Source organism: Sporosarcina aquimarina, from assembly GCF_023715615.1.
In the GTDB taxonomy this organism is placed as follows: domain Bacteria; phylum Bacillota; class Bacilli; order Bacillales_A; family Planococcaceae; genus Sporosarcina; species Sporosarcina aquimarina_A.
This window is the reverse complement of sequence record NZ_JAMBOM010000002.1, coordinates 173,015-230,685: the sequence shown is the minus strand read 5'-3', so window position 1 is coordinate 230,685 and position 57,671 is coordinate 173,015. Positions and strand designations below refer to the sequence as shown.

Below are 57,671 nucleotides of genomic sequence, written 5' to 3'. Positions count from 1 at the left end.
TATAATTATTTGTTAGTTGTGGATACTTGGTATTTGCAAATTCGTTGATAGGAGTGGAAGGCGGCGACTCCTGCGGAATAAGCGAAGACCGATGCCCCCGCAGAAAAAGCTGTAACGAAGAACAGCTTCTGCGAGTAAAAGCGAAGCGTTAGGAGCACCGTTTAGGCTGCCTTAATTTCTGTAAAGTGCACAGAAATACGGAAAATCGAACTCTTCGTGGTTCGATTGGCTGAGGTCGAGCCCGTGGAAAGCGTCCGCCTGCAAAGGAAATCAACACTGTTTATTTACATTAATCCAATTCTGAAAGGGAGTTTTAGTATGTCTATGTTTCGTAAAAAGGTTTCTGTTATTGGTTCTGGTTTTACGGGGGCTACGACTGCGTTTTTGCTTGCTCAGAAAGAATTATGTGACGTGGTGTTGGTGGACGTCCCGAATATGGAGAATTCGACAAAGGGGAAGGCGCTGGATATGTTGGAAGCGAGTCCGGTGCAAGGGTTTGATGCGTCGATCATAGGGACAGCTGATTATGCAGACACGAAGGATTCGGACATTGTCATCATTACAGCGGGGATTGCCCGAAAACCTGGTATGAGCCGGGATGACCTTGTTCAAACGAATCAGAAGGTCATGAAGTCTGTGACAGCTGAAATCATAAAGCATTCACCTAACACGACGATTCTTGTCTTAACGAACCCCGTCGATGCAATGACGTATACGGTCTACAAAGAATCAGGGTTACCGAAAGAGCGTGTTATCGGACAATCAGGAGTCCTGGATACAGCACGCTTCCGAACGTTCGTTGCACAAGAACTAAACGTTTCAGTGAAGGATGTATCTGGATTTGTATTAGGTGGTCACGGTGATGATATGGTACCACTCGTCCGTTATTCATCTGCTGGTGGTGTTCCTATCGCTTCATTGCTTTCAGAAGAACGAATAGAAGAAATCGTAAAACGGACACGTAAAGGTGGGGCAGAGATTGTTAACTTGCTAGGCAATGGCTCCGCTTATTATGCTCCAGCTGCATCACTTGTTGAAATGGCAGAAGCCATTCTTAAAGATCAGAAACGCATTCTTCCTGCGATTGCTTATCTGGAAGGAGAATTTGGAATGGAAGGGATTTACCTAGGGGTTCCAACGGTTCTCGGGAAAGAGGGCATCGAAAAGATTATTGAGCTTGAGCTAACAGGTGAAGAGAAACAGGCATTGAGTCAATCCGCAGACTCTGTGAAATCGGTCATGCAAGTGCTCGCCTGATCGTCTAATAAATCGAGTAGTGTAAGAAGGCGCTACTCGATTTATTTTTGTTTTATGATAGACTTTAAAGAAGAAGGATAGTACCTAATAAGGGGGACTTTTTTTGATACTTGGTAAAAAGAGAAGAGTCGGAAGAGGGATTAACGATATTAAGGTTGGAGAGAAACTTAAATTGACTGAAAAGATCGAAGATAGAGATCTCCTGCTTTATCTCGGGTTGACGAACGATCCGAATCCCATCTATATTCAACATGATTTTGCTTCACAGACTGACGTCAAAAAACCGATTGTACCGACACTTATGCTGACTGGTATTATCACTTCAGCGGTTTCTAAATACTTACCAGGACCAGGCTCTTATATGCTAGCTCAACATTTGGAGTTTCCCGTCCCCGTGTATCATTATGAAACTGTAGCAATTACACTGGAAGTTCAAGAAGTTCATCTTGTTGAGAATCGAATTGACATTCTTGTCAGTGCCTTTAATGAATCTGGCGAACAGATAATTACCGGCTCAGTTAGCGTTGCAGCACCTGAGCTGAAAGAAAAACAATTAACTTCACAATCACTGGATAATTTTTAATATGGAGACAAATATGGAAACTATAGAAGCGATTTCAACGAAAACGATATTAATCGTAGAAGATGACCCATCGATTTGTACACTTCTTGACTACAATCTTAAACAGAACGGTTATCGTACACTAGTAGCTACAAATGGTGTAGAAGCTTTGGAAACAGCTACAAAGAGCAAACCTGACTTGATTGTGCTGGATATCATGCTTCCAGGGATGGATGGGATCGATGTCTGTCGGAACTTACGACAACGTAATGTGGAAACTCCGATTATCATGTTGACAGCACGAGGCGATGAGACCGACAAAGTATTAGGATTGGAGATCGGTGCGGACGATTACATGACCAAGCCTTTTAGTCCCCGTGAGCTGACTGCGCGTGTAAAAGCGGTTTTGCGTCGCGCGAACGGTCCGAAGCAGCCGAGTGATAGTATTAGTATCAATGGATTGACGGTTTATCTCGAGCGTTATCAAACTGAACTGAATGGAGAACTACTAGAATTCACACCAAAGGAATTTGAACTACTTGTGCATCTTATGAAACACAAAAATCGTGTTTTATCAAGAGATCAGCTGTTATCCGCTGTATGGAACTATGATTTTAGTGGAGATACTCGCATTGTCGATGTTCATATTAGTCATCTTCGCGATAAAATTGAAGAAGATACGAAAAAACCGCGTTCGATTAAAACTGTGCGTGGGATTGGATATAAATTCGAGGAATATTCATGAAAAAAGAAGGTCATTCCTCAAGAATTTTACTAACAACTAGTATTATACTAGTTGTCTTTTCTATTATTTTGTGGATTGTTATTAGTCAATTTTTCAATGTAGTGGACGCTAACGTAGAGTCTTCGTTGGAGAATAAATTTTCACTCTACTTATCTGCGATGATTGGTTTGTTTTTAATCTTAAGTTTGTTTACTGTATCTAGAGTAATCTATCATTTTACAAAACCAGTTGACGAACTAACACTTGTGGCAAGGAAACTCGCAAGTGGTGATTATAAAGCCCGTGCGAGCGTGAGTGAGTTCAAGGATCTTGGGAGTTTAGCTGTATCCATTAACCAGATTGCACGGAATGGTCAAGAGACACAAATTGTCAGATCGATGGAAAAAGAGCGGCTTAAAACTCTAATTGAAAGTATCGGTAGCAGTTTACTGATGCTCGGCAGAGGAGGAACCGTTAATCTGATGAACGGGGTTTTTGCGCAAACATTTCACACATCCTCTTCTGATGCAATCGGCAAATCTTATAAAGAGATTGGTCTGCCATTAGCCGCTGAGCAACTAATCGAGCAAGTTTTTCTGTCGGAACAAGTCCATGAGCAACAAATCCGCATGCAACAAGAATATGGTCCTCTCGACTTGACGGTTTATGGTGCTCCCGTTATAGGTCGACACGGGAATTGGTTGGGAATCATTGTGGTATTCCACGATATTTCAAAAATCATTAAACTAGAAGAAGTCCGAAAAGATTTCGTCGCGAACGTTTCCCATGAATTACGAACACCGGTTACCTCTATAAAAGGATTTGCTGAGACGTTGTTGGATGGAGCGCTTTCGGATCCTGATATTTCACGAGACTTCATCACCATTATCGAAAAAGAGAGCGGCCGTCTGCATTCTCTTGTGACTGATCTATTGGAATTGTCAGGTATTGAGCAGCATGGGTTCACTCTTAACATATCGGAAGTTAATGCTGCAACTACAATTCAGGAAGCGACTCAGCTAGTCTCTGGCAAGCTCGCAGAAAAACAAATGACCATTGAGATTGAAGAGATGAGTGACTTAGTAATGGAGGCGGATAGCGGACGTCTTATGCAAGTGCTTGTTAACTTGCTTATTAATGCAATCACGTATTCAAAGCAAGGGACAACGATCCGTATATCGGGAAGGAAAGATGATCATTCTGTTTTGATTTCAATTGCTGACGAAGGCATTGGCATTGAAAAGGAAAAGTTACAAAGAGTGTTTGAACGTTTTTATCGTGCTGATTTAGCAAGAAGTCGAGATTCAGGCGGTACCGGACTTGGACTCGCAATCGTGAAACACTTACTTGAAGCGCATCATGGGAGTATTTGGGTGGAAAGTGAGCTTGGGGAAGGATCTGTGTTTTTCATAAAATTACCCATCCATCAACCCTCGCATTCAATTGAATAGAGAAGGACCTAGTCGTTTTCATTTCATCCTACCCTCGTGGTAAGATGATGGAAGACGACGTTTTTTTATGAAGGAGTGGACGAGCTACGTGACGACTAAAAAAATTGTATTACTTGACGGGAACAGCTTGGCATACCGAGCATTTTTTGCTTTGCCATTATTAACAAATGACAGCGGTATCCATACAAATGCAGTTTATGGATTCACGATGATGTTGCAAAATATTTTAAAAGAAGAGCAGCCGACCCATTTGCTCGTTGCGTGGGATGCAGGGAAGACTACATTCCGGCATAGTACGTTCAGTGAATACAAGGGAGGACGACAAAAAACTCCACCTGAGCTCTCTGAACAATTTCCTTATTTACGCAAACTATTACAGGCATTCAATATTCCTCAATATGAATTAGAGAACTTTGAAGCTGATGATATTATTGGAACATTGAGTCGTACTGCGAGTGAAGAAGGGGCAATGACCGTTGTCATTTCAGGAGACAAGGACTTAACACAACTTGCAACGGCTTCAACGACTGTATGTATTACAAGAAAAGGGATCACAGATATGGAACTCTATACGCCTGAACATATTGAAGAAAAGTACGGGATAGAACCCCTTCAAATCATCGATATGAAAGGCTTGATGGGAGATGCATCTGATAACATCCCAGGTGTACCAGGTGTTGGTGAAAAGACTGCGTTGAAACTGTTGAAGGAATATGGATCAGTGGAACACGTATATGAGTCTCTTGACGAAATAAGTGGTAAAAAGTTAAAAGAGAACTTGACGAATAACGAAGAACTGGCTTATATGAGTAAGCAGCTGGCAACGATTGAAGTGAATGCACCGATTACGATTGGCCTTCAGGATTTATCCTATAGTGGTCCTGACGAAGAGCAACTCACATCCTTATATAAAGAACTTAAATTCACAACACTCCTTGAAAAAATGGGTGTAGAAGGCTCTGAAACTGAGGCTGTTGAAGTTATTGAAGTGGAAACAAAGCATGAGTTGAGTGAAGCTGATCTTTCTGCTCAGATGGCAGTACACTTGGAAATGATGGACGATAACTATTTAACCTCGGAACTATTTGGACTTTCAATGACAAATGGTGAAAACGTTTTTTATGTGCCGATGGCTGATGTGAAAAAGGATGTAGTATTGAAAAAGTGGCTAGCTGATTCTGAATCGAAGAAATTCACGACAGATGCGAAAGCCCTTTTTGCAGCTTTGGCGGCAATTGACATCCCTGTATCAGGAATCGATTTCGACTTAACACTAGCTGCATATATTGTGAATCCATCTTTGTCTTTTGACGATGTATCAGAAGCGGCTGCATCAGTCGGTTGGAATGGAATTCAGAAAGACGAAAAGGTATATGGGAAAGGTGCTAAAAAAGCAGTTCCAGCAACTGAAGAAATCGCACAGCATGCGGCTACCAAAGCCGTTGCCGTTTGGAAATTGTTTGAGCCTGTTACTGAAAAACTTCGCCAGAACGAGCAATATGAGTTGTATCATAATCTGGAATTACCGCTAGCAAAAATTTTAGGGAAAATGGAATCCACAGGAGTAAAAACGGATTGGGACACACTCCAAACAATCGGCACAGAATTGACAAGTCGACTTGGACATCTGGAAACTACAATTTACGAGTTGGCGGGACAGCCGTTTAATATTAATTCTCCAAAACAGCTTGGGGTCATTCTTTTTGAAAAGATTGGCCTAACGCCAATTAAGAAAACGAAAACAGGCTATTCCACGGCTGCAGATGTGCTGGAAAAGTTAGCGCCTGAGCATGAAATTATTGAACATATTCTTATGTATCGTCAGCTTGGAAAGTTGAAGTCGACGTATATCGATGGATTGTCTAAAGAAATCCATGAAGATGGTAAAATTCATACTCGTTTCCAGCAAGCGTTGACACAAACGGGCAGGTTGAGCTCGATTAATCCGAACTTACAAAACATTCCTATCCGATTGGAAGAAGGACGTAAGATTCGTGCGGCATTTGTCCCGTCAGAACCGAATTGGATTATGTTTGCGGCGGATTATTCGCAGATCGAGCTACGGGTGCTTGCGCACATTTCGCAGGATGAAAAACTGATTGAAGCATTCCGTGCAGGGGAAGACATCCATACGAAAACTGCGATGGACGTGTTTGGAGTATCTAAAGAAGAAGTGACATCGAACATGCGACGGGCGGCTAAGGCTGTTAACTTTGGGATTGTATACGGAATTAGTGATTATGGGTTATCACAAAGTTTGGATATTCCTCGCAAGGAAGCTGCTGAATTTATCGATACGTATTTAGCCAGCTTCCCAGGAGTGAAGCGGTATATGGATGATATTATCATCGATGCGAAAAAACGTGGATTTGTTTCAACGATGTTGAATCGTCGCCGTTATCTACCGGATATTACAAGTTCGAACTTTAACTTGCGCGGTTTTGCTGAGCGTACTGCGATGAATACACCGATTCAAGGGACTGCAGCGGATATTATTAAAAAAGCCATGATCGATATGGAAAAACGTCTTGAGACAGAAGGATTACAAGCGCGTATGCTTCTGCAAGTGCATGATGAACTTATATTTGAAGCGCCAGAAGAAGAACTGGAACAGTTGAAGAAAATCGTACCTGAAGTGATGGAGTCTGCATTGGAACTGGATGTTCCCTTAAAAGTGGATTCTGCGTATGGTGCAAGTTGGTACGACACGAAGTGAGGAGAGCCCGATGCCGGAATTACCTGAAGTAGAAGGAGTTGTACGCTCGTTAGCACCTGTTGCTAGTGGGCGTACAATATATGATGTGAAAGTTTCTGAAACGGTATCTGCTTCGAAAGCTGCAGGGAAGGAAGCCATTGTGAAAGGTCATTCAGTCGAGCGATTTTCTGAGGAACTTGCTGGATTCACAATCGAAGCGGTTACGAGACGTAGTAAATATATTTATTTCCATCTCATTAAAGACAATACATGCCGCCTCCTTGTTAGTCATTTAGGAATGACAGGAGCATGGTTCGTTGTGAATGCAATCACTGAAATCCGTGAGCAAAAATTTCGAAATCATATACACGCGATCTTTCAGCTTGAAGATGGCGGTCTTCTCGTCTATTCGGATATTCGCCGTTTTGGAGAGCTTCGATTACTGACATGTGAACAAGATCATCTTCCGCTTACATTGATGGCTCCTGAACCATTTGATGTCAATGCAGAAGAGTTTTTCATCACAAAAACGAAACAAGATAAATATGCAAAAAAGCCTATTAAAGAGGTCATCATGGATGGTCAAATCATATCAGGTTGCGGTAATATTTACGCAACAGAAGCTCTGTTCAGGATGGGGATTCATCCAAATCGGTCAGCTGGCAGGATTAGTCTCCACAGAAAACAACAGTTATTCCGCGAAATTGTCACTGTATTGGATGAAAGTATCCAAGCGGGAGGGAGTTCGATCTCCGACTATCGGAATAGTAACGGTGAAGCGGGTTCCATGCAAAATCGTCTACAGATGTATGGACGTAAAGTATGTCCTAAATGCGGTGCCAAGACCGCTTCCATACAAATCGCAAATCGGACATCAACCTACTGTAAAAAATGTCAGCATTAAAAAGGAGCACACGAATGATTATTGGTCTAACAGGAAGTATTGCGAGCGGTAAAAGCACAGTTGCTAACCTTTTGAAAGATCGAGGTTACCCTGTAGTCGATGCGGATGAGATTGCGCGGTTAGTTGTGGAGCCTGGCAGTTCTGTACTAAAGGAAATTGAAACAGTATTTGGACGTGAAGTCATACGAGAAGATGGTTCAATGGATCGTGCGGTTATGGGGCAGCTGATTTTTGGCGATGACAAGAAGCGTGAACAATTGAACAATATTATTCATCCAGCGATACGAAAAGAGCTGATTGCGCAAAAAGAAGCGCATCTGGCAGCGGGAGCGGAAACCGTCTTTTTGGATATTCCGTTACTGTTTGAAAACAAGCTACATGATTATGTAGAAAAAATCCTCGTAGTCTCAGTCACCCCTGATGTTCAAAAAGAACGTCTGATGAGTCGAAATCAGTTATCAGAACAAGAGGCAAATTCAAGAATTGCCTCGCAACTACCCATTGAGATTAAAGAACAGGGCGCTGATGCTGTGATTGATAATAATGGAAAATTAGTTGAAACCGAAAGACAAGTAGAGGACGTCTTACTGAACTGGCAAGTCTGAAGAAGTTCTGAAAAATCAAACATTGTTCAATGTTGCACAAACTCTTTCCACGTGGTAAAAATGTGTTATACTAATTACGATATTTCTTTAAACAGTATAACATCATACATATTGGGAGGACTTTTCATGACAACATCAGTAGCGATTAATGGTTTTGGTCGAATCGGCCGCATGGTATTCCGGCAGTTGATAGTAGAGAATGAGGTTACTGCTATTGCAATTAACGCCCTTTACCCACCAGAAACATTAGCACACTTGATAAAGTATGACACAACCCACGGAACGTTCGATGGCGATGTAGTAGTTGAAGAGAATGCATTACTTGTCAATGGCAAGCGTGTAGAACTTGTCGCGGAACGAGACCCATCCAAACTCCCTTGGAAACAGCTTGGCGTAGATATCGTCATTGAAGCAACGGGTGTGTTCAATGCACGTGACAAAGCTGCCCTGCACCTTGAAGCAGGTGCCAAGAAAGTAATCTTGTCAGCGCCAGGAAAAAATGAGGACATTACGATTGTCATGGGCGTTAACGATGAAAAATTAGACATTGAAAAGCACGACGTGATTTCGAATGCAAGTTGTACAACAAACTGTCTCGCGCCAGTCGCTAAAATCCTTAATGACGAATTTGGCATTGAAAATGGGTTAATGACGACTGTACATGCGTATACAAATGATCAGAAGAACTTGGACAATCCACACAAAGACCTTCGTCGCGCACGTTCATGTGGTCAGTCCATCATCCCAACTTCAACTGGAGCAGCAAAAGCACTATCGCTTGTGCTTCCTGAACTAGAAGGCAAAATTCACGGAATGGCGCTTCGTGTACCAACACCGAACGTTTCGTTAGTGGATCTCGTGGTAGACGTGAAGAAAGATGTTACAGCAGAGCAAGTGAACGAAGTGTTCAAGAAAGCGATGGAAGGTTCGATGAAAGGCGTTCTGAGCTTAACAATGGAACCACTCGTTTCGATCGATTTCAACAACACATCCGATTCAGCAATCATTGACGGTTTGTCGACAATGGTCATCGGAGATCGTAAAGTGAAAGTTTTAGCTTGGTATGACAACGAATGGGGCTATTCAGCACGCGTGGTTGACTTAACTAAAAAAGTTGCGAAAGAACTCCGCGCTAGCGTAAAAGCGTAATTTTCAACTGAAAGACTGTCCTTCTTACTGCTTGAAAGAGCAAAGAATCGACAGTCTTTTTTGTGGTAATAAACACCCTTAAACTCTACTCGAGTAATCACGGGTGTTGCGAAAACACACTCTCTGTTATACTAGATGAACTACAGAAAACCGGAGGAACGAATTATGAAATGTCCAGCTTGCCGATATAACGGAACACGTGTTGTCGACTCAAGACCAGCTGAAGAAAACAGCTCTATCCGCAGACGCAGAGAATGTGAGCAATGCAACTACCGGTTTACAACTTTTGAAAAAGTAGAAGAAGCACCACTCATTGTCGTGAAAAAAGAAGGAACCCGTGAAGAGTTCATGGGTGAAAAATTGTTAAGGGGCTTAGTCCGGGCGTGCGAGAAACGACCTGTTCCTTTGGAAGAGCTACAAAATATCGTGGGATCCATTGAAAAAGAACTAAAAAGCAGTGGGGTTTCTGAAATTGCTTCTCACGATGTCGGAGAGATGGTCATGGAACGTCTTGCAGATGTCGATGAAGTGGCTTACGTGCGCTTTTCATCCGTCTATCGTGACTACCAGAACATTACGATGTTTATTGAAGAACTAAAGAATTTACAAAAAGGTCCCCTTCGTGAAAAGAACGGTTCAGAGGGACCTTCCGAAGTGTAAGGAGGGGAATTGAGTATGCTTTACCAAGAACTGCAACCTGTAGATACGTATATGTTAAAGTTTTCTACTCCATTTTCCGACTATGATAGACAACTTCTCTCCCTCTTTTATCAACCATTAATAGGTTCTGAGCCAATCAGCTTGTTTTTAACGATGTGGGCAGATGGTGAGACAAATGATAAACGTCAGTTCAGCCATTACCATCTCATGAATAACTTAAGCATGCCGCTAAAAGCGGTCTTTCAAGCTAGAATATCATTGGAAGCTATTGGCTTACTGCGTTCTTACATGAACACAGATGAGGAAAATCGGACATTTGTCTATGAGTTGCTTCCACCGTTAGATGCGGAAAGCTTCTTTCACGATCCATTACTTGCGACATTCTTATTCAGCAAAATTGGAGAACAAGCTTATAGAGAATTACGTTCTCGATTCGTTACAGAACAATTGGATATGGAAAACTACAAAGAAGTTTCAAGAAATTTTTTAGATGTCTATACACCTGTTAATGGAAATGCCCATGAGCTACTGAACGAACAACAGCTGAGTGATCGTAAAGAATCAAACGGTATCCCGTTCGACCATAGTTTTTTCGACTTTGACTTAATGTTGAGCGGTCTTTCAGAACAGATGGTACCGAGACGTGCAATTGCTGGTGTTTCAAGAGAGCTAGTTGGGAAATTAGCATTTTTGTATTCACTTTCACCAATAGATATGCAAAAAGTGATTATGATGGCACTGGATGAGAATCTTGAAGTACCCGAAGAACGACTCCGTCGAGCTGCCACTGACTTTTATAAAATGAACATCTCAAAAGCTGCACCGAAGTTAAACAAGTTTTATGTGCCTGATACGGCACAAAGTAATTCTGAATCACAAAAGCCGTTATCCAAGCAACAAGAGCTCATCGCATACTTTGAAAGCACTTCACCTAAAGAATTTTTGTTTGATTTGATAGGCGCTGAGCCTTTTTCTGTAGATGTGAAAATAGCAGAACGACTTATGAATGTTCACAAATTATCATTTGGCGTTATCAATGTTCTTTTGCATTATATTGTGCTGCATAATGACGGGAAAATTACAAATGGGTTTGCAGAACGAATTGCTTCACGATGGGCGATGAACAAAGTAGATACTGTCGAAAAGGCAATCGACTATTCGCGTAAAGAGCATGACGAGTATACACAATGGATGAAAGAAGGCGGCAAGACGAATAACCAACGTAAAAAGCCGACACGGGAAGAAAAATTGCCAGAATGGTTCCTTAAAAAAGACGAGGAGCCTGATCTCCAAAAGGAAGTCAATCCTGAGGTAGAACTGGAGAACGACAGAAAACGAAAAGAATTACTTGCTAAATTAGAGTCAATGCGAAAAGGGGTGAATTAAATGGAGCGTGTAGGAGAGGCTATGAAAAGAGTGATTAACGCACCAACACTAGCTGCACGGTATGACGAGTTAAGAAATGAAGTCCTTGCAAATGAGAAAGTTCAACAATTTATAGAAGAGCATGAAAATGAGATTGATAAACAAGTTGTGGAGAAGAGTTTAAATAAGCTTTATGAATTCATAACTGCATCTCATCAATGTGACAAGTGTCCAAACCTAGAAGGATGTATGAATGTCATGAAGGGATTCGAACCCAAGCTAACCTTAAATCAGGGGCTAATCGATGTGACCTATATCCGTTGTCCGCAGAAAATACGTGATGATGAGAAACGGGCTGTTAATAAGATGTTGAATAGCCTGTACATGCCTAAAGATGTCATGAAAGCACAACTTATTGATGTTGACACCTATTACGATTCCAGCCGTCTAGATATCGTAGATAAGGCAAGTGAATTCATTACACAATACGTAGAAACTGGAGTTTTACCAGAAAAAGGGCTATATATCCACGGCAAGTTTGGTACTGGAAAATCATTTATTTTAGGTGCTCTTGCCAACGAACTGGCTAATCGGCAAATACGTACTGTAGTGGTTTATTTACCAGAATTTTTACGTGAAATCAAACAGGCAATCCAGGATAATTCACTGAACGAAAAAATTGAGTTTGTTAAAAAGGCAACAGTTCTCATGATTGACGACATTGGTGCAGAATCGATGACAGCATGGGCTCGCGATGAAGTGTTAGGAACCATACTCCAGTATCGCATGGCAGATCAGCTTCCTACATTTTTCACATCAAACTTTACATTGTCTGAACTAGAACATCATCTCACCTTTTCGCAGCGAGGCGAAAAAGAACCAATCAAAGCTGCGCGAATTATGGAACGGATTAAAATATTGAGTGATCCCATGTTATTATCAGGGAAAAATCGTAGGAATCCTGGAAAAGACTGATTGTTTTCGGTAATCCTCTTGCAATTCCTAATAACATTTACTATACTAATCACAACACAATGATAAAATGCTTTGACAAGGACAACGATTGTTGGAACGGCCTACAGAGAGCAAGGATTTTGCTGAGAACCTTGCAGGACACGACACCAATCTACCGCCTTTGAGCAGCAACAGGGAACCATTTAGAACGTTCTTGAGTACCTGTTGACGGCCCCGGCCCGTTAGCCGCTTTAAGCTTCATCTTTCCGGTTTGTTCCGGATTGGAGGAAGAAGGGTGGAACCGCGAGTACAAGCCTCGTCCCTTTATGGGATGAGGCTTTTTTGTGTTCAATATTAGATAAAAGGAGTGCATTGATGTGTCAAATTCAATTCATTTAAAATTTCCGGATGGCGCGGTTAAGGAGTTTCCTGCTGGCACAACAACTGAAGATGTAGCAGCATCGATCAGCCCAGGACTGCGTAAAAGTGCACTTGCAGGTAAGCTTGGGGAACAGCTCATCGACTTGAAAACACCAATCCAACAAGATGGAGATATTGCAATCGTTACTCAACAATCTCCGGAAGCACTTGAAATCTTGCGTCACAGTACAGCGCACTTACTCGCTCAAGCAGTAAAACGTAAATTCCCAGATGCAAAACTTGGAATAGGTCCAGCAATCGATAATGGTTTCTACTATGATATCGATTCTCCAACTCCAATTACTGCAGATGACCTACCAGAACTTGAAAAAGAAATGAAACGAATCATCGGAGAGAACTTGGAAGTGGTTCGTCACGACGTGTCCCGTGCAGATGCGGAGCGTCGCTTTAAAGAAATCGATGACGAATACAAATTGGAATTGCTACAAGCGATTCCTGAAGATGAGCAGGTTTCCATCTATGAACAAGGTGAGTTTTTCGACTTGTGTCGTGGCGTCCACGTGCCTTATACAGGTAAGCTCAAAGAATTCAAATTGTTAAGTATCGCTGGTGCTTACTGGCGCGGTAATTCTGATAACAAAATGCTACAGCGTATTTACGGAACAGCTTTCTTCAAAAAAGAAGAACTTCAAGCGCACCTGAAAATGCTAGAAGAAGCAAAAGAACGGGATCACCGTAAAATTGGTAAAGAATTAGATTTGTTCATGAACTCTCAAAAAGTCGGCCAAGGACTTCCACTTTGGCTTCCAAAAGGTGCAACAATCCGTCGAGTGATCGAGCGCTACATCGTAGACAAAGAAGAGCGTCTTGGCTACGACCACGTGTATACACCAGTTCTAGGTAGCGTCGAGTTGTACAAAACATCAGGTCACTGGGATCACTACCAAGACGGCATGTTCCCTGTAATGAGTATGGACAACGAGGACTTAGTACTTCGCCCGATGAATTGCCCGCATCACATGATGATTTACAAAAATGGCATTCACTCATACCGGAACCTCCCAATTCGCATCGCTGAACTTGGCACAATGCACCGCTACGAAATGTCGGGAGCACTTTCAGGTCTTCAACGGGTTCGTGGGATGACTTTGAACGATGCACATATCTTCGTTCGTCCAGACCAAATTAAAGACGAGTTCCAGCGTACAGTTCAACTTATCATTGATGTCTATAAAGACTTTAACATTACAGACTACTCGTTCCGTCTTTCATACCGAGACCCTGCAGACACTGAGAAGTATTTCGATGACGACGCAATGTGGGAACGCGCACAACACATGTTGAAAGATGCGATGGACGACATGGGACTTGAATACACTGAAGCAGATGGCGAAGCGGCATTCTATGGTCCGAAACTTGACGTCCAAGTGAAAACGGCAATCGGAATGGAAGAAACACTCTCTACAGTTCAATTGGACTTCTTACTACCAGAACGCTTTGACCTTACTTACGTAGGAGAAGACGGAAAACAACACCGACCAGTAGTCATCCACCGAGGTGTCGTATCCACGATGGAACGTTTCGTAGCCTTCTTGATCGAAGAATACAAGGGTGCATTCCCAACATGGCTCGCACCAATCCAAGTCGAAGTCATTCCGGTATCACCTGAAGCACACTTCAACTATGCAGACAAAGTCCGCGAACAACTCGTCGCTGCTGGATACCGGGTAGACCTCGACAGCCGCGAAGAAAAAATTGGCTACAAAATCCGTGAAGCACAAGTTCAAAAAGTACCATACATGCTTGTACTAGGAGACAAAGAAATCGAAACAGGCAACGTCAACGTCCGTAAATACGGAGAACAAAACTCCGAATCCATGAGCTTCGAAGCATTCCTAGAACTCTTGAAAAGTGACGTAGCTCATTAAGCTAATTTTGTTTTCAATAGGTTTTAAGGAACTGCTAATGCTTAAACGACACCATTGATTATAGCGGAAGATGGCGACTCCGGAGGGATTAGGGTCATGGAAACAACCTAAGTTCGCGGCGTCCTGCCGCAACGGTTGCATGACCTACATCCTGTAGGCCCGCGTCCATCTGAAACGTAAATCAACACAGTGCTATTTATTTCGAATGAAAAACCCTTGACACTTTCTCTAAAGGATGATAAAGTAGATAAGGTTAAAGAATACAGTTTGTGATACAAGAAGGAGCTGCCCGCTTCTCACCTGATCGACGCCAAATTGGTAGTTGTTGAGGTTAGCACAGTAGTGAAACCACGTATGTAAATACGTGTGTGATTGCGGGTAGACAAATTATCCATTTGTCTGCTTTTTTTATTGCCTCATTACCTGAAGGCTCAAATTGCTGAACGGTTTTGCAAGCTGTGCCAGAACGGTGCAGACTGCTCAAACAGTGTATTCGCGAGATATTATTCGGAGGTGGATTACGATTAGCAAAGATATGTATGTGAACGAAGGAATTCGTGCCCGTGAACTACGACTTATCGACCACAATGGTGATCAGCTCGGCATTAAGTCCCGCAACGAAGCACTTGACATTGCTGCACGTGCCAACTTGGACCTTGTCCTTGTAGCGCCAACAGCTAAACCGCCTGTAGCCCGCGTTATGGACTATGGAAAGTTTAAGTTCGAGCAGCAGAAAAAAGAGCGGGAAGTCCGAAAGAATCAAAAGATTATCCAAGTCAAAGAAGTTCGGCTTAGCCCGACAATCGATGAGCACGATTTTCAAACAAAGCTTCGTAACGGAATTAAATTCCTTGAAGCTGGCGACAAAGTAAAAGCATCCATCCGTTTCCGCGGACGTGCGATTACACACAAAGAAATTGGTCAGCGCGTTCTTGACAAGTTTGCAGAAGCTTGTAAAGAAGTCGGAACAGTTGAGGTTCGTCCTAAGATGGATGGACGCAGTATGTTCTTGATGCTTGCACCAATTGCTGAGAAAAAGTAATACGAACAAACGATTTAGGAGGAACAGATCATGCCAAAAATGAAAACTCACCGCGGATCCGCGAAACGTTTCAAAAAAACAGGAAGCGGTAAAGTAAAGCGCGGACGCGCTAAAACTAGCCACCTTTTCGCTAACAAGTCGACAAAAGCAAAGCGTCACTTGCGTAAAGGATCACTCATTTCTTCAGGCGATTACAAGCGTATTCGTGAAATGATTACGTACATGAAGTAATAGCTTCACCCTGGTAAGCTGATCCAACCGGATAGTGAACCACCCGAAATCAAATCTAATATATTCTTACAGGAATAGCAGGAGGTAATGAACTATGCCACGCGTAAAAGGTGGAACAGTGACGCGCAAGCGTCGTAATCGAGTATTGAAATTAGCAAAAGGGTATTTTGGTTCTAAACACCGTCTCTACCGAGTAGCAAACCAACAAGTCATGAAATCATTGAACTATGCTTACCGTGACCGTCGCCAGAAGAAACGGGACTTCCGTAGACTTTGGATCACACGTATCAACGCGGCAGCTCGTGTAAATGGTATGTCTTACAGCACACTTATGCACGGTCTTAAAGTTGCTGGAATTGACGTTAACCGTAAAATGCTTGCTGATCTTGCAGTAACAGATGCAGCTGCATTTGCTAAATTTGCTGAGACAGCTAAGAAATCACTTTCTAAATAATTGATTTCCTGAACGTCACGGTCCCTATTCGAAAGGGATTGTGACGTTTTTTTGTTAGAAATCTTTCGCGGATTGGTGTAAAGGTTTTAGGAAAATAACCGACAAGTAAGAGTGAGGAGAGTTTTTTGATGGAGACACTAGGAATTGAGTGGATCGTATTTTTGTCCATTTGGGCTTTTATTACGATGGGTTATGACAAACGACAAGCCAAGCGCAAAAAAAGTCGTGTATCTGAAAAGAATCTGTGGCTACTTGCGATATTCGGTGGCGGAATAGGCGCTTATTTTGGGATGCAAGTATTTCGTCATAAAACGCTTCATACTACTTTCCGCGTAGGATTTCTAATGCTGGCCTTGATGGATGTTGTTATCATCCTCTATCTTGCAGGACTTCGAATGCCGGTTGTAACTCAACTCTTTTAACAAAGGTCAAAACAATACGATAGGGGGCAATCTCATTGGATATGAACAAATTATTTCACATGCAACAAGAGCTCGATTCATACATACAGGCCCAACACGATCTTACAGGTAGAAATCTTTTTGAAGACAAAGTCCTCGCATTGCTTGTCGAACTGTCTGAGTTGGCAAATGAAACGAGATGTTTTAAGTTTTGGAGCGTAAAGGGTTCTTCTGCTCGTTCAGTTGTGCTAGAAGAATATGTAGATTCTATTCATTTTCTCTTGTCGCTAGGAATTGTCAAGGACTTAACAAATTTCAAGGAGTGGCGCTTTGACTCTTCATCGGATTCTCTAACAGCAACATTCCTTAAAACCAATCAAGCAGTACTTGAATTCGGTCAATACCCAGATATGACTACATATACGGGTCTTTGGAATCAGTATGGAACGCTTGCTGAAAAGCTTGGTTTTTCATTGCAAGAAATCTATAATGCGTACATTGAAAAGAATGAGAAAAATTATGAGAGACAAAAAACAGGCTATTGAAATAGATGTTTCCCTAGGGAAAGCCATATTGGAGACTGCCTTTTAATTAATAAATAAAAGATTGACAAATACCTAGAAATGAAAAATAATAGTAATACTAGATATTAGAGGAGGATTTTTTGTGAACGACTGGAGTAAAGAAGGATTCGGCATTAGGTTAAAGGAACTAAGAGAACAAAGAGGTTTATCCATGATGGCTTTCGGTGCTGCTATCGGGACATCGGCAAGTCGTATTAAAGATTGGGAAAAAGGCAAAAATGCACCATCAGCAGCGTGGGTTGCAAAAATCTCTGAGCGATTTAATATATCAACAGACGAGCTTATTCTTGGTGACTCAAAAAAGACTTCTGCTTTTAAACAAGCAAATACTACAAGTGCAGAGTCATTATATGAAAGGCTGCGCGAAACAATTACGGTTGATGGGTTTGAAGATGAGCAGGACGAAGAAGCAGACATCCTTTATACACAATTAGACGCAAGTAACAAAAATCGATACCGTAGCGGCAAAGGACGTCGTCTTGCCGAACGTGAATTACTGAATTTACTCACTGATCTACCTAAAAAAGACGTACTTGAATTGCTTGAACTTGCAAAGTTGAAGTGCCGTCTTCAAAAAACACCTGAAGCAAAATAAGAGAACTAAACACAATGGACCTTCATGGCTATTGTGTTTTTTATTTTTGCTTTTCTCTGAAATGCGTTATGATGGGGTGGTAACCGGAAGATTCTAACAATTATATAGTAGAGAGGAAGTTGACAGTGAAAGCGATTATTCATGGAGACAACGGACTTAGACTAGGAGAAATGCCCACACCTATTGCAAAAAGAGGAGAAGTCGTAGTGGCTATCAAGACTGCTGGACTTAATAGAAGAGACTTATACATACCAGCTAGAAGGGAAAACAAAGGACACGATATAATACTAGGGTCTGATGGAGCGGGAGTGGTCGAATCAGTTGGAGAGGGGGTTACAAAATGGTCAGTTGGTGATGAAGTTTTGGTCAATCCTTCTCTTAACTGGTTTGAAAAAAGTGATGGTTCTCCTGAAGGTTTTGGTCCACTCGGAATGCCAGATGATGGAACCTTCTCAGAAAAAATTGTTCTATCACAGGAACAACTAGAACCACGCCCAACCTATTTATCATGGGAAGAGTCAGCAAGTATGGCATTAGCAGGTCTGACAGGTTTTCGTGCGCTTGTGACACGTGGTGGAGTAAAAAAAGGTGACACTGTATTCGTCCCAGGCGCGGGTAGTGGTGTTGTCACATTCATTATCCAATTTGCTAAAGCAATTGGTGCTCGCGTTATTGTCACTTCGAGAAGTAATGAAAAGAGAGAGCAAGCTTTGAAACTTGGGGCTGATATAGCAATCGATACACATGCAGATTGGAACGAAGCGTTGAAGGATGAAACAATAGACCTTGTGATTGAGAGCGTAGGAAAAGCCACATTTAATCGTTCTCTTGAATGTTTGAAAAAAGGTGGACGATTAGTCGTGTTCGGTGCTACCACTGATGATGTAATCGACTTGGATCTACGAGAACTTTTCAATAAGCAACAAGAAATTGTCGGTTCGATGATGGGAAGTCGTGATGAGTTGAGAGAGATGCTAGATTTTTCAAGAGAGCATAACATTCGTCCTGTGATTGATCGCACTATGCCACTAGAAGATGCACTTGAAGGATTCAGAATGCTGGAAGACAGTACACAGTTCGGTAAAATCGTATTCACAGTATAATTTAAAACAGCTCGTTATCATCCGTAAGGAGATAACGAGCTGTTTTGTAAGTGAGCAAAACACTTCGGTTACAGGCTACTCTTATAGAGCTTTATCATCCACAGAGTCCAACCACTCTTCGATAGTACCAACCACCGATTGAACGCAACCATCTTCAAACGGAGAGATCAAGTTCGCTTCTTTGACCAATTCCGTAAATGACTTAGAACCACCGAGTTTACATAAATGGACGTAATCATTCCATGCAGATTCATGATCTTCACGGTCCTTTTTCCAAAATTGGAATGCGCATATTTGTGCTAATGTATAATCAATGTAATAAAAAGGAATTTCGTAAATGTGAGCTTGGCGCTGCCAAATACCACCGCTTTCTAAATACTCGTTGCCATCATAATCACGTTTTGGTAAGTAAATCCCCTCTATCCGCTTCCAAGCCGCTTTTCGCTCAGCCGGAGTCATCTGAGGATTGTTATACACCTCATGTTGAAATTCATCTACAGCTACCCCATAAGGTAAGAAAAGGAGTCCACTGCTTAAATGTGAGAACTTATATTTATCAGTTTGCTCATTGAAGAACAGCTCCATCCATGGCCATGTGAAGAATTCCATACTCATCGAGTGAACTTCCGCTCCTTCGCTCGTTGGCCACACATATTCTGGAATGCCGATGTTACGACTTGAATAGACCTGGAATGCATGTCCTGCTTCGTGAGTGAGTACATCGATGTCGCCAGACGTTCCATTAAAGTTTGAGAAAATGAATGGAGAATCATAATTATCAATGAACGTACAATAGCCTCCAGCTTCTTTACCTTTCTTCGCAACTAGATCCAGCAACTTCTTTTCAGTCATATACGTAAAGAATTCATCTGTTTCATGGGACAGTTCCTTATACATTTCTTTACCTTGTTCAATAATCCAATCTGGAGACCCTTGTGGAACTGCATTGCCCGTTAGGAAATCGAGTGACTGATCGTAGAACTTGAGACGATCCACACCAATTCGTGCTGCTTGGCGATCATATAACTTGTTGGCAACCGGAACGATGTAGTCACGAACTTGGTCGCGGAAATTCTTTACCATCTCAGCATCATATCCAACACGGGACATCCGTACATATCCTAGTTCAGTAAAAGTATTAAATCCTAATTTCTTGGCAATTTCATCACGTAGTTTAACGAGACGATCATAAATGTCATCAAACTTCTCAGCGTTTTTCTCATAGAATGAATACTGAACGTTCATTGCGTTTTTACGAACAGAGCGGTCAGTAGACTCCATGTAAGGCCCTAGTTGAGCAAGAGTCAACTCTTTCCCGTCGAATTCGATTTGCGCAGAAGCGACAAGTTTTGCATACTCTGAAGTCAGCTTATTTTCTTGCTGAAGCAGTGGCATCACTTCAGGTGAAAATTCCCTTATGGAATTCTCTGCTAAAGCGAATAGCTGAGAGCCCCATTTCTCTTCTAGCTCCTCCCGAAACTTGGAAGTAATCAGTGCTTTGTAAAATTCCGTAGAGAGCCCTTGAAATTCTGGGCTGATTTCATCGAAATAATCGCGCTCCTGTTGATAGTATTGATCATTTGTGTCGATGGAAGAGCGGATGTAAGCTAAATTCGATTGAGTTGAATAGTCATTTCCAATTGCATTGATTTTCTCAATCACTGCATTTTGAGTTTCGTAAGAATCCGATTTGTGAAACTCGTTTAAAAGTTCAGTGAATTCCTTTTTGATGTCTTCCATTTCAGGACGAGCGTACTGGTATTCGTCAAACGTAATCATAATTTTCCCCCACTCTATAATAATGTACCTTCTACTCTATTGTTCCTGAAAATCTTGGAAAATGCAAAAAGGAACTTGTCCAATTAGCAATTTTATTGGATGAAGTGTAAATGTATCCTGGACAGAGTTCTCGTGGTATGATGAAAGCACGTCCTCATGAACGAATCTAAAATTGCTTGAAGAAGGGAATACAAAATACTTATGAATATTACTCAGTTTACAGTTTCAGAATTGAAAGACCCAACAGGAATCCTCACGGGAAATCGGTATGAATTTCATCTCTTTTTAGAGTTCGATGAAGAAGACGAATTATTAGAAGAAGACGCTGCAGGAATCCGAACAATCTATGTTGTGGATGGTGAAGAGGACAAGATTACAGGAACTTACTTCTTTAAAAAAGGAACAGAACAAGCATTGGATTTTGAGTTGGAAGATGAAGAAATTCAAGAAGTCCTTGCGTTTTGCAGAGAGAATGCAGAAAAAGTAGAAGAAACGACAAATAATCAGTAAAAAAGTATTGAATTCGTTCAAAAAACGTGAAATTCTATTTGAAATAGAGGATAATAAACGTAGAACCGAATGGTGGGACGTCTTCTTAACAAAAACGTCCGGAGTTTCTACAAAATTTTCAGTAATGGAGTGTTTACTATGGAACGAGAAATCGTCGATATTACAATCATTGGCGGAGGGCCAACAGGTCTTTTTGCTTCTTTCTATGCAGGTATGCGGGAAATGTCAGTTAAAATCATCGATAGCTTACCTCAATTGGGAGGACAACTAATTGAGCTATATCCTGATAAATACATTTATGATGTCGGAGGATTCCCGAAAATTCTTGCGAAAGACCTTGTTGCTAACTTGGTCACACAGGCACATCATTCAAAACCGGAAATTCTTCTAGGTGAAGCTGCACTGTCAGCGACACGCGATGGTGATCACTTTGTTTTGAAGACAGACAAAGGGGAGCACTTAACAAGAACTATTTTGTTGACTGCTGGAATCGGCGCATTCCAACCACGCAAAATCGGAATCGAAGAAGAAGTCCATTTTGAAAATACAAGCCTGCACTATGGCATCAAAGACTTATCGATGTTCAAAGACCATAATGTCCTTGTATGTGGTGGCGGTGACTCAGCGGTTGACTGGGCACTCATGCTTGAAGACATTGCTGAAAATGTTACACTCGTCCATCGTCGTGAACGATTCACAGCCCATGAAACAAGTGTTAACCAATTAATGGAGTCAAAGGTGAATGTCCTGACGTCCCGCTCTGTTAAATCGTTGCGTGGGGAAGATGGTAAGGTGAAGGAAGTACAAATCGTTCACAAAGATGGTACTGAAGAAATCTTGCCGATGGATCATGTCATCGTCAACTACGGAAATATCTCATCTCTTGGACCTATTAAAGAGTGGGGTCTTGAGATGGATAAGAATTCTATCGTTGTAAATACACGGATGGAAACGAATATAGAAGGTATTTACGCAGCAGGCGATGTGACTAATTACGATGGAAAAGTGAAACTAATTGCTGTTGGACTTGGTGAAGCACCAATCGCTGTGAATAATGCGAAAGCCTACCTTGATCCAAAAGCTCGAGTTCAACCTTTGCATAGTACAAGCGTATTTTCATAATTGAACAAACAAAAGCCCAGAAGACCTGATCTTCTGGGCTTTTGTTTACTTCGTTTTAGAATCTGTCTCAGGTGGGCTGAACAAATTCGAGACAAGTAGTCCCATAATTAGTGCAACCGCGCTCATAACAAACGGAGTACCACTTTCAGGAACACCCGGGTAAATGACGAAAATAGAACCGACGATGAGACCGATAATAATCGCAAAGGTTAATGTTGCGTGTTGGTTGAGAAGGTAATGGATAATTTTGCTGCTAATGATAAAACCTAAAACAACACCTAATCCAATTACAATGATAATCGGGATATTGAAGTCAGATAGTGCTCCAATGGCTGTTGAATACATACCAAGCAAAAGAAGTACAAAGGAACCGCTAATCCCTGGCAATAGCATGGCTGTACTCGCAGCCCAGCCGGATAGAAACAATACAACTGTATTAGTCGGCGTCAATGTTGTGATGATTGAGGTATCAGCCGGTGTTATGAATGCTGTCATCGCTAACAACACACCAACAATCAGTAAAACAATAAAATGCCATACTTTAAACGTTGATTTTATTTTTGCTTGTTTAGCCATGAACGGGAGAATTCCGATTATTAACCCCATGAAAAAGAACTGTGTGGGAGCATTGTAATTTTCTAATAAAAATTCGATTACTCGGCTAAACAGTAATAGTGTTATACCGATTCCTATGCCAAGAGGCAAGAGAAAGCCGATGTGTTTCCGCCAATTTTTGCTGAAAATGCCACTGATTGAAATGAGTAAACGGTCATAAATACCTAACATAAAAGCAATAGTACCTCCGCTTACCCCGGGTATTAAATCACTTATACCCATTAAGAACCCTCTGTAAATATTTCTCCATTCCATTTGTACATCCTCCAATTTCGTGCTTGAATCTATGACGTCACTTAGAAAGGAAATGTTCCTAATCTAACTACAAGTAAGGGGAGATTCAGGCATAGAAAAACGCATAGTCGGATGGTGCCGTCTATGCGCCATTTTCATTCATTATGAAACGTGTGTTTCTGCACGATTAGCTTCAATCTTTGCTAGGCGATCGTTGAACTCTTCTTTAGTGAGGTCGTGTTCAACAAAATACCGGTTACGTGGATGTGTGCGACATTCGTCGGAACAACTACGCATATACATATGTTCGTTTTCTTCGGAGCAAAGGATTTTGGCGTTACATTCAGGATTTGCACAGTTTACATAGCGTTCACATGGTGTACCATCAAAGTGATCACGGCCAACAATCACGTGCTCAACTTGGTTTACAGGGACTGCAATTCGCTCGTCAAATACATAACACTGTCCATCCCATAATTGGCCTTTCGCAACTGGATCTTTACCGTACGTGACGATTCCGCCATGTAACTGTCCTACATCTTCAAATCCTTCGCGCTTCAACCAACCTGTGAATTTTTCACAGCGTATTCCACCTGTGCAATAGGCAAGAACTTTCTTACCTTCAAACTGCTCCTTGTTTTCCCGAACCCAATCAGGTAAATCGCGGAAGTTTTCGATGTCTGGTCGGATGGCACCACGGAAATGACCTAGATCATATTCATAGTCATTCCGCGCGTCAATGACGACTGTGTTTTCTTCTTGCATCTGTTCTAGAAATTCTTCGGGATCAAGATAAGTACCTGTAGTTTCTAAAGGATTCACATCATCTTCCAAGCTTAAATTGACGATTTCTTTACGTGGACGCACGTGCATTTTTTTGAATGCGTGTCCTTCTGAATCATCTATTTTAAACCAAAGGTCTTCAAATCGTGGGTCACTCTTCATATGTTCCATATACGCATCAGTTTGCGCGATGGTACCCGAGCATGTTCCATTAATGCCTTCTTCGCCTACTAAAATTCTGCCTTTTAAGCCGGTTTCTTTACAAAATTGGAGATGCTCCGCGGCAAATGCTTCGGGATCTTCAATTTGAACGTACTTGTAGAACAACAACACTCGATAATTTTCTTTTTCCATGGTCCTAACCACCTTCTGTTTTTTCACTTTGCAATAGGGTAAAACAGTCGGCCCGGTGCAATTACAGTTTTTTACACATAAAAGCAACCCGCATTTGCAAGATCCGGGACAATGACAGTATATCACAAAAATCGAATCTGAAAAAGTGAACAAAATTCGACTAGAAACAATTGTAATCTATCAACTTTTGTACTAATATTTAGTATAGATATAGAAACTAGATTTTTCCATGGAAATGAAATTCTTCTGAATTTGATGTCGTGAATTACTTGGAAGTATGCGTATGAAGGGGTTTTACAGATATGAAAAAAATGTTCGGGAACGGAAGATTTAAATTAATCGACGTGTTGTTGACAACAATTATAGTATTTTTAGCAATGACAGCCATTCTACTAGTTTTTTCAAAAGGAAGTTCTGACAATCAATTAAAGTCTGCCCAAAGTCCAAAATCTGACAAAGATAAAGTGCTTGTGGACAAGTCAGACTCCAAATATGATGGTATTAAAATCGTTACTGAAACCTCAAATGACCCATTAGGAAAATATGCTGTTCAATATCCACAAAGTAAAGATGAAGACTTTAATGAGAATGTGGTCACGTATATTAAACAAGCAAAGAAAAACTATTTAGCAGAAATTCGCAATGTGAAAATAGAAGATAACAAAAGAAAAAGTGAATTGAACATTTCTTATGAAACACATGTAGATAAGAAAGGTAACTATTCTTTTGTCTTGATGAACAACCAGTCTCTTCAGGGAAGTAAACGTCTTTCAGAAATTGAATCATTCCATTTGAATTCAAAAACTGGCGAGCAGCTTGGTATACAAACTGTTTTCAAAGAAGACCCAAGTACTTTGCAAAAAATGACGGAGCGAGTCAGAAAAACTATCCAACAAACAGACAAACTAAACGAGGGTTTGATCAGTGACAAAATGCAGATCCGTACGGAACCTGACTGGAGAAACTATGAAAATTATGCGATTACTGAGGAGTCCATGGTATTTTACTTCGAAAGGGGCTCATTGAAAAATGGGAAAGCCGGACCGCAGATTGTAACAATTCCCATCGAAGAAATGAATGACCTGCTAAAACCAGAATTTCAAGTAGCTACTGCATCTCAAGCTGGTGACGATAAAGTCAACAAACCTAGTACTCCTAAGAAAGAGAATACTCCGGATGGAAAAGATAAGGAAACTAGTTCTAAAAATGAAGGAGCTAAGGATGATCAGCAAGCAGGTGGAGAGGATGCATCACCTCAAGCAGAAAAACCACATGAGAAGAGAATTGCACTTACATTCGATGATGGTCCAGATCCTAAAACTACTCTTCAAATACTAGATACGTTAAAAAAGTATGATGCGAAAGCAACGTTTTTCATGCTGGGCAGTCGAGTGGAATATTATCCTGAGGCGGCTAAAGCTGTGAAATCAGCAGGTCATGAAGTCGGGAATCATTCTTGGAATCACCCCGATTTAAGTAAAATGCCTTTAGCAAAGGCTTTAGAGGAGATCAATCGTACCACAGCCATCATCCAAAAAGTGACTGGGGAAAAGCCGACTGTTTTCCGACCTCCTTATGGTGCTTATACGCAACAGTTGAGCAAACAAACTATTCCTCCGATTACATTATGGAATGTGGACACGTTAGATTGGAAGTATCGGGATGCTAATAAGTTATTAGAAGAAGTGAAAAAGGCGACTAATGATGGTAGCACCGTTTTAATGCACGATATCCATCCGTCAACAGCAGAAGGATTAGATAGTGTAATGGCATATTTACAAAGCCAGGGATACAAATTTGTTACTGTTTCTGAATTACACAAATGAAAAAAAGAACGTACAGAGGATTTTCTAAATCCCTGTACGTTCTTTTTTTATATGATGAACTAACTCGAACGTTTAGTTGACGAGTACATCATCCATAGAAATCTCGAGTGCTTTCGCAACGCCTTCACCATAAGCTGAATCCGCATAGTGACAATGTTTGATGTGTCTGATTTTAATTTCTTTCGGTGCATCGCCCATATTATCCGCTGTGTTTCTGAATAACAGTTGTTTTTGTTCATCATTCATAAGATTGAAGAGTTTTCCTGGTTGTGTGAAGTAATCATCATCATCTTCACGGAAATTCCAGTGATCTGCAGCACCATGCAACTTCAATGGCGGTTCTCTGAAATCAGGTTGTTCTTGCCACTCACCTACACTGTTTGGCTCGTATGAAGTTCTGCTTCCATGGTTGCCGTCTACACGCATTTGACCATCGCGATGGAAACTGTGGAACGGACATTTTGGTGCATTTACTGGAATCTGGTGATGGTTGACACCTAGACGGTATCGTTGCGCATCTCCATAAGAGAAAAGCCGAGCTTGCAACATCTTGTCAGGTGAAAAACTGATTCCTGGAACGACTGCTGCAGGAGTGAAGGCTGCTTGTTCTACTTCTGCAAAGTAGTTTTCTGGATTTCTGTTCAATTCAAACTCACCGACTTCAATAAGAGGGAAGTCGCCTTTATACCAAACCTTTGTTAAGTCAAACGGATTGTAAGGCATATTTGCTGCTTCCTCTTCTGTCATCACTTGAACATACATTTTCCATTTCGGGAAATCGCCATTGTCGATGCTGAGGAGTAAATCGCGCTGATGGCTTTCACGATCTGTTGCGATTGTTTTACTTGCTTCTTCATCTGTCAGATTTTCAATTCCTTGTTGTGAGCGGAAATGGAATTTTACATAGTACCGCTCATTATCTGGGCTGATGAAGCTATAGGTATGACTACCAAAGCCGTGCATATGACGATAGGTACGTGGGATTCCACGTTCACTCATCAAAATCGTAATTTGATGAAGTGCTTCCGGTAGTGATGTCCAGAAATCCCAATTGTTTGTCGCGCTTCTTAAGTTAGTGCGTGGATCACGCTTAACCGCGTGATTCAAATCCGGAAATTGGAGTGGATCTCTAAAGAAGAAGACTGGTGTATTATTTCCAACCATATCCCAGTTTCCTTCTTCTGTATAGAACTTCAATGAAAATCCGCGGATATCACGTTCTGCGTCAGCTGCGCCTCGTTCACCTGCAACCGTTGAAAATCGGGCGAACATCTCAGTTTTCTTCCCGACTTCGGAGAAGATTTTTGCTTTTGTGTACTTTGTAATGTCATTCGTCACAGTAAAGGTACCGTATGCACCTGATCCTTTTGCGTGCATGCGGCGCTCAGGAATGACTTCTCGATCGAAATGAGCAAGCTTTTCAATAAGCCATACATCTTGAAGAAGAAGTGGACCTCTTGGACCTGCGGAGATTGAGTTTTGATTATCAACTACGGGAGCACCTGCAGCTGTTGTTAATTTGTTGCGAGATTCATTCTCATTGTTGTTCATGTGTATTCCTCCTATGTAAAGGTATGTGAAACAGTAAGTTAACTATAGCAGAGGGATTCTTAGATAGCTAGCATTTTGTTTATAATAATTATCGTTAAGGAAATGTTATTGTTAACAGATAGTTAGATTGATCAGAATTCTTTTTTGTAGGAAGGAGATTGTAGGAAAATCGTACCTTGTGACAACATTTCAACATTAACCCCTGAAACCAGCCTGAAGTTTTGAGGTTTGTAACAGATCGTCCGCTAATTGCTCACAAAGTATTTTAGCGTTTAATTTATAATGGAGACAGATTGAGATTGAGGGGAGAGGTAGAGATGGAAGAGGTTTTACTTTCACGAATCCAGTTCGCATCGACAACATTGTTTCACTTTATTTTTGTCCCGTTGTCTATCGGATTGGCGCTGATCATAGCGATTATGCAAACGCTCTACGTAGTTAAAAAGCAAGAGATTTATATGAAAATGACAAAGTTTTGGAGTGTGTTTTTCCTCATAAACTTTGCAATTGGAGTCGTAACAGGAATTTTCCAGGAATTCCAATTTGGAATGAACTGGTCGACATATTCCAGATTCGTTGGAGACATTTTTGGTGCTCCGCTAGCAGTAGAAGCATTGCTCGCGTTTTTCCTTGAATCTACATTTATCGGAATCTGGATTTTTGGCGCACAAAAATTATCTAAGAAACTTCACTTAGCTTCTATATGGCTCGTTTCAATCGGAACGATCCTATCAGCATTTTGGATTTTAGCAGCGAATTCGTTCATGCAAAATCCAGTTGGTTATGTAATCCAAAATGGGCGTGCAGAAATGAACGACATAATAGCACTTCTCACTAACGAAAAGTTATGGGTTGCATTCCCGCATACCATTTTCGGTAGTATTGCTACAGGAGCGTTCTTCGTAGTCGGAGTTAGCGCGTTCTATCTTATTAAGAAGCGTCAAGTTGATTTCTTTAAAAAATCTATCGGAATCGGTTTGCTCGTTGGGCTTGTAGGGGGACTAGGTCTTGCGTTCACTGGTCATGCCCAAGCACAGTATTTGATGCATGCACAGCCAATGAAAATGGCGGCAGCAGAGGGGCTTTGGGAAGATAGTGGAGATCCTGCAGCTTGGACAGTAATTGCTAATATCAATACAGAAAATCGAGTAACAACAGGTCGTATTGAAATCCCATACTTGCTGAGCTACCTATCTTATAATGAGTTTTCAGGTAAAGTATTGGGAATGGAAAGTCTAGAAAAGCAAATGATTGAGAAGTATGGTGAGGGAGATTACATTCCTCCAGTGAAAACAACATTCTGGAGTTTCCGAATCATGGCGGGAACAGGTGGAGCATTAGTTGCTGCAAGTTTACTTGGTTTGTTCTTGCTGTTCCGCAAAAAGATTGCTGCTACTACTTGGTATTTGAAAGTGATGATTCCAGTCATTTTCCTACCGTTCATCGGGAATTCGTTCGGTTGGATCATGTCAGAAATCGGCCGCCAACCATGGGTTGTCAATGGCCTCATGAAGACTGCTGATGGAGTGTCACCTAACGTTTCGGCGGGACAGATTTTGTTCTCACTAATTTCGTTCTCGACAATCTATGCGATCCTCGGGATCATTATGGTTATACTATTTGTGAAGGTCATTCAACGCGGACCTGAAGAGCGTAAGCAAAAAGACGTATCCGTTACAGATCCGTTTAATGTAGGAGGCGTGTCTAATGGCTCTAAGTGAGTTATGGTTTGTGCTGATCGCTGTATTGTTCATTGGGTTTATATTTCTAGAAGGTTTTGACTTTGGTGTAGGTATGAGTTTGAAATTCCTTGCTAAAAATGAAACAGATAAAAAAATGTTAATTCATACGATTGGGCCTGTCTGGGATGCGAACGAAGTTTGGCTGATCACAGCAGGTGGAGCGATGTTTGCAGCGTTTCCACATTGGTATGCAACAGTTTTCAGCGGATATTACTTACCGTTTGTCGTGTTGCTGATGGCGCTAATCGCTCGTGGTGTTGCGTTTGAATTCAGAGAGAAAATCGAATCAGACAAATGGGTGAAAACATGGGATTGGGCAATCTTTGCAGGTAGTATACTACCGCCTTTCCTATTAGGTGTCTTATTCTCAAGTATACTGAAAGGTATGCCGGTAGATGCAGATATGAATATCTACGCAGGATTCACGGATTTCGTCAACGTCTACACAGTGGTAGGTGGAGTGGCATTTGTACTCCTCTCTTATTTACATGGATTGCTATTCGTGACATTGAAAACTGAAGGATCCCTTCGTGAACGCGCCAAAGAGGCTGCACTTACGATCTATTGGGCAACTGGCTTCGTAATGATTGCGTTTGTAGCGTTAACAGCTGTATATACGGAAGCATTCGCGGACAGAGGACCAATCCTGATTCCACTGTTTGCAGTAGTCTTTGTATTATATGCGTTCCTTCATCGTTTAATTGCTAAAGGTCGTGAAGCATTCAGCTTCACAATTACAGGGATTACGCTCATTGCCGTGATGGCTTCGTTCTTCATCGGACTGTTCCCGAACGTAATGATTAGTTCACTAGATTCTGCATACAACATGACTATCCGGGCAGCAGCATCTGGTGATTATTCTTTGAAATTAATGACGTTCGTTGCACTTACTATGGTGCCGATTGTTATTGCCTACACAATTTGGAGTTACTATGTATTTCGTAAACGGATTACGGAAGATGTGGAGCATCTAGAACATTGATGGACCGACATCTTCTTCGGTATAACGGCAGCAAGAAAACCTTTGCGCTTGTCGGGATTTTGACAGTCGTTCAAGCGGCTTTCATCATCCTGCAAGCCCTCTCCTTGTCTTCAGCCATTACCCGGATGTTTCATGGGCTAGAATGGAAGGGAACCGTTATATCGCTTGCCGTGTTTTTGGTTGCTCATGCGATTCGTCATTCCCTCCAATGGGGGAAAGAACGAGTTGCGCTTAAGTTTGCGGATGATATTGCTCGCTCTTACCAAGACCAGCTCGCTGAAGCGCTCCTACGGGATGGGACAGGGATGGTAGCAAGACAAGGTTCAGGCTCTTTGTTGACCCTTACCTTAGAAGGTGTCCCGAAATTCCGTAAATACGTGGAACTGTTTATACCGAGATCGTTATCTATGGGAATCATCCCAGTGGTCATTTTGCTCTATATTGTCACGTCCGATTTAATGTCTGGCGTGACTCTTTTCCTTGTGATGCCGATTTTGATAGTCTTTCTAATTTTAATCGGAATTGTATCGAAGAAAAAGATAGACGACCAAATGGGGACGTACCGTCAACTCTCGAGGCACTTTGCAGACTCCATTCAAGGAATTGAAACGCTGAAGTTTTTAGGGCGCAGTAAATCTCACGAGAAAGCAATTGAAGAAGTGAGTGACAAATATCGAGTTGCAACGAATCGCTCGTTAAGCTATGCATTTTTGTCTTCGTTCTCCCTGGATTTCTTCTCAAGTCTTTCTGTTGCGTTAGTTGCAGTTGAACTTGGATTGCGACTTATCAATGGGGGTATTGGACTTGAAGCAGCACTTGTAATTTTAATCTTAGCACCTGAATACTTTTTACCGGTCCGTGATTTGGGCGCTGATTTCCATGCGACCATGGATGGTAAAGATGCAGCGGATGAAATCCGTGCATTACTTGCTGAATCGAAAGAAAACATTCAACAAGATGCTATCATCGTTCCTACTGTTACAAAAACAATCAACTTTTCTGCTATCTCGATTGGAAAACTAGGAGATCATGACATAGAAATTACAAAAGACGTACAGTTTTCTGTGACGGGGGCACAAAAAATCGGGATTATTGGTGCATCAGGTGCAGGTAAGTCAACATTGATAGACTTGTTGGCTGGCTTCACCTCTCCAACTAGTGGTGAATTCAAAATCGAAGACCGGTCTGTGAATTCGCTTGCTTCAGATTCTTGGCGAAAACAAGTGACGTATATTCCACAGCATCCTACGATTTTCTCTGACACACTTGCAAATAACATTCGGTTTTATCATCCAGAAGCAAGTGACGACAAGGTTATTAAAGCCGCACAAGCAGCGGGACTTGAACAACTCGTCGGTGAACTGTCGAATGGTTATGATGAAATGATTGGTCAAGGTGGACGGTCACTTTCCGGAGGGGAAGAGCAACGTGTTGCGATTGCCCGTGCATTGTTAGAGGATACCCCAGTCTTGTTGTTGGATGAACCGACAGCACATTTAGATATCGAAACAGAACATGAGATCAAACAATTGCTACTCCCGATGCTTGAAGACCGTCTTGTGTTCTTTGCGACACATCGGTTGCATTGGATGAAAGAGATGGACTGGATTCTGGTCATGGAAGATGGGCGGATTGCTGAACAAGGAACTCACGAAGAACTGTCTGCTCAAGACGGTGTCTACAGCAAATTAGCACGTGCACAGAGGGAAGGGATGGTGCAATGAACTACTTCAAAAGCTTCGTTACACCATACATGAGTAAGTATTGGAAGTTAATGTCGGTTACTGTTCTATTAGGCATTTGCGCTTCCTTGTCTGCTGCACTTCTGATTTTTGCATCGGGGTACCTGATCTCCGCGGCTTCTGAACGTCCAGAAACCATTTTGCTCGTGTACGTTCCAATTGTATTGGTCCGTGCGTTTGGGTTATCTCGTGCAGCATTCAGTTATGCGGAACGGATGACAGGGCATAACGCCGTCTTGAAAGTGTTGTCTGAAATGCGCGTGCGCCTATACCGTGCATTAGAACCCCAAGCGTTGTTCATCCGCTCACGTTTTAAGCGGGGCGACTTGCTAGGAACATTGGCAGATGATATCGAGCATTTACAAGACGTTTACATCCGTACCCTATTCCCGACGATAAGTGGATTGTTCATATTTGTATTTGCAACCGTATCCGTGTCTGTTTTTGATTGGAAGTTTGGCTTGTTCATCGGACTCTGTTTAAGTGTGATTGCGTTTGTCTATCCGATGTTGTCATTAGTGTTGATGAAAAAACACCAACAGAAATCGAAACAACAACATACGAAGTTGTATCATACACTTGGTGATGCCGTTTACGGAATTCGCGATTGGCTCATCAGTAGCAGAACCTCGGATTTCCTAAGGAAATTCAAGGCAGAGCGCAATGATAGTTATGAAACAGACAAGGAACTTGCAAAACGGAACCAAAATAGAACGTTCCAACTTCATCTGATTTCTGGTGCCATTACAGTGATTGTAGGAGTTTGGGCAGGAATGCAAGCAATAGATGGTACAATATTGCCAACCTATATTGCAGCTTTTACGCTCGTTACACTTCCAATCATCGAATCGTTAATTCCGATTTCACATGCTGTGGAACGAATTCCTGCTTACACCGAATCATTTGCGCGTATTCAACATACGGAAGATACAGCCCAGTCGGTATTCAAGTCATCTGAAACAGTGGATGAAGTTCCGTCAACTGTAGATATCCAAGTAGAAGGCGTTTCCTATGCATATGAGTCGGATAAAAGACTAGCTTTAAATCAAGCAACTCTTGAGATTAGACAAGGGGAAAAAGTGGCGATCCTTGGTAAAAGTGGTGCAGGTAAATCGACGTTTGTTCAGATTTTATTAGGCGCATTGAAGCCGGACGAAGGAATGGTTCGAATCGCCGGTTATTCACCAGAAAAATATGGGGAAAATATTCATCACGTCGTAAGTGTGTTAAACCAAAAACCCTACTTGTTTGGCACGACAATAGAAAATAATATTCGTCTTGGAAATCCATCTGCTACAACGGAGGAAGTTGAACGGGTAATCCGTCAGGTCGGTTTAGAAGACTATCTCAGTAAACTACCTGATGGACTTCAAACGCAAACGGAAGAAGCTGGCCGCCGATTTTCAGGTGGTGAGCGACAGCGTATTGCACTCGCTCGGATTTTGTTAAATCACACTCCTGTGGTTATCGTCGATGAGCCTGCTGTAGGACTTGACCCTGAAACAGAACGCGACCTCATTCAGACGATGATAGAAAGTCTGAAAGGGAAAACCGTCATCTGGATTACCCATCATCTAATGGGGATGGAACTGATGGACAACATTGTGTTTTTGGAAGCGGGAGAGATCTCGGATGAAGGAACACACGAAAAATTACTAGAAAGTTCAACTCGCTATCGTCGTCTTGTTGAACTGGATCGTGGAATTTAAATTCGATTAGTCATAAACGGATATTAATAAAATATGAAGTGAACAGAAAAGACTATGACAAATGTGGTTTGATAACTACATTTGTCATAGTTTTTTTCTTGTTTCTTGAAAATTACTTAGTATTGCGTGGGAGATGACGATATAAAAGGTGAGTATATAAAACGGTCCATAATAGATCGGTGTGAATTCTAATGTGGAATTAAGGAGATCATCATGGCGACAACCAAAAAGCCGTTAGCATTGATCATTTTATCACTCATATTCATCGTGACTGTACTCTTTCTAGTAAATGAATATAAGAGTGAGAGGAGTGAAACTGCTGAAGCGATTTACAAAGAGTCAGGAGAATTGTTGGACGATGTTGCTAACGAAGCGAATCGTTTTGGTAACGAACGAGTTGGGGAACTGGAGCTCATTGCAAAGTACATAGCGATCATTGCAGATGATAAAGAGGAATTGCAATTATTTTTAAAGAAACAAAATAGTAAAATGCCATTTTTAGCAGGGTTAGGGTTCATCTCCCCGGATGGGGAAATTATGGCGGCGGATGGTTCGAGATTCTCTGTGAAAGAGCATGAAGCATTTGAACGCGCGATGTCAGGACATATAACTACAAGTGAGCCATTTACGTTTGAACAAAATCCTGATCTCCAGGTAACTGCAATTTCAGTACCTGTAAACAAAGACGGCCAAGTTATCGGTGTGCTTTCAGGTGTAATCAGCATGTCGGACATTATCCATCGTCTCGTAAGCGATACGTCATTACTAGGAACGGTCTATTTACTAAAAGACGAGCAAGTCGTCTATACATCTGGTGATGATATTTCAGAAGGTGACTCCATTCACAAGAGTCAACGAATTTTGAAAGAACTTTCAAATGTACCGTCTGGAGTAGTATTAGAAGATGAGAAGTCGGCACATTATATTTTTTACAAGACGGCTTGGAATGATTGGGTAACCGCTGTCGATTCTTCCTGACATCCTGATATGGAAAAGATGTCAGCAAAGCGATGGCATTATACAATCATTGCATCTATGGTTTTGCTCACGTCGATTGGAAGTTATCTCTATATTTTAAAGTTGGAAAAAAGACAACAACGTGCGGCCCGTCAAGATGCTCTCACACAACTAGGTAACCTAGTGCGACTGGAAGAAGACGTCAATTACTTGCAACTGGTAAAACGGAAACCATACACAATCATACTTTTAAACCTACTTGAATTCAAGAATATTAACAATTGGGCAGGATATGAGAGCGGTAACCAGATCTTAATGGAAGTAGGGAAGAGGCTTTCTGTTGGGATAGTTGAAAAGCATACGACCTATCGAATCGGAGGTGGCGAGTTTGCGGTGTTGTTCCCAGGGACTAGGACTAGGGAGCAGGCGGAAGAAATAACGGCTAATTTGTGTGGTCTTATCCAAAGACCATTTGAAAGTGAGTACCATGAAACTGTACGGTTGAAGGTGTATGCTGGTATTCGAAACGCAGTTGTCAACTCAAAAGATAAAGCTGCTCAAATCATTCACGATGTGGTTTTTGCTTGCCAAGAAGCACGCCATCTAACAACCGCACCGTACGCGTATTTTACTGACGAACTGGGACAACTCGATAGTGAGCGGAAACTATTCGTTAAGGAACTCTCAGAAGCATTAAATCGAGGAGAATTTAAACTTGTCTATCAGCCGATTTTTAGTTTCCAAGAAGATAGATTCGTTAGTTTTGAGTCGTTACTTCGCTGGGATTCAGGTGAATTTGGTCTGGTGAGCCCAATTGAATTCATTCCACTACTGGAAGAGTCGGGCATGATCTTAGAGGTTGGGGATTGGATTATTCAAGAGGCGGCATTACAAGTTAGTAAGTGGAGGAGTGAAGGATTTCCTGAACTTTATGTCACCGTAAATGTATCTGTAAAGCAACTTCTGGATGAATCCTTCCTCTCTCGAGTACAGGATATTTTACTAGAAACAAAAGCATCCCCGGATAGTCTGGTATTCGAAATAACCGAATCGGTTGTTGTAGAAGATAGTGAAAAAGCGCTAGCAACTGTTACGAAGTTGAACGACCTTGGAATTAGCACAGCGTTAGATGATTTTGGTACGGGGTATTCTTCTTTGGCAATTCTTAGCCTGCTTCCGTTTCAATATTTGAAAGTGGATCGTACATTTTTGGATGACTTGGACAGTGCCGATTCACAAGCTGCATCCGTCTTAAGAGGAATTGTTTCGATTGCTTCGGGGTTGAGTCAGTTGACAATCATGGAAGGTGTGGAAACAAAAGAACAGTTGGACCTGTTAAAAGAAATTGGTGCAGATCGTATTCAAGGTTACTATTTCAGTAAACCAGTTCCACCGAACCAAGCATTCGAACTTCTTTGAACAACATAAAAACACTCCGTGCTTAGCGGGGAGTTTAGACTGTAGACAAAAGGGATGGGAATTGATTTAATTTCCATACCTTTTGTCTTTTTCATCTTTGATTCTGAAGATGAAGGATAACACGCCGTTGATCTCCGTTCCGGACGGGCGCTTTCCGGGGGCTTGCCCTCAGCCTCCTCATAGCTTCGCTACTGCGGGGTCTTCACGCTGCGCTGATCCCCAGGAGTCGCCGTCCTGCACTTCAATCAACTGAATTACCTATGACACATTCACATCATTCAAACAAACAATGCAATTGTGGGGCTTCATTTTCAGTTGGTAAGACTAACTAGAGTAACAGAAGACTTGAGACACCAATATGAAATCAAAGAAGTCTATCAGAATGCAAAGAAACAGTTGAACGCGACTTTGTCGATGCTCAGGAGAAGCGTGATATGCGATGGACAACCATAAGATGGCTTAGCATATTGAATGATTGACATTTTAATGAGAACAACAGGTTCTATACTGGGTCTCCTGAATAGGGAATATTAATCTGAAACCAATGGATAAGGGAAGGGGAAATCAGTTGATGCCTCTAATTTACAGAACAGATATGGTCTTGCGAAACTAACTGTTAGATTGTAAGCATATCCACCTGCTCCAGTTCTTTGATTTGATTCTTCATTATCATTACCATTACCTCATTTGATAGTTGGGAGATACTGTTGATTGTAGCGGAGAGCGGCTCCGGAGGGATCAGCGAAAGCTGTGACGAAGAACAGCTTTTGCGAGTAAAAGCGAAGCGTTAGGAGCACGTGTTTTCGAAGAACCTGAGCAGAGCGAGGGAGATGAGTGCTGCCATATTTTCAGCCATGTTCGCTAAAATACGGCAAATCAAACTCTTCGTCGTTCGATTGGCTGAGAGCAAGCTCCTCGGAGAGCGTCCGCTCGCAGTGGAAATCAACTTTTCCTAGTTAATTCTATTGTAAAAGAAAAAGACTGTAGGCAGACCCCGTGATTACTGGAGTTTGTCTACAGTCTGACACTCCGCACTTAACGGAGTGTTTAAAATGGCCAGCCGAACAAATAGCCAAGCGTGATGCATATAATACCTGAAGCGGTTGTGCCGAGTGAGGAGAACAGCATATATCGTTTTACAGCCATGCCGCTCATACCTGAAAAGCAACAAACAAAATGACGCATTCCTGGAACGAAAAATCCTAACGTTACGGTCCAGGAACCATAGCGGACAAACCAGCGTTCCACTCGCAATACCCGCTTTTCGGAGAGACCGACCCATTTACCAAATCGCTCAACGATAGGGCGTCCGACTTTTTTTCCAATGGTATATGTTAAAAGTGTCCCGATGAATACACCTAAAATAGCAATAGTCATGGCTCCTATAAAATTGAGGAGCCCTGCAGATGACAAGTACCCAGTAAAGACAATTACGAATTCATCCGGCATCGGTAAACCAAATATTCCAAGCGCTAGAAATAGAAAAACAGCAAAATACCCGTAATGGGTAACGAAATCTTGAAAAACACTCACTTACATCCCTCATTTGTCACTTCTTTGATGATCACGTTCATTGTTGCCATTGACCAATCGGGTCACCCACATGAATCGAACCTTTTTCTTGAATTGTAGCAGAGAAATGAGAACCGCCTGCAACAAACAACAGAATTGTTGAGCCGAACGAGAAATACCCGAAATCCTCTCCTTTTTTAGCGTCCTTCGAAGAAGAGTAGAGCTGTACGGAGTTTACATTGAGTGCGCCTACTTTAACAAGGGCTAATTTGTCATAATTGGTGGCAAGCTCTGTTATCAACCTATAGTTCGTTTCAAACGGTTTGTCTCCATAAGTCAGCCCCAATGTATTAACAGGATATGATTTAGTTCCAAGAGCGTAGCGGTTAATGACAGTACCATCTGCAGGGTAATGAAAATGATGATAATCTGCCGGGGACAAATAGAATACAAAGTACCAACCGTTTTTATAAGTAGATGCCCTCTTCTCATCCATGAATATTTCATTTATACTGTATGTATGACCTTTAATTGTAAATTGGTGTCCGTCTTCCACACGTCCATACGAACTTAGCTGTCCGTCGGAAGGAGAAATGAGAATTTCAGGTGACGTGTTGAAAGGCCGTGCTTCGGATTTTAAGTTTCGAGTGAAAAATGCTTGTAGGCTGTCATAGTGTTCCCTCGGATATTCCATAATGGACTCATCAATTTTATAGGCTTTTGAGTAGGTCTTAATAAGAGGTTTACTTAGACGTGAGGCTGACAAATGACGAAGGATTCCAGAAGAAATCGGGTTTCCAGTCAATTCCACTAAAGACTTCAAAAGTTTCTTTTTCATTAGAATCACCATCTTTATCTAGTATATATTATTGGGAGGTTTGTTATGTTTTCATTCAGATACATTGATTATACTAAAGTGAAGGCCCAACTGGCGAATGCAATTACTTTGGTCAATTTAAGTTTCGGAGCTATTGCTATTATACTAATTTCTAGAGACTTGTCACACATGAGTTTGGTTTTTATTTTTTTGGCAGCTTTATTCGATCGTTTTGACGGAATGACTGCTCGTCACTTCCATACAGAGTCTGCTTTTGGGAAAGAATTAGATTCCTTAAGTGATATTATATCGTTTGGCATCGCACCAGCGGTTCTTATCTACCATACAGCTTTATCTGGAACGCTTTGGGTTGGGCTCGCAGCGACGATTATCTATATTGCTTGTGGGGCGATTCGTTTGGCCCGTTACAATGTTGAAGAGTTCGACGGAGTATTTCGTGGTGTTCCAATTACTGCAGCAGGTGTCATTTTAACTGCATTATATTTCGCAGTTCCCTATGTGTCAGCACCATATCTCGTCATTGCAATGCTCATTTTATCTTGGGCAATGGTCAGCAACTTTAAAATTTCTAAAGTATAATTGCCGACTTCTTCGCTTCACATAGTGGGGTGGAGAGGTTATTAAATTGAAGAATAATTCGGTCCATGATATAATTTAGTTCGTTAAAAATGGAGGCGTACCCAAGAGGCTGAAGGGGGCTGACTCGAAATCAGCTAGGGCGTGCAAGCGCCGCGGGAGTTCAAATCTTCTCGCCTCCGCCATACATACATTGAACCGTCTTTGCGACTATGCGAGACGGTTTTATTGTGTCCTAGAGTTCACTTTTAGAAGCGTCCCCCTGTTCGTTTCAATCTCCTTACAAATCTGCTATTCTTAAAGTAGATAAATCAACGGAAAGGGATGATTGAAATGGCGGGACCTGCATTAAAGCAACTACACTCTCACCGAGCGATTCACGAAGGCGGACTATCTGGTGCAATCGGAAAAACGGAGATGTTGATTGACTTCCTTCAAGAAGGAGATCAGAAAAATGCGGAACGAGCAGCCAATGACTTAGTGGATTACTGGAAGACTCGCGTAATCAGTCATGCCGATGCAGAAGAAGACGGGTTTTATCAAGAAATCGTTACCGAAAATCCTACGATGGAAAAATCAGTTACCCAGCTAACGCGTGATCATGATTTGATCAGAATCATTGTTGCAGACATAGAAGTGCTTAGAGAGAAGGAAGGGATTAGTCCGAGCGTCCTTCAAAAGTTTTATGCGCTATTGGTTGTGAACGAAATTCATAGTCGTGAGGAAGAACGTCTGTTATTTACAGAGTCACCTTCACAAGACGCTTGAACTATATAGAGTTTTCTTGAACATCATTATTTACGCGAAGAGATGAATTTCCAATGAAAGGAGGACACTACATGATGCAACAAGCACTTGCCGTACTTGCTGAAAAATTCGGGTATACATCATTCCGCACAGGACAAGAGCAAGTCATCCAGCATGTTATGGGGGGACAGGACGCTTTGTGTGTCATGCCAACTGGCGGCGGTAAATCGTTGTGTTACCAAGTTCCGGCAATGTTAGTCGAAGGAACAGTCCTCGTCATATCCCCACTCATTTCCCTTATGAAAGACCAGGTAGATGCACTGTGGCAGCTTGGGATTCCTGCTGCTTACATAAACAGTACGTTATCATCAGAAGAATATTTTGGTATTCTTGAAAATGCAATTGAAGGACAGTATCGCCTCCTCTATATTGCCCCTGAGCGATTAGAGTCCGAATCATTTCTGAGAGAACTAAGTCGGATGAGTGTGCCGATGATTGCAATCGATGAAGCGCACTGTATTTCGCAATGGGGTCATGATTTCAGACCGAGCTATAGGAATATTACTCGCGTATTGAATTGTTTCGATGAAAAACCAGTATTGCTCGCGTTAACCGCGACAGCAACACCAAATGTTCGGGAAGACATCCGTGTGCAACTTGGAATACCGAAAGAACAGACGGTGATGACAGGTTTTGAGAGATCAAATCTAGTGTTTACGGTTGTAAAAGGGCAAAATCGGGAGAAGTTCATCAAAGAGTTTGCGAGTAAAAATAAAGAGGAAGCTGGAATTGTATACGCAGCAACCCGAAAAGCAGTCGAGAGTATTTATGAACTGCTGAACCGTGCTGGTTTTGAAGTAGCCAAGTATCATGGCGGAATGTCAGATACCGAACGTCATTTCGAGCAAGAACGTTTTTTGAATGATGAAGCGACAGTGATGGTCGCAACAAATGCGTTTGGAATGGGAATCGATAAGTCAAATATCCGGTACGTCATTCATTATCAAATGCCGAAGAATATGGAAAGCTATTATCAAGAAGCAGGGCGTGCGGGGCGTGACGGACTCGATAGTGAATGTGTGCTGCTTTTCGCATCGCAAGATATTCAAACGCAACGTTTTCTAATTGACCAATCTCCTGATCCTTCTCGAATTCCAGCAGAACTCGAAAAGCTTCAAGGAATGATTGATTATTGTCATACAGAAAATTGTTTGCAGCAATACATCGTGACCTACTTCGGTGAGCAGGATGCTCCGAAATGTGGGAGATGTGCGAATTGTACAGATACGCGTGAGCAGATGGACGTTACGCTCGAAGCTCAAAAAGTCCTTTCATGCGTCATTCGAATGGGACAACGTTTTGGCAAAACGATGATTGCCCAGGTGCTAACCGGTTCGCGGAATAAAAAATTGCTAGATTTTAAGTTTCATGAACTGACCACATACGGCTTGTTGAAAGAAAAGAACGCGAAGGAAGTTTCCGATTTTATCGAGTTTCTGATTTCGGAAAACTGCTTACAAGTCGAAAACGGACAATTTCCAACGATTCGGGTGGCAGAGCGTGGAAAAGAAGTCTTGCTTGGCAATGATAAGATTATGCGAAAAGGTTCATTTGTCTCAAAAGTACTTACAGAAAACGATCCATTGTTTGAACAACTTCGACAACTGAGACGTCAGCTCGCTCAAGAAGCGGGAGTTCCACCATTCGTCGTATTCTCGGACAAGACCTTGAAGGATATGGCGATGAAGAAACCGGCAACGGCTGCTGAATTTTTAGATGTTGTGGGTGTTGGACAAACGAAGCTTGAGATTTATGGAGAGGCGTTCATCGAGGAGATTCAGTCTTTTCAACTCCAGGAGATTTGACGAATTACTCATATAAAATATTGAACAAAACAAAAAACATACTACACCGGTATGTTTCAGACTGGAGACAAAAGGGTTTGGAAATCGAAATGATTTCCAACCCTTTTTATTTTTTGAGCGTATAAATCTGCAACTGGTCAAGAGCCGTTGATCTCCGTTATTCTTCGTGACTAATTTGCCATTCGATACCAAATTGATCCTTTACTTTACCGTAGCATTTACTGAAAAAAGTTTCCTGTAACTCCATGGACACGTCACCTTTTTGTTTGAGCTTTTCAAACGAGGAGGTGAGTTCATCTGTATCATCACTTACGAAAGCTAAGCTGATGTTATTACCAACTGAAACTGGCGATCCGGGAAATGTGTCTGAGAACATGATCACGTCATTTTTTATTGTAAGACGTGTATGCATAATGAGATCTTTCGCTTCTTCAGGTAAAGGGTATTCAGGATTTTGCGGCGAGTTCCCAAATGTCATAAACTCAGGTTTTTCCGTATTGAAAACGTCTGCATAGAATTCGACCGCTTGGCGGCAATTTCCGTTAAATGTTACATATACATTAATTCCGATAGGAACCACTCCATTCTAATTGTTATCAGACAAGTCTGTCTGGTTATCATATCATGTCTGCAGTTTGAATGACATTAGATATGACAAGGAACTCCATAGATCGAGGACAAGATAAATGGAGCCCTAAGAACCTTTGAGAAACAATCCTAGAAACGCATGCTATTTTAATTCACATCCACTTTTGGATGAACAATTTTTAGCGAATCGTTTCGGTACTTTGTTTGAACAAGCCATAAATGGTATAAGCGGCAACGATAAGTAAGACCACACCTGTAAAAGTGAATGCACCTCTGAAATTTAAATTCAGCGCACCAATCGTATACGAGCCTGCGACAACGCCCATTGAGAAGAATGCATAGAAATAACCGTAAGCTTTTCCGCGGTAGGTGGCCTCAGAGGAATCGATGAGCAATGAGTTGATGGACGGAAATAGAAATGCAAATCCGATTCCATATAATGCCATAGTTCCATATAGATTAATAAGTTCGTCTGCCTGGCTTAGAAGCAACATACTTACGCCCATTAAGGAAATTCCGAATGCAAGTGTAATCATTGGCCTCACCTGGTCGAAAATCCGGTTGATCGGTAGTAAAAACACTAGAATTGCTACAATACCGAACGTGCTAAGAAGTGTGCCTGTGGTTTTTGTATCAAAACCAAGTGCTTCGACCTTTAACGGAAGAATAAGCGCTAGGACACCCTGTGAGAACATTAGGAAGAAGGCGCCTGCGAAGGCACGCTGAATGCCTGGGTGGCGGAACATAGACCCAACCTGTTTCTCTCTTGATTGTTCTTCTGATTTTTTGACTCTTTTTACTGAACGCAATAGCAGAAATGCCAAAATTGCTAGAATTGCCATGACGGCCCCGTTCACGAGCATGATAACAGGAGTTCCTTTTGATGGGTTCCCGATGATTGAAGCGACAATTCCACTATAAGCAGGACCTGCAATCGCAGCCATTCCGACAAACGCACCGGAAATCGCGACACTTTTTCCACGTTTTTCAGGTTGAGCGCGGTTGGCTAGAAAAGTAAATGCAGCAGGGATGATCAACCCATTCGTAAAACCGTGAATGAAACGGACACCAACAAGCAACCAAGCAATATGAACTGTGGAGTATAGTGTCAATGCTAATGCATTTGTTAAAAGTCCGATTAGCAAAATGATGAACGGACCTCTCTTATCAGTAACAAAGCCTGAAATGACGTTCCCGAAAACGTTCGCAAGTGAATAGGTACCGACAACAAGACCTGCTACGAATGTGGAAGCGCCTAGAGAAAGAGCAAATGGACTCATGATTGGTAGCTGGGAGAATAAGTCAAAAAATGAAAAGAAAACGATTAAATAAACAAAAAATCGCATACATACGCCTCGTTTCGAGATTTCATAAACCATGCTTATTTTATCATGTTAAGGGTTTAAATCAATGAACAAGGATAGGGAGTCAGGAACAAACGGTATGATGTGTGACAAAATTGTAGAAAATCATTCTAGTTAAGAAAAAATAGCAATCTGACGAAAAAAACTGTAAAATAACGAATAGTCAAACGAAATGGGGGAATAAGACATGGAATCGAAGATAAGAATTGGAATCGCAGGTTATGGAAACCTAGGTAGAGGGGTGGAGTTTGCGATTTCCCAACAACCCGATATGGAGTTGGTTGGTATTTTCACAAGAAGAGATCCAAGTAGTGTTCAACCAGTCGGTGACAGCGTATCTGTATACCAGTTGGCAGATGTTGAAAAGCACGTTGATGAGGTGGACGTCATGATTCTTTGCGGAGGGTCCCGCGCAGACTTACCTGAACAAGGTCCTGCACTTGCGAAGTTATTTACAACCATTGATAGCTTTGACACACATGCTAAAATTCCTGAATACTTCGATGCTATCGACGCAGCAGCGAAACCATCGGGCACAACAGCAATATTGTCTGTGGGATGGGATCCTGGCCTGTTTTCGTTAAATCGTTTATACGGGGAAACCGTCCTTGCTGATGGTGCCACGTATACATTTTGGGGGAAAGGCCTTAGCCAAGGTCATTCCGATGCGGTTCGTCGCATTAATGGCGTCAAAAATGCCGTTCAATATACAATCCCCTCTGAAGAAGCAATTTCAAAAGTTAGAGCTGGGGAACAACCACAATTGTCAACGAGAGAAAAGCATGTCCGGGAATGCTACGTGGTACTAGAAGATGGTGCAGATGCAGCGACTGTGAAAGATACAATAGTTACTATGCCAGATTATTTCGCAGACTATGACACAACAGTTTCCTTCATCTCTGAAGAAGAAATGCAACAAAATCATAGTACGATGCCACATGGAGGATTTGTCATCAGAAGTGGTAAAACCGGAAAAGGCACCAACCAAGTGATGGAATATTCGTTGACATTGGATAGTAATCCTGAATTTACTTCAAGTGTTCTTACAGCATATGCACGAGCTGCATACAGATTAAATCAACTGGGACAACATGGTGCGAAAACAGTGTTTGACATTCCACCGGGCCTATTATCGCCAAAAGATCCCGCTCAACTTCGAAAAGAATTGTTATAAGAATGTCCTGTATACTTTGAAAACAAGATAATTTGTACTATACTAGGAACGTAATTACTTAGGGGGGCGAAGGATTTGGCTAAAATGGATGAAACGCTACACATGCTCAAAGAATTAACCGATGCAAAAGGAACGGGTGGGAACGAACGTGAACCACGTGACGTGATGAAACGCTATATTGAACCATTTGCAGATGAGATTGACCAGGATGGACTTGGTTCATTAATTGCTAAACATACTGGCGATGCAGATGGTCCAAAGATCATGGTCGCAGGTCACCTCGATGAAGTTGGATTCATGATTTCAAGAATTGACGAAAAAGGGTTCTTGAGCTTCCAAACAATCGGTGGCTGGTGGTCACAAGTCATGCTCGCTCAACGCGTGACAATTGTAACGCGCAAAGGAGATTCCATTACAGGAATCATCGGTTCGAAACCGCCACATATTTTACCTGCGGAAGTACGCAAAAAACCAGTAGACATTAAAGATATGTTTATCGATATCGGTGCTTCTTCCCGTGAAGAAGCAATGGAGTGGGGCGTTTTACCTGGAGATATGGTCGTTCCTTACTTTGAATTCACAGTCATGAACAATGAAAAATATTTACTAGCTAAAGCATGGGATAACCGCATTGGTTGTGCAATTGCAATCGACGTTATGAAAGAACTACACAAACAAGGACATCCTAATACACTGTATAGCGTCGGAGCTGTTCAAGAAGAAGTCGGTCTCCGAGGTGCTCGAACTGCAGCGAATAAAATCAATCCGGATATCGGCATCGCAGTTGACGTCGGTATCGCTGGGGATACTCCAGGAGTTACTGCGAAAGAAGCGGCAGCAAAAATGGGAGATGGTCCACAAATCATCCTCTATGATGCATCTATGATCGCTCATAAAAGCTTACGTGACTTTATCGTTGACACAGCTGAAGAAAACGGCATTCCATATCAATTTGACTCCATGTCAGGTGGCGGAACTGATGCAGGATCAATCCACTTGAGCGGTAACGGCGTTCCTTCCATTGCAATCACTGTAGCGACTCGTTACATCCACAGTCACGCAGCAATGCTTCACCGCGACGACTACGAAAACGCTGTGAAACTAATCGTGGAAGTCATTAAAAAGCTTGATCGTGAAACAGTTGATAAGATTATTTCTGAATAAAAAGGGAAGAGGTAGACCAACACTGGTCTGCCTCTTTTAATTTTCAATAAAGTATAAAAATACATTTGACTTTATAATTATTCATAATTATACTGAGAGTAACCAATTTTATTCACGGAGGATGATTACATGACAAGCGCATTCGAACTGAAATACATGGAGAAGCAATTGAAGGGAAAAGACTTTTTAGCCATAGAGGATTTTTCATCAGACGAGATTAACTATTTGTTAGATCAAGCAACAAAAATGAAGAAAGGCTTTTTAGCGGGAGGCGCAACTAAACCTCTTGAAGGGAAAACTCTCGGAATGGTGTTTGAAAAGAATTCAACGCGAACTCGTATTTCGTTCGATGTGGGCATGTTCCAGCTAGGTGGGCATGCATTGATGATGAATCCGACTGAACTACAAATTGGCCGTGGAGAGTCAATTGCAGATACAGCAAAAGTATTCTCTGAATATCTAGACGGAGTAATGATCCGCGCAAACTCACATGAAATGGTGAAAGAATTCGCAGACAATGCCACAATCCCTGTCATTAATGGCCTTACGGATAAATTGCACCCGTGCCAAGCACTTGCGGATTTACTTACCATTCAAGAAGTGAAAGGTAAGTTTGCGGGATTAAAACTTGTCTACATTGGAGACGGCAATAATGTCGCACATTCGCTACTCATGGCAGCTGCTAAAATGGGAATTCACACAGCAATCGCTACACCTGTCGGATATGAAATGGATGCTGTTATTACAAAGTCTATCGAAAAAGCAGCCAAACAATCCGGCGTGACGATGACACAGTTGACTGATCCTGTTGAAGCCGCAAAAAACGCAGATATTTTGTATACAGACGTGTGGGTGAGTATGGGAGACGATGAACAATCAGATCAGCGACTTGCAGATTTCGAAGGATTTGAAATCAACGACGAACTCGCTTCCCACGCAAAATCGGATTACACATTCATGCATTGTTTACCCGCGCATCGTGGTCAAGAAGTTTCCGCATCTGTCATCGACGGAACACATTCGGTTGTTTTTCAACAAGCAGGAAACCGCATGCATGCGCAGAAATCTTTGCTTGCTGCGTTGCTGTAATAAGAACTAAAAAGGGATCGCTTTTCACCTTGTAGGTGGCTAGCGGTCCCCTTTTTTTTGGAGTCACTGTGCAGCAAATGCGTGCTCGAGTTCTCCTGTGATCTTCAATTTCTCCTGATCATCTGCGCGTTGCCACAATTTCTCAAAGAACACGCCTAAGCCAGGAAGCAGATGTTCTTCACCACGTGCAATCGCGTCATCGACAACCCCGCGAATGTCTTGTGCTTTGTTATCTGTCATATTAGCTGTAATAGCATCCCTGATTTGAAAATTCATTCATCTGACCTCCTTTCCGCGTACTTGAGTTTAGTATCGCCAAGTGGGCTTGTCTTTGATACACTGAAAAGAAAAAAGGAAGTTATCCCACACTATGAAACGTATTGAATCCACACAAAATGCACTTGTGAAACATTGGAAAAAACTTGTTACGACAAAGAAAGAACGCGAACGGTCAGAAGAATTTATCATCGAAGGTCATCATCTAGTTGAGGAAGCATTAAAGACTGAAGGCACCGTACTCCATATCATGTTCCGAGAAGATGTTGAAATTCCATTTGAGTTGGAAGAGTCTTCGATTCAAATCATTGAAATGACGAAAGCAGTAGCCGCTGAAATCTCAGAAACCGAGCATCCACAAGGAATTTTCGCACACTGCAAACAGCCGATTCCTTCAGAAGACCTGTATTTAGAATGGAAACGGCTTCTATATATTGATGCAGTCCAAGATCCAGGCAATATAGGGACCATGATCCGTACAGCAGATGCTGCTGGAATGGACGCTGTGATTCTTGGTAAGGGGTGTGCCGATCCTTTTAACCCGAAAACAGTTCGTTCTGGGCAAGGTTCCCATTTCCATATTCCAATCGTAAAAGGGGATTTGAGTGAATGGATCGAACGTGCAAAACTAGGCGGTCTGCAAGTGATCGGAACAGGTCTGTCACAAGCGAAAGATCATTTTACAGTGGACGCAATGCCTGCGTTTGCACTTCTAATGGGGAACGAAGGCGCTGGAGTTTCGGATGAATACCTGGAACAAGCGGATACGATCGTCAAGATTCCATTGTATGGTGAAGCAGAATCGTTGAACGTTGCAGTCGCAGCGGGCATCTTACTCTACACATACGGACGTCGTTAAGCCGTTCAAGTATTGAAGTGTGAAGCAGATTCAGCTATACTGATGTAGTATACAAGAGCAACAGACAACAAAAGTGTTGACCGGGAAGAGGAAACAGATGATTTGACGCTAGGGAGTCCATACCTTGACTGAAAGTATGGATGGTCGAAACTGTTACCGTTCACCCCGCGAACTGCCATCAGGACCAGCATACGCTGTAAAGATGAGCCGGCTACGGACCGTTATTCCGAAGTTGAGTGATCATGTGCACGAACGGCATGATAATCAGGGTGGTACCGCGAATTCGTCCTCGTCCCTTTTTTAGGGGACGAGTTTTTATTTTGTTAAGCTTTTTATTGAACTAAGCTATTTTGAAAGGAGAATGACAATGGAGCAGCAGCTGGAACAGTTAAAACAAGAAGCACTGCAGAAAATTGAAGACGCGCCGTCAGTAAAAGAGCTAAACGACGTGCGTGTAGCTTATCTAGGGAAAAAGGGGCCGATTACCGACCTCCTAAAAGGAATGGGGAAACTTCCTGCAGAGGAACGTCCTAAAATGGGAGCACTCGTTAATGTCGTTCGTGAAACCGTTACAACTTCTCTAGAAGAAAAAATGGAACTGCTAGAACAGCAAGCCGTTAATGAAAAACTTGAAAAAGAAACAATCGATATTACACTTCCAGGTAGACCCGTTAAACTCGGCAATCACCACCCACTGACACGTGTCGTTGAAGATATTGAGGACTTCTTCATCAGTATGGGATATGAAGTGGCGGAAGGTCCCGAAGTGGAACAAGACTACTACAACTTTGAAGCGTTGAACCTACCAAAAGGTCATCCAGCACGCGATATGCAGGATTCATTTTACATCACGGAAGATGTTTTGCTCCGTACCCATACGTCCCCTGTGCAAGCGCGGACAATGGCCGCTAAAAAAGGAGAGCCAATCAAAATTATTTGCCCAGGTAAAGTGTACCGCCGTGATAGCGATGACGCGACACACTCTCACCAATTCACACAAATTGAAGGTCTTGTCGTAGGCGAAGACATTCGTATGAGCGACTTGAAAGGGACACTCGCGTTATTTGCGAAAAAGATGTTCGGTGAAGAACGGGAAATCCGTCTTCGTCCAAGCTTCTTCCCATTCACAGAGCCTTCTGTTGAAATGGACATCTCGTGCTTCAAATGTGGTGGATCAGGCTGTAACGTCTGTAAGAAAACTGGCTGGATTGAAATTCTTGGTTCTGGTATGGTGCATCCGAATGTACTTGAAATGGCTGGATATGACCCTACAGTATTCACTGGATTTGCGTTCGGCATGGGACCAGAACGAATTGCTATGCTGAAGTATGGCGTTGAAGACATTCGTCATTTCTTTACAAACGATATGAGATTTATATCACAATTTAACCGCACAGAAGTGTAAGGAGGAGACCCCATGTACGTATCAACGAAATGGCTAGAAAACTATGTAGATACAAAAGGCATCGCACCTGCGGATCTTGCTGAAAAGATTACACGTGCGGGCATTGAAGTCGATACGATTATCGACCGTTCTGAAGGGTTGACCAACATTGTCGTCGGACACGTTGAATCATGTGAAAAGCATCCGGAAGCAGACAAATTAAATATTTGCCAAGTGAACGTCGGTGAAGAAACGGTTCAAATTATTTGTGGTGCACCGAACGTAGCCGCAGGACAAAACATTATTGCCGCACTTCCTGGCGCTAAATTGCCAGGTGGCATGAAGATTAAAAAAGCAAAACTGCGCGGAGAAGTATCAAACGGCATGATCTGTTCTCTTCAAGAGCTTGGTGTTGAAGGGAAGACGGTCGCAAAAGCTTATGCAGAAGGTATTTATGTACTACCAGCTGATGCTAAACCAGGAACAGATGCGCTTTCATTACTCGGATTAGATGATGTCATCTTGGAATTCGATTTAACACCGAATCGCGCGGACGCACTTAGTATGCTAGGTGTTGCGTATGAAGTCGGTGCAATTTTATCACAAGATGTCAAGCTTCCGAAGATTGAGTACACAGCTTCAAACGAAAAAGCAGAAGACTTCTTAAAGCTGAAAGTAGAAGCGAAAGAAGACAACCCGATGTACATTGCAAAAGTCGTAAAAAATGTCAAAGTAGCAGAATCGCCACTATGGCTTCAAAACTACTTAATGGCTGCAGGGGTCCGTCCTCATAACAACGTTGTCGACATTACAAACTTTGTTTTGCTTGAGTACGGTCAGCCTTTGCACGCGTTTGACTACGATCGTCTTGCAACGAAAGAAATTGTCGTTCGTCACGCTGTTGAAGGTGAAAAGATTACGACACTAGATGACGTCGAGCGTACGTTGCGTGCAGGTCAACTCGTTATTACAAATGGCAAAGAGCCAGTTGCACTTGCAGGAGTTATGGGAGGTGCGAATTCAGAAGTTTATGATGGCACGACAACAGTTGTCATTGAATCAGCTTATTTTGCGCCTGCATCAGTTCGTAAAACTTCGAAAGACGTCGGCTTACGCAGTGATGCAAGTACTCGTTTAGAAAAAGGAGTAGACCCGAACCGCGTTGCAGAAGCAGCAGAACGTGCGGCTCAATTACTGTCAGAGTTGGCTGGAGGAGAGGTGTTAGCGGGATCGGTTCAATTCGATGAGTTGAATAAAGAATCCGTGCGCATCATATTATCACCAGATTATGTAAATCGTCGTTTGGGAATGAAGATTCCAATGGACGAAATGGTTTCAATTCTAGAACGTCTACAAATCCCTGTAGAAGCAGCCAATGGACAATTAATCGTGGATGCTCCTACACGTAGACAAGATTTGCGCATTAAAGAGGATTTGATCGAAGAAATTGCACGTCTTTATGGGTACGATGAAATTCCGATGACACTGCCGATTGGTGAGAGTGTTCCAGGAGGATTGAGCAGTTTCCAGGAAAAACGACGTCTCGTTCGTCGCTATTTGGAGAGTGCGGGTCTTTATCAGGCAATCACGTATTCACTAACTTCGAGGGCGGAATCCCAAAGCTTTGCACTGGAGACAGCTCCGGTAACAGAGCTTCTAATGCCGATGAGTGAAGATCGAAGCGTATTGCGCCAAAGCTTGCTTCCACATCTGCTGGAGGCAACGACTTACAACGTAGCGCGTCGCATTGACACGGTTTCACTATATGAGACGGGTTCGGTGTTCCTAGGAACGCAAGAGGACGGACTCCCTAAAGAAGTAGGTCATGTCGCTGCGGTGATAACTGGAAAATGGGTGAATCACGCATGGCAACAAGAAAATAAGAAAGTCGATTTCTTCGTGATGAAGGGGATCATCGAAGGGCTAATGGATACACTCGGTCTTACTGAGAAAGTAACGTATACGAAAGCAACTCATGACGGCTTGCATCCAGGTAGAACAGCGGACATCTTGTTGAATGGTGAGGTAGTTGGTGTACTCGGTCAATTGCACCCATCTGAACAGAAAAAACGCGATTTGAAAGAAACATATGTGACTGAGATAAACTTAGCGTTGCTGCTTGCTGAATCAGCTGAAGCACTCGTATATGAGCAAGTTCCACGCTATCCTTCGATGTCACGTGATATCGCCCTAGTTGTTTCAAAAGACGAGGCTGCTGGTAGCTTGATGGAAATCATCCAAGAAGCGGGTGGCAAGTTGTTGAAAGATGTAACTGTGTTCGACTTGTACGAAGGCGACAAAGTGGATGAAGGCATGAAGTCACTCGCATTTTCGTTGACGTATTTCGATGCAGATCGCACGCTGACTGACGAGGAAGTGGTCACGCGTCACGACAAAGTACTCGCTGCACTGAAAGAAAAATCAGGCGCAGTGCTACGAGGATAAATCTAGATGAAAAGAGAGGGAGAACCGGCGGATTGCTGGTTCTCCCTCTCTTTTTTGTGTATACGAACTTTCACGATGAACCCGCCCGTTTTGAGCCGGAACCCGCTCGTTTCGGAAGTCGACCCGCCCGTTTTGAGTCGGAACCCGCTCGTTATGGAAGTCGACCCGCCCGTTTTGAGCCGGAACCCGCTCGTTAAGGAAATCAACCCGCCCGTTTTGAGCCGGAACCCGCTCGTTTCGGAAGTCGACCCGCCCGTTTTGAGTCGGAACCCGCTCGTTAAGGAAGTCAACCCGCCCGTTTTGAGTTGGAACCCGCTCGTTACGGAAGTCAACCCGCCCGTTTTGAGTCGGAACCCGCTCGTTTCGGAAGTCGACCCGCCCGTTTTGAGTCGGAACCCGCTAGTTAAGGAAGTCAACCGGCCGTTTTGAGTCGGAACCCGCTCGTTATGGAAGTCGACCCGCTCGTTTTGAGCCGGAACCCGCTCGTTACGGAAGTCAACCCGCCCGTTACGGAAGTCGATCCGCCCGTTCCAATAGCTCCATTGTCGCGGGACTACATTAAGGTTTAACCTTCATTGAACTCGCGACCAATTAATCCCTGACTATCTCTAAAACTATAAGCGGAAAGTGAATTGTGTCAAAAACGTGATAATGCTATTTTCGAACAAAGCCTTCCTCTCCTCTGGAAGATCCGCTACACTAAAGAAAAAAGGGGTGACGCTATTGATCTATAAACATCGAACCAAGCCACGACTATTAAGTGGGCTACAAGCTTTAGAGAAACGTCTTTCACCAACACATGAGAAATACGAATACATCCAGAATGAGCTGTATAAAATCCGTGCCGGATACGGAGGCGAGCAAGAATACGATCGCTACATGAAAGAAGTCCGGACTGACTATCCACACGCCATACTCCACGATCTTTTCCTACAACACGAAGGTGTCCATTTTCAAATCGACTCACTTTTCATCACACCAGACTCCATCATCATTTCGGAAATAAAAAACATTGCCGATAAAATTTTCATTAAAGCCAAGCCGACACAATTTATGAAGCAGCTGCCCGACGAAACACGGTTGCTATTCCGAAGCCCAATTGCAGAAGTGGAACGTAAAATTCAGTTTCTCGAAAAGTGGTTAGCTAGCAGGAATGTGCATATAAAGGTGAAGGGGCTCATTGTGTTTGCCTATAACAATGAAATGTTTATTGAAGAAAAAACATCTATGGAAGTAATTACTGCCTATGAGGCACCTACTTATTTCCGTTCATTGACCCCACAGCAACAGATTTTTGAGGAACGGGATATTGCAAGAATTGCAAAAGCGCTAGCGCGCGGACATAAGGAATACAATCCTTATCCAATAACTTTACGATATAACATAGCTGAGCATGATATTAGGGGAGGGGTATTTTGTTCAAAATGTGAAATTCCAGCAATTATGAGATGGTGCGACTTGCGATGGGATTGCCAAGTCTGCGGTGTACGTGAAATTGGGAGTCACCAAAATGCGGTAATCGATTGGTTTATGCTAATGTCCGGACCTCTGACCAATCGAAAGTTTTGTGAGTTCACAGGAATCACTAATCGCCACACTGCAAAAAGAATGCTTGCTCGCTCAAAGGTTAAAAAGCAGGGGGAGGGACGAGGCAGTCGTTACACAACGTTAATATAGCTTGCAATGTAGGTTGAAATACAGGTGATGATTGGTGCGCTTCGCATTGCGAAGCGTTTTCATCTGTCTACCGCACCCACTAGCTTCGTTAAATGGTCCCTGAGGTTCCTGCACCTTGTCAGCGACAGGCTTCTATCTTCAATTCTGATCCACGTCGAGACCAATCAATTCCCCCAATTCAAAACCAAGATGAATTGGTGTGCTTCGCTCCGCTACGCATTTAGTAATAGATAGTGGGGAAAGGAGGTCACGGGGAAATATCTATTACTAGTCTGAACCCGCTCGTTCTCCGGATCCACCCGCCCGTACCGGCAGAGAAACCGCTCGTTCTCCAGATCCACCCGCCCGTTCAGGAAGAGAAACCGCTCGTTCTCCGGATTCACCCACCCATTCAGGAAGAGAAACCGCTCGTTCTCCGGATTCACCCACCCATTCAGGAAGAGAACCCGCTCGTTCTCCAGAATCACCCGCCCGTTCAGGAAGAGAACCCGCTCGTTCTCCGGATTACCCGCCCGTTCCGGCAGAGAACCCGCTCGTTCTCCAGATCCACCCGCCCGTTCCGGCAGAGAACCCGCTCGTTCTCCAGATCCACCCGCCCGTTCCGGCAGAGAACCCGCTCGTTCTCCGAATCCACCCGCCCGTACCGGCGGATAACCCGCTCGTTCTCCGAATCCACCCGCCCGTACCGGCAGAGAACCCGCTCGTTCTCCAGATCCACCCGCCCGTACCGGCAGAGAACCCGCTCGTTCTCCAGATCCACCCGCCCGTACCGGCAGAGAACCCGCTCGTTCTCCGGATCCACCCGCCCGTTCAGGCAGAGAACCCGCCCGTTCCGGCGGATAACCCGCTCGTTCTCTGAATCCACCCGCCCGTTTCCCTACTTAACACGCTCGTTCCGAGTCAGAACCCGATCATTTCTCACGCAACCCGTGCCATCCCCAAAACCCAAAATCACCCACGCTTCTTAGCAGCCAATACCGCGGCTTTTTTCGCATTAGCAAAGTGCCATTTCGTCATCGAACGCAAAAACGGTTCTCCTTTTGCGAGTAAAATCGAAGCAGCGGTTTCATCCACCTTTTTACCAGCACCTTTGGGAAGTGTTCGTCCTGCCAATCCACTCAACCGATCCATTTCATCTAAAAACGCCACCCGAGCGATGATTGACGCCGCAGCAACGGCAACATGTAATCCTTCCGCCTTCGTTGCAAACAACACATTCTCCCGCACAATCTCGCGTTCATTCTTCAAGTGGTTGTAATACACACCGCGCTCCGCGAACTGATCTATCAAAATATAATCCGGATGCTCATCTTCCATTTTACGCAACACATGGCGGATCGCCTGATTGTGTAGCAATGCTTTGATTTTCCCTTGGGACCAACCTTTTGCTTGCACAGTATTGTATTTTTCGTTTTGTAAGGTGAGCACACTGTATGTCAATGCTGATTTCAAATCCGGAGCAATCGACCTCATGTAGGGGTCCGTCAGTAACTTGGAGTCCTTCACCCCAAGTTCTGCGACAAGAGGAATCTGATCCGCCCGTACGTAACAAGCGCAAACCGTAACTGGACCAAAGAAATCTCCTGTCCCGGTTTCATCTGAACCGATTACTGAAAGTGTCTCAAGACGATCAGGAAGGGCCGCTCCTTTCACAACAACTTTTTTCTTAGGAGCCCTCGAGTCCGAACTTGCATCCAAATCAGACTGCCATTTCGCAGCCTCCACCTCAGCACCTCCACCTTGAAACAAAACTTTCCCTGAACGATATGCAGTGATCGATGCATTCGCAGTTTTTGCAGCAAACACCACACCAGGGGCATTGCGCGTCACACGATCACTCGCATAATACGCTTTTAACGCAGTAATTTTTTTATCAGACAAAATTATTACAGAATTCGCCATTCAAATCATCCTTTCAAACCGTACATTCTAAAACGTTTTGTATAGTATACCGTGTCCCATAGAGAACACAAAAATAGTTTGCTGGCAATGCCTATGTTCACAAATAAACCTTTTTCGTGGTATGATTAACTTCATAGTTTTGGGCAGGAGGTTATGGCAGTGGAAAAAGAACAGAAAACACGGATTACCATCGATATATACGGTCAAACGTATACAATCATTGGGACCGACTCGTCTGCTCACGTTCGACAAGTGGCAACACTCGTGGACGACCTAATGCGTGAACTTAGTGCGCATAATCCGTCTTTGGATACGACAAAAGTTGCGGTGCTAACAGCTGTTAACAGTGTGCATGACTATTTGAAGTTACAAACTGAAAAAGAATTACTTGAAGAAGAATTGAAAAAGTTGAAGGGCTGACGGCTGCTAATGTTAGATATACTTATATTATTTCTATTGGTTGGAGGACTGATTACAGGCTTTAGAAGAGGATTGCTTGTACAAGTCTTACATATGACAGGTTTTATCGTTTCATTCATTGTTGCTTACGCGTATTACAAACAACTTGCGGATAAATTCGTTTTATGGATTCCATATCCGGGAGTTACCGCAGAGTCCAAGTTAAGCTGGTCATTTGGACAATTGGATTTAGATCAGACGTTTTACAGGTTGTTAGCATTTATCCTGATTTTCTTTGTTGTTAAATTCCTACTGCAACTCTTTGTGTCGATGTTCGACTTCCTGAAACATTTGCCTGTACTTGGATTCATCTCGCGTTTCTTTGGCGCGGCATTAGGATTTGTTGAGTTCTATATTATCATTCTATTACTCATCAGTTTCCTTGCTTTGTTGCCAATCGACTTTGTTCAAAAATTATTAGATTCGTCTTTACTGTCGAAAACCATGTTCGAACATACACCGGTCATTTCAAACGCAGTGAAAGAATGGTGGTACGTTTACACAAAATAAGTCTGAGCAGCTTCCCCCCCGAGCGGCGGGAAGCTTTTGTTCAGTCAGGGAACAAATAGAACGAGGAGGTTTTGTTGATGAACAAAAAAGTGATCATACAAACGTTGGAAAAAATTGCACTCTATATGGAATTACTCGGGGAGAATCATTTCAAAGTTGGCGCTTTCCGTAAAGCAGCGAACATCCTTGAAGTCGATCCAAGAAGCCTCGCTGAAATGGACGATATATTAACCTTGAAAGGAATCGGCAAAGGAACAGGTGCGGTTATTCAGGATCTATTAGACAAAGGGGAGTCCGACCTGTTAAACGAGCTTCAAGAGACCGTTCCAGCGGGAATGATCCCACTGCTTGAAATCCCGGGGCTTGGGGGCAAGCGAATTGCAAAACTCCATGAGGCACTAGGAATTGATTCAGTAGAATCGCTAAAAGAAGCTTGTGAGAAAAATGAAGTGAGCGCACTTCCTGGTTTCGGTAAGAAAACAGAAGAAAAGCTACTCCATGAAATTGAACAACTTTCTGAGCGTAAAACATCTTTCCCTCTTTGGCAAATGGTTAAATTTGTTGGACAAGTTGAACCGATTTTGGATGGAATTGAAGAAATCAGCAAATATTCAGTAGCGGGAAGTTACCGCAGAACGAAAGAACAAAGCAGTGACATGGATTTCATCATCGTGACAGATACACCATCTGTTGTACGTGAAAAGTTGCTAAAACTACTTCCGACTTTAGAAACGATTGCAGCAGGGGATTCAAAACTCTCCGTAACTTTGGAGTTGGAAGAAATCATCGACGTCGATTTCCGATTCGTGACAGACACACAATATGCAAGTGCGCTGCATCATTTTACAGGTTCAAAAGACCATAATGTAAGA

General features: G+C 42.6%; 55 protein-coding genes and 1 tRNA gene (1 of these 56 cut by a window edge). 44 read left to right on the top strand and 12 right to left on the bottom strand.

The features are described 5' to 3' along the window. Positions 1-318: 318 nt before the first annotated feature. From mdh to M3197_RS08080, 19 genes are all read left to right on the top strand, one after another. On the top strand, positions 319-1,257 hold the full coding sequence (gene mdh, locus M3197_RS08170; protein WP_251660543.1) for a malate dehydrogenase: 939 nt from the start codon (positions 319-321) through the stop codon (positions 1,255-1,257). Between the two features lie 103 nt (positions 1,258-1,360). Beyond that, on the top strand, positions 1,361-1,840 hold the full coding sequence (locus tag M3197_RS08165) for a MaoC/PaaZ C-terminal domain-containing protein (RefSeq protein WP_251660540.1): 480 nt from the start codon (positions 1,361-1,363) through the stop codon (positions 1,838-1,840). A gap of 13 nt (positions 1,841-1,853) precedes the next feature. Beyond that, positions 1,854-2,564: a response regulator transcription factor gene (locus M3197_RS08160; protein WP_251660537.1), complete on the top strand. Its 711-nt coding sequence runs from the start codon at positions 1,854-1,856 to the stop codon at positions 2,562-2,564. Further along, positions 2,561-3,994: a two-component system histidine kinase PnpS gene (pnpS, locus tag M3197_RS08155; RefSeq protein ID WP_251660536.1), complete on the top strand. Its 1,434-nt coding sequence runs from the start codon at positions 2,561-2,563 to the stop codon at positions 3,992-3,994. The genes M3197_RS08160 and pnpS overlap by 4 nt, the downstream gene beginning before the upstream one ends. Before the next feature lie 88 nt (positions 3,995-4,082). Continuing rightward, on the top strand, positions 4,083-6,710 hold the full coding sequence (gene polA / locus M3197_RS08150) for a DNA polymerase I (RefSeq protein ID WP_251660533.1): 2,628 nt from the start codon (positions 4,083-4,085) through the stop codon (positions 6,708-6,710). Positions 6,711-6,720: 10 nt separating this feature from the next. Next, the gene (mutM, locus tag M3197_RS08145) at positions 6,721-7,593 is read left to right on the top strand and encodes a bifunctional DNA-formamidopyrimidine glycosylase/DNA-(apurinic or apyrimidinic site) lyase (RefSeq protein ID WP_251661030.1); all 873 of its coding nucleotides are present in this window, start codon (positions 6,721-6,723) and stop codon (positions 7,591-7,593) included. Positions 7,594-7,607: 14 nt separating this feature from the next. Further along, positions 7,608-8,198 (top strand): dephospho-CoA kinase, encoded by a 591-nt coding sequence (coaE, locus tag M3197_RS08140; protein ID WP_251660531.1) that lies wholly within the window; start codon positions 7,608-7,610, stop codon positions 8,196-8,198. Positions 8,199-8,324: 126 nt separating this feature from the next. Continuing rightward, the gene (locus tag M3197_RS08135) at positions 8,325-9,347 is read left to right on the top strand and encodes a glyceraldehyde-3-phosphate dehydrogenase (protein WP_251660530.1); all 1,023 of its coding nucleotides are present in this window, start codon (positions 8,325-8,327) and stop codon (positions 9,345-9,347) included. A gap of 165 nt (positions 9,348-9,512) precedes the next feature. After that, the gene (gene nrdR / locus M3197_RS08130; RefSeq protein ID WP_251660528.1) at positions 9,513-10,007 is read left to right on the top strand and encodes a transcriptional regulator NrdR; all 495 of its coding nucleotides are present in this window, start codon (positions 9,513-9,515) and stop codon (positions 10,005-10,007) included. A 15-nt stretch (positions 10,008-10,022) separates the two neighbouring features. Continuing rightward, positions 10,023-11,393, top strand: a complete 1,371-nt coding sequence (locus M3197_RS08125; RefSeq protein WP_251660526.1) for a replication initiation and membrane attachment family protein — start codon at positions 10,023-10,025, stop codon at positions 11,391-11,393. Next, on the top strand, positions 11,394-12,347 hold the full coding sequence (dnaI, locus tag M3197_RS08120) for a primosomal protein DnaI (protein WP_251660524.1): 954 nt from the start codon (positions 11,394-11,396) through the stop codon (positions 12,345-12,347). A gap of 356 nt (positions 12,348-12,703) precedes the next feature. Beyond that, a complete protein-coding gene (gene thrS, locus M3197_RS08115) occupies positions 12,704-14,635 on the top strand; it encodes a threonine--tRNA ligase (protein WP_251660522.1) in 1,932 nt (643 codons plus the stop codon). 535 nt (positions 14,636-15,170) lie between these two features. Further along, the gene (infC, locus tag M3197_RS08110) at positions 15,171-15,677 is read left to right on the top strand and encodes a translation initiation factor IF-3 (RefSeq protein WP_025783746.1); all 507 of its coding nucleotides are present in this window, start codon (positions 15,171-15,173) and stop codon (positions 15,675-15,677) included. A 30-nt stretch (positions 15,678-15,707) separates the two neighbouring features. Continuing rightward, entirely contained in the window at positions 15,708-15,908 is a 201-nt protein-coding gene (gene rpmI / locus M3197_RS08105; protein ID WP_025783745.1) for a 50S ribosomal protein L35, read from the top strand. Positions 15,909-16,002: 94 nt separating this feature from the next. Further along, complete coding sequence (gene rplT, locus M3197_RS08100; RefSeq protein WP_251660520.1) at positions 16,003-16,362, top strand: 50S ribosomal protein L20; 360 nt, start codon at positions 16,003-16,005, stop codon at positions 16,360-16,362. A 128-nt stretch (positions 16,363-16,490) separates the two neighbouring features. After that, positions 16,491-16,784 carry a DUF1294 domain-containing protein gene (locus tag M3197_RS08095; protein ID WP_251660518.1) on the top strand — a complete coding sequence of 98 codons (294 nt, stop codon included), beginning with the start codon at positions 16,491-16,493 and terminating at the stop codon, positions 16,782-16,784. A gap of 41 nt (positions 16,785-16,825) precedes the next feature. Then, positions 16,826-17,308, top strand: a complete 483-nt coding sequence (locus tag M3197_RS08090; protein WP_349774117.1) for a dUTP diphosphatase — start codon at positions 16,826-16,828, stop codon at positions 17,306-17,308. Between the two features lie 121 nt (positions 17,309-17,429). After that, positions 17,430-17,942, top strand: a complete 513-nt coding sequence (locus tag M3197_RS08085) for a helix-turn-helix domain-containing protein (protein ID WP_251660514.1) — start codon at positions 17,430-17,432, stop codon at positions 17,940-17,942. Positions 17,943-18,067: 125 nt separating this feature from the next. Continuing rightward, positions 18,068-19,045, top strand: a complete 978-nt coding sequence (locus tag M3197_RS08080; protein ID WP_251660513.1) for a zinc-binding dehydrogenase — start codon at positions 18,068-18,070, stop codon at positions 19,043-19,045. 81 nt (positions 19,046-19,126) lie between these two features. On the opposite strand, the gene M3197_RS08075 is transcribed toward M3197_RS08080, so the two are convergent. Then, positions 19,127-20,824, bottom strand: a complete 1,698-nt coding sequence (locus M3197_RS08075) for a M3 family oligoendopeptidase (RefSeq protein WP_251660512.1) — start codon at positions 20,822-20,824, stop codon at positions 19,127-19,129. A 201-nt stretch (positions 20,825-21,025) separates the two neighbouring features. Here M3197_RS08075 and M3197_RS08070 point away from each other — a divergent pair, with 201 nt between their 5' ends. Both M3197_RS08070 and M3197_RS08065 read left to right on the top strand, forming a co-directional pair. Further along, complete coding sequence (locus M3197_RS08070) at positions 21,026-21,334, top strand: DUF6509 family protein (RefSeq protein ID WP_251660509.1); 309 nt, start codon at positions 21,026-21,028, stop codon at positions 21,332-21,334. Positions 21,335-21,472: 138 nt separating this feature from the next. After that, positions 21,473-22,456 carry an NAD(P)/FAD-dependent oxidoreductase gene (locus M3197_RS08065; RefSeq protein WP_251660507.1) on the top strand — a complete coding sequence of 328 codons (984 nt, stop codon included), beginning with the start codon at positions 21,473-21,475 and terminating at the stop codon, positions 22,454-22,456. 45 nt (positions 22,457-22,501) lie between these two features. Here the strand turns inward: M3197_RS08065 and M3197_RS08060 are convergent, their stop codons facing one another. Next, positions 22,502-23,326, bottom strand: a complete 825-nt coding sequence (locus M3197_RS08060; protein ID WP_251660505.1) for a DUF368 domain-containing protein — start codon at positions 23,324-23,326, stop codon at positions 22,502-22,504. Between the two features lie 141 nt (positions 23,327-23,467). After that, complete coding sequence (gene trhO / locus M3197_RS08055) at positions 23,468-24,442, bottom strand: oxygen-dependent tRNA uridine(34) hydroxylase TrhO (protein WP_251660503.1); 975 nt, start codon at positions 24,440-24,442, stop codon at positions 23,468-23,470. Positions 24,443-24,744: 302 nt separating this feature from the next. Between trhO and M3197_RS08050 the strand changes: the two genes are divergently transcribed. Continuing rightward, the gene (locus M3197_RS08050) at positions 24,745-26,268 is read left to right on the top strand and encodes a polysaccharide deacetylase family protein (RefSeq protein ID WP_251660501.1); all 1,524 of its coding nucleotides are present in this window, start codon (positions 24,745-24,747) and stop codon (positions 26,266-26,268) included. Between the two features lie 72 nt (positions 26,269-26,340). On the opposite strand, the gene M3197_RS08045 is transcribed toward M3197_RS08050, so the two are convergent. Beyond that, on the bottom strand, positions 26,341-27,819 hold the full coding sequence (locus M3197_RS08045; RefSeq protein ID WP_251660499.1) for a catalase: 1,479 nt from the start codon (positions 27,817-27,819) through the stop codon (positions 26,341-26,343). 317 nt (positions 27,820-28,136) lie between these two features. Here M3197_RS08045 and M3197_RS08040 point away from each other — a divergent pair, with 317 nt between their 5' ends. The 6 genes from M3197_RS08040 (at position 28,137) to M3197_RS08015 (ending at position 36,370) form a co-directional block, all read left to right on the top strand. Next, on the top strand, positions 28,137-29,540 hold the full coding sequence (locus M3197_RS08040) for a cytochrome ubiquinol oxidase subunit I (RefSeq protein ID WP_251660496.1): 1,404 nt from the start codon (positions 28,137-28,139) through the stop codon (positions 29,538-29,540). Next, positions 29,527-30,543: a cytochrome d ubiquinol oxidase subunit II gene (gene cydB, locus M3197_RS08035; protein WP_251660494.1), complete on the top strand. Its 1,017-nt coding sequence runs from the start codon at positions 29,527-29,529 to the stop codon at positions 30,541-30,543. Before M3197_RS08040 ends, cydB begins: the two co-directional genes overlap by 14 nt. Next, positions 30,543-32,267: a thiol reductant ABC exporter subunit CydD gene (cydD, locus tag M3197_RS08030; RefSeq protein WP_251660492.1), complete on the top strand. Its 1,725-nt coding sequence runs from the start codon at positions 30,543-30,545 to the stop codon at positions 32,265-32,267. Before cydB ends, cydD begins: the two co-directional genes overlap by 1 nt. Further along, positions 32,264-33,994: a thiol reductant ABC exporter subunit CydC gene (gene cydC / locus M3197_RS08025; RefSeq protein WP_251660490.1), complete on the top strand. Its 1,731-nt coding sequence runs from the start codon at positions 32,264-32,266 to the stop codon at positions 33,992-33,994. Before cydD ends, cydC begins: the two co-directional genes overlap by 4 nt. A gap of 213 nt (positions 33,995-34,207) precedes the next feature. Next, positions 34,208-34,972 carry a cache domain-containing protein gene (locus M3197_RS08020; RefSeq protein ID WP_251660488.1) on the top strand — a complete coding sequence of 255 codons (765 nt, stop codon included), beginning with the start codon at positions 34,208-34,210 and terminating at the stop codon, positions 34,970-34,972. An 18-nt stretch (positions 34,973-34,990) separates the two neighbouring features. Further along, positions 34,991-36,370 carry a putative bifunctional diguanylate cyclase/phosphodiesterase gene (locus M3197_RS08015; protein ID WP_251660486.1) on the top strand — a complete coding sequence of 460 codons (1,380 nt, stop codon included), beginning with the start codon at positions 34,991-34,993 and terminating at the stop codon, positions 36,368-36,370. 1,047 nt (positions 36,371-37,417) lie between these two features. Here the strand turns inward: M3197_RS08015 and M3197_RS08010 are convergent. Next, entirely contained in the window at positions 37,418-37,903 is a 486-nt protein-coding gene (locus tag M3197_RS08010; protein WP_251660483.1) for a DedA family protein, read from the bottom strand. 37 nt (positions 37,904-37,940) lie between these two features. Beyond that, positions 37,941-38,720 carry an archaetidylserine decarboxylase gene (asd, locus tag M3197_RS08005; protein ID WP_251660481.1) on the bottom strand — a complete coding sequence of 260 codons (780 nt, stop codon included), beginning with the start codon at positions 38,718-38,720 and terminating at the stop codon, positions 37,941-37,943. Between the two features lie 45 nt (positions 38,721-38,765). Here asd and pssA point away from each other — a divergent pair, with 45 nt between their 5' ends. The 4 genes from pssA to recQ all read left to right on the top strand — a co-directional run bounded on the left by pssA (position 38,766) and on the right by recQ (position 41,908). After that, positions 38,766-39,299, top strand: a complete 534-nt coding sequence (gene pssA / locus M3197_RS08000) for a CDP-diacylglycerol--serine O-phosphatidyltransferase (RefSeq protein ID WP_251660479.1) — start codon at positions 38,766-38,768, stop codon at positions 39,297-39,299. A gap of 91 nt (positions 39,300-39,390) precedes the next feature. Further along, positions 39,391-39,481 (top strand) — tRNA-Ser (locus M3197_RS07995). Between the two features lie 139 nt (positions 39,482-39,620). Next, positions 39,621-40,064 (top strand): hemerythrin domain-containing protein, encoded by a 444-nt coding sequence (locus M3197_RS07990; protein WP_349774105.1) that lies wholly within the window; start codon positions 39,621-39,623, stop codon positions 40,062-40,064. A gap of 71 nt (positions 40,065-40,135) precedes the next feature. Further along, a complete protein-coding gene (recQ, locus tag M3197_RS07985) occupies positions 40,136-41,908 on the top strand; it encodes a DNA helicase RecQ (protein ID WP_251660477.1) in 1,773 nt (590 codons plus the stop codon). 157 nt (positions 41,909-42,065) lie between these two features. Here the strand turns inward: recQ and M3197_RS07980 are convergent, their stop codons facing one another. Further along, positions 42,066-42,479, bottom strand: a complete 414-nt coding sequence (locus M3197_RS07980; RefSeq protein WP_251661026.1) for a VOC family protein — start codon at positions 42,477-42,479, stop codon at positions 42,066-42,068. A gap of 196 nt (positions 42,480-42,675) precedes the next feature. Continuing rightward, complete coding sequence (locus M3197_RS07975) at positions 42,676-43,842, bottom strand: MFS transporter (protein WP_251661025.1); 1,167 nt, start codon at positions 43,840-43,842, stop codon at positions 42,676-42,678. 205 nt (positions 43,843-44,047) lie between these two features. Between M3197_RS07975 and M3197_RS07970 the strand changes: the two genes are divergently transcribed. The 3 genes from M3197_RS07970 to argF all read left to right on the top strand — a co-directional run bounded on the left by M3197_RS07970 (position 44,048) and on the right by argF (position 47,287). Further along, positions 44,048-45,034 carry a diaminopimelate dehydrogenase gene (locus M3197_RS07970; RefSeq protein WP_251660475.1) on the top strand — a complete coding sequence of 329 codons (987 nt, stop codon included), beginning with the start codon at positions 44,048-44,050 and terminating at the stop codon, positions 45,032-45,034. A 75-nt stretch (positions 45,035-45,109) separates the two neighbouring features. After that, positions 45,110-46,198 (top strand): M42 family metallopeptidase, encoded by a 1,089-nt coding sequence (locus tag M3197_RS07965; protein WP_251660473.1) that lies wholly within the window; start codon positions 45,110-45,112, stop codon positions 46,196-46,198. Between the two features lie 129 nt (positions 46,199-46,327). Further along, entirely contained in the window at positions 46,328-47,287 is a 960-nt protein-coding gene (argF, locus tag M3197_RS07960) for an ornithine carbamoyltransferase (RefSeq protein WP_251660471.1), read from the top strand. A gap of 63 nt (positions 47,288-47,350) precedes the next feature. Here the strand turns inward: argF and sspI are convergent, their stop codons facing one another. After that, on the bottom strand, positions 47,351-47,563 hold the full coding sequence (gene sspI, locus M3197_RS07955) for a small acid-soluble spore protein SspI (RefSeq protein WP_251660469.1): 213 nt from the start codon (positions 47,561-47,563) through the stop codon (positions 47,351-47,353). A gap of 94 nt (positions 47,564-47,657) precedes the next feature. Between sspI and M3197_RS07950 the strand changes: the two genes are divergently transcribed. The 6 genes from M3197_RS07950 to M3197_RS07925 all read left to right on the top strand — a co-directional run bounded on the left by M3197_RS07950 (position 47,658) and on the right by M3197_RS07925 (position 53,928). After that, entirely contained in the window at positions 47,658-48,422 is a 765-nt protein-coding gene (locus M3197_RS07950) for a TrmH family RNA methyltransferase (RefSeq protein WP_251660467.1), read from the top strand. Between the two features lie 367 nt (positions 48,423-48,789). Further along, positions 48,790-49,827 carry a phenylalanine--tRNA ligase subunit alpha gene (pheS, locus tag M3197_RS07945; protein ID WP_251660464.1) on the top strand — a complete coding sequence of 346 codons (1,038 nt, stop codon included), beginning with the start codon at positions 48,790-48,792 and terminating at the stop codon, positions 49,825-49,827. Between the two features lie 12 nt (positions 49,828-49,839). After that, positions 49,840-52,251, top strand: a complete 2,412-nt coding sequence (gene pheT, locus M3197_RS07940) for a phenylalanine--tRNA ligase subunit beta (protein WP_251660462.1) — start codon at positions 49,840-49,842, stop codon at positions 52,249-52,251. A gap of 6 nt (positions 52,252-52,257) precedes the next feature. Continuing rightward, positions 52,258-52,680, top strand: coding sequence for a hypothetical protein (locus tag M3197_RS07935; RefSeq protein WP_251660460.1), 423 nt, complete (start codon positions 52,258-52,260; stop codon positions 52,678-52,680). Beyond that, the gene (locus tag M3197_RS07930; RefSeq protein ID WP_251660459.1) at positions 52,677-52,820 is read left to right on the top strand and encodes a hypothetical protein; all 144 of its coding nucleotides are present in this window, start codon (positions 52,677-52,679) and stop codon (positions 52,818-52,820) included. Before M3197_RS07935 ends, M3197_RS07930 begins: the two co-directional genes overlap by 4 nt. Positions 52,821-52,974: 154 nt before the next feature. Then, positions 52,975-53,928: a nuclease-related domain-containing protein gene (locus M3197_RS07925; RefSeq protein WP_251660457.1), complete on the top strand. Its 954-nt coding sequence runs from the start codon at positions 52,975-52,977 to the stop codon at positions 53,926-53,928. 267 nt (positions 53,929-54,195) lie between these two features. On the opposite strand, the gene M3197_RS07920 is transcribed toward M3197_RS07925, so the two are convergent. From M3197_RS07920 to rnhC, 3 genes are all read right to left on the bottom strand, one after another. Beyond that, the gene (locus M3197_RS07920) at positions 54,196-54,357 is read right to left on the bottom strand and encodes a hypothetical protein (protein WP_251660455.1); all 162 of its coding nucleotides are present in this window, start codon (positions 54,355-54,357) and stop codon (positions 54,196-54,198) included. Between the two features lie 46 nt (positions 54,358-54,403). Continuing rightward, positions 54,404-54,793 (bottom strand): hypothetical protein, encoded by a 390-nt coding sequence (locus tag M3197_RS07915; RefSeq protein ID WP_251660453.1) that lies wholly within the window; start codon positions 54,791-54,793, stop codon positions 54,404-54,406. Positions 54,794-54,879: 86 nt separating this feature from the next. Continuing rightward, entirely contained in the window at positions 54,880-55,830 is a 951-nt protein-coding gene (gene rnhC / locus M3197_RS07910; RefSeq protein ID WP_251660451.1) for a ribonuclease HIII, read from the bottom strand. A 159-nt stretch (positions 55,831-55,989) separates the two neighbouring features. On the opposite strand from rnhC, the gene zapA reads away from it, so the two are divergent. The 3 genes from zapA to polX all read left to right on the top strand — a co-directional run. After that, on the top strand, positions 55,990-56,250 hold the full coding sequence (gene zapA / locus M3197_RS07905; protein ID WP_251660449.1) for a cell division protein ZapA: 261 nt from the start codon (positions 55,990-55,992) through the stop codon (positions 56,248-56,250). 9 nt (positions 56,251-56,259) lie between these two features. After that, positions 56,260-56,799 carry a CvpA family protein gene (locus M3197_RS07900; RefSeq protein WP_025783261.1) on the top strand — a complete coding sequence of 180 codons (540 nt, stop codon included), beginning with the start codon at positions 56,260-56,262 and terminating at the stop codon, positions 56,797-56,799. Between the two features lie 77 nt (positions 56,800-56,876). After that, a protein-coding gene (polX, locus tag M3197_RS07895; protein ID WP_251660447.1) for a DNA polymerase/3'-5' exonuclease PolX crosses the window boundary here: on the top strand, positions 56,877-57,671 show its beginning. The gene runs 912 nt beyond the window's last position; 795 of the gene's 1,707 nt are visible here — the first part of the coding sequence; its start codon is at positions 56,877-56,879; the stop codon falls past the right edge of the window.

What these genes read in the sequence shown, in the direction of transcription:
- M3197_RS08090 (WP_349774117.1), top strand. Translation starts at nt 16,826, where the DNA reads ATGAACAAATTATTTCACATGCAACAAGAGCTCGATTCATACATACAG.
- pheS (WP_251660464.1), top strand. Translation starts at nt 48,790, where the DNA reads ATGGAGCAGCAGCTGGAACAGTTAAAACAAGAAGCACTGCAGAAAATT.
- M3197_RS08160 (WP_251660537.1), top strand. Translation starts at nt 1,854, where the DNA reads ATGGAAACTATAGAAGCGATTTCAACGAAAACGATATTAATCGTAGAA.
- M3197_RS08020 (WP_251660488.1), top strand. Translation starts at nt 34,208, where the DNA reads ATGGCGACAACCAAAAAGCCGTTAGCATTGATCATTTTATCACTCATA.
- M3197_RS08045 (WP_251660499.1), bottom strand. Translation starts at nt 27,819, where the DNA reads ATGAACAACAATGAGAATGAATCTCGCAACAAATTAACAACAGCTGCA.
- M3197_RS08040 (WP_251660496.1), top strand. Translation starts at nt 28,137, where the DNA reads ATGGAAGAGGTTTTACTTTCACGAATCCAGTTCGCATCGACAACATTG.
- M3197_RS07975 (WP_251661025.1), bottom strand. Translation starts at nt 43,842, where the DNA reads ATGCGATTTTTTGTTTATTTAATCGTTTTCTTTTCATTTTTTGACTTA.
- trhO (WP_251660503.1), bottom strand. Translation starts at nt 24,442, where the DNA reads ATGGAAAAAGAAAATTATCGAGTGTTGTTGTTCTACAAGTACGTTCAA.
- recQ (WP_251660477.1), top strand. Translation starts at nt 40,136, where the DNA reads ATGATGCAACAAGCACTTGCCGTACTTGCTGAAAAATTCGGGTATACA.
- cydC (WP_251660490.1), top strand. Translation starts at nt 32,264, where the DNA reads ATGAACTACTTCAAAAGCTTCGTTACACCATACATGAGTAAGTATTGG.
- M3197_RS08075 (WP_251660512.1), bottom strand. Translation starts at nt 20,824, where the DNA reads ATGATTACGTTTGACGAATACCAGTACGCTCGTCCTGAAATGGAAGAC.
- M3197_RS07900 (WP_025783261.1), top strand. Translation starts at nt 56,260, where the DNA reads ATGTTAGATATACTTATATTATTTCTATTGGTTGGAGGACTGATTACA.
- pnpS (WP_251660536.1), top strand. Translation starts at nt 2,561, where the DNA reads ATGAAAAAAGAAGGTCATTCCTCAAGAATTTTACTAACAACTAGTATT.
- M3197_RS08050 (WP_251660501.1), top strand. Translation starts at nt 24,745, where the DNA reads ATGAAAAAAATGTTCGGGAACGGAAGATTTAAATTAATCGACGTGTTG.
- sspI (WP_251660469.1), bottom strand. Translation starts at nt 47,563, where the DNA reads ATGAATTTTCAAATCAGGGATGCTATTACAGCTAATATGACAGATAAC.
- M3197_RS08070 (WP_251660509.1), top strand. Translation starts at nt 21,026, where the DNA reads ATGAATATTACTCAGTTTACAGTTTCAGAATTGAAAGACCCAACAGGA.
- rnhC (WP_251660451.1), bottom strand. Translation starts at nt 55,830, where the DNA reads ATGGCGAATTCTGTAATAATTTTGTCTGATAAAAAAATTACTGCGTTA.
- M3197_RS07950 (WP_251660467.1), top strand. Translation starts at nt 47,658, where the DNA reads ATGAAACGTATTGAATCCACACAAAATGCACTTGTGAAACATTGGAAA.
- M3197_RS07990 (WP_349774105.1), top strand. Translation starts at nt 39,621, where the DNA reads ATGATTGAAATGGCGGGACCTGCATTAAAGCAACTACACTCTCACCGA.
- dnaI (WP_251660524.1), top strand. Translation starts at nt 11,394, where the DNA reads ATGGAGCGTGTAGGAGAGGCTATGAAAAGAGTGATTAACGCACCAACA.
- cydD (WP_251660492.1), top strand. Translation starts at nt 30,543, where the DNA reads ATGGACCGACATCTTCTTCGGTATAACGGCAGCAAGAAAACCTTTGCG.
- pheT (WP_251660462.1), top strand. Translation starts at nt 49,840, where the DNA reads ATGTACGTATCAACGAAATGGCTAGAAAACTATGTAGATACAAAAGGC.
- M3197_RS08060 (WP_251660505.1), bottom strand. Translation starts at nt 23,326, where the DNA reads ATGGAATGGAGAAATATTTACAGAGGGTTCTTAATGGGTATAAGTGAT.
- pssA (WP_251660479.1), top strand. Translation starts at nt 38,766, where the DNA reads ATGTTTTCATTCAGATACATTGATTATACTAAAGTGAAGGCCCAACTG.
- M3197_RS07970 (WP_251660475.1), top strand. Translation starts at nt 44,048, where the DNA reads ATGGAATCGAAGATAAGAATTGGAATCGCAGGTTATGGAAACCTAGGT.
- cydB (WP_251660494.1), top strand. Translation starts at nt 29,527, where the DNA reads ATGGCTCTAAGTGAGTTATGGTTTGTGCTGATCGCTGTATTGTTCATT.
- M3197_RS07935 (WP_251660460.1), top strand. Translation starts at nt 52,258, where the DNA reads ATGAAAAGAGAGGGAGAACCGGCGGATTGCTGGTTCTCCCTCTCTTTT.
- nrdR (WP_251660528.1), top strand. Translation starts at nt 9,513, where the DNA reads ATGAAATGTCCAGCTTGCCGATATAACGGAACACGTGTTGTCGACTCA.
- rplT (WP_251660520.1), top strand. Translation starts at nt 16,003, where the DNA reads ATGCCACGCGTAAAAGGTGGAACAGTGACGCGCAAGCGTCGTAATCGA.
- rpmI (WP_025783745.1), top strand. Translation starts at nt 15,708, where the DNA reads ATGCCAAAAATGAAAACTCACCGCGGATCCGCGAAACGTTTCAAAAAA.
- M3197_RS08095 (WP_251660518.1), top strand. Translation starts at nt 16,491, where the DNA reads ATGGAGACACTAGGAATTGAGTGGATCGTATTTTTGTCCATTTGGGCT.
- M3197_RS08065 (WP_251660507.1), top strand. Translation starts at nt 21,473, where the DNA reads ATGGAACGAGAAATCGTCGATATTACAATCATTGGCGGAGGGCCAACA.
- argF (WP_251660471.1), top strand. Translation starts at nt 46,328, where the DNA reads ATGACAAGCGCATTCGAACTGAAATACATGGAGAAGCAATTGAAGGGA.
- M3197_RS08015 (WP_251660486.1), top strand. Translation starts at nt 34,991, where the DNA reads ATGTCAGCAAAGCGATGGCATTATACAATCATTGCATCTATGGTTTTG.
- M3197_RS08125 (WP_251660526.1), top strand. Translation starts at nt 10,023, where the DNA reads ATGCTTTACCAAGAACTGCAACCTGTAGATACGTATATGTTAAAGTTT.
- mutM (WP_251661030.1), top strand. Translation starts at nt 6,721, where the DNA reads ATGCCGGAATTACCTGAAGTAGAAGGAGTTGTACGCTCGTTAGCACCT.
- M3197_RS08135 (WP_251660530.1), top strand. Translation starts at nt 8,325, where the DNA reads ATGACAACATCAGTAGCGATTAATGGTTTTGGTCGAATCGGCCGCATG.
- coaE (WP_251660531.1), top strand. Translation starts at nt 7,608, where the DNA reads ATGATTATTGGTCTAACAGGAAGTATTGCGAGCGGTAAAAGCACAGTT.
- infC (WP_025783746.1), top strand. Translation starts at nt 15,171, where the DNA reads ATGTATGTGAACGAAGGAATTCGTGCCCGTGAACTACGACTTATCGAC.
- mdh (WP_251660543.1), top strand. Translation starts at nt 319, where the DNA reads ATGTCTATGTTTCGTAAAAAGGTTTCTGTTATTGGTTCTGGTTTTACG.
- asd (WP_251660481.1), bottom strand. Translation starts at nt 38,720, where the DNA reads ATGAAAAAGAAACTTTTGAAGTCTTTAGTGGAATTGACTGGAAACCCG.